This is a genomic window from Moraxella sp. CTOTU48841 (assembly GCF_032061225.1).
GTDB lineage: Bacteria > Pseudomonadota > Gammaproteobacteria > Pseudomonadales > Moraxellaceae > Faucicola > Faucicola cinerea.
This window is the reverse complement of record NZ_DAMBFQ010000011.1, coordinates 14,427-60,821: the sequence shown is the minus strand read 5'-3', so window position 1 is coordinate 60,821 and position 46,395 is coordinate 14,427. Positions and strand designations below refer to the sequence as shown.

The 46,395-nt window shown below is 42.8% G+C and carries 37 protein-coding genes; 28 read left to right on the top strand and 9 right to left on the bottom strand.

From position 1 onward, the window contains the following. Positions 1-230: 230 nt before the first annotated feature. From fusA to RT034_RS09725, 4 genes are all read right to left on the bottom strand, one after another. On the bottom strand, positions 231-2,357 hold the full coding sequence (fusA, locus tag RT034_RS09740; RefSeq protein WP_313016234.1) for an elongation factor G: 2,127 nt from the start codon (positions 2,355-2,357) through the stop codon (positions 231-233). A 293-nt stretch (positions 2,358-2,650) separates the two neighbouring features. Then, a complete protein-coding gene (gene rpsG, locus RT034_RS09735) occupies positions 2,651-3,124 on the bottom strand; it encodes a 30S ribosomal protein S7 (protein WP_007116467.1) in 474 nt (157 codons plus the stop codon). Between the two features lie 133 nt (positions 3,125-3,257). After that, positions 3,258-3,632, bottom strand: a complete 375-nt coding sequence (gene rpsL, locus RT034_RS09730; RefSeq protein ID WP_007116468.1) for a 30S ribosomal protein S12 — start codon at positions 3,630-3,632, stop codon at positions 3,258-3,260. A 763-nt stretch (positions 3,633-4,395) separates the two neighbouring features. Beyond that, on the bottom strand, positions 4,396-5,313 hold the full coding sequence (locus RT034_RS09725; RefSeq protein ID WP_313016230.1) for an EcsC family protein: 918 nt from the start codon (positions 5,311-5,313) through the stop codon (positions 4,396-4,398). A 315-nt stretch (positions 5,314-5,628) separates the two neighbouring features. Here RT034_RS09725 and RT034_RS09720 point away from each other — a divergent pair, with 315 nt between their 5' ends. Next, entirely contained in the window at positions 5,629-6,855 is a 1,227-nt protein-coding gene (locus RT034_RS09720) for a beta-ketoacyl synthase N-terminal-like domain-containing protein (protein ID WP_313016228.1), read from the top strand. Positions 6,856-6,960: 105 nt separating this feature from the next. After that, positions 6,961-8,445 carry an anthranilate synthase component I family protein gene (locus tag RT034_RS09715; RefSeq protein ID WP_313016226.1) on the top strand — a complete coding sequence of 495 codons (1,485 nt, stop codon included), beginning with the start codon at positions 6,961-6,963 and terminating at the stop codon, positions 8,443-8,445. 2 nt (positions 8,446-8,447) lie between these two features. Here the strand turns inward: RT034_RS09715 and RT034_RS09710 are convergent, their stop codons facing one another. Then, a complete protein-coding gene (locus RT034_RS09710) occupies positions 8,448-8,699 on the bottom strand; it encodes a hypothetical protein (protein WP_313016224.1) in 252 nt (83 codons plus the stop codon). A gap of 5 nt (positions 8,700-8,704) precedes the next feature. Continuing rightward, positions 8,705-9,829: a histidinol-phosphate transaminase gene (gene hisC, locus RT034_RS09705; RefSeq protein ID WP_313016222.1), complete on the bottom strand. Its 1,125-nt coding sequence runs from the start codon at positions 9,827-9,829 to the stop codon at positions 8,705-8,707. 377 nt (positions 9,830-10,206) lie between these two features. On the opposite strand from hisC, the gene RT034_RS09700 reads away from it, so the two are divergent. After that, positions 10,207-11,493, top strand: coding sequence for an MFS transporter (locus RT034_RS09700; protein WP_313016220.1), 1,287 nt, complete (start codon positions 10,207-10,209; stop codon positions 11,491-11,493). 292 nt (positions 11,494-11,785) lie between these two features. Next, positions 11,786-12,334, top strand: coding sequence for a ferritin (locus tag RT034_RS09695; RefSeq protein ID WP_313016218.1), 549 nt, complete (start codon positions 11,786-11,788; stop codon positions 12,332-12,334). Positions 12,335-12,435: 101 nt separating this feature from the next. Here RT034_RS09695 and lon read toward each other — a convergent pair whose 3' ends face one another. The 3 genes from lon to RT034_RS09680 all read right to left on the bottom strand — a co-directional run bounded on the left by lon (position 12,436) and on the right by RT034_RS09680 (position 16,076). Next, on the bottom strand, positions 12,436-14,916 hold the full coding sequence (gene lon / locus RT034_RS09690) for an endopeptidase La (RefSeq protein ID WP_313016216.1): 2,481 nt from the start codon (positions 14,914-14,916) through the stop codon (positions 12,436-12,438). Between the two features lie 292 nt (positions 14,917-15,208). Further along, positions 15,209-15,472 carry a hypothetical protein gene (locus RT034_RS09685; RefSeq protein ID WP_313016214.1) on the bottom strand — a complete coding sequence of 88 codons (264 nt, stop codon included), beginning with the start codon at positions 15,470-15,472 and terminating at the stop codon, positions 15,209-15,211. Next, positions 15,459-16,076, bottom strand: a complete 618-nt coding sequence (locus RT034_RS09680; RefSeq protein ID WP_313016212.1) for a 5-formyltetrahydrofolate cyclo-ligase — start codon at positions 16,074-16,076, stop codon at positions 15,459-15,461. Before RT034_RS09680 ends, RT034_RS09685 begins: the two co-directional genes overlap by 14 nt. A gap of 472 nt (positions 16,077-16,548) precedes the next feature. On the opposite strand from RT034_RS09680, the gene RT034_RS09675 reads away from it, so the two are divergent. The 24 genes from RT034_RS09675 to RT034_RS09560 all read left to right on the top strand — a co-directional run. Further along, positions 16,549-17,532, top strand: a complete 984-nt coding sequence (locus tag RT034_RS09675; protein ID WP_313016209.1) for an AraC family transcriptional regulator — start codon at positions 16,549-16,551, stop codon at positions 17,530-17,532. A gap of 223 nt (positions 17,533-17,755) precedes the next feature. Further along, positions 17,756-18,652 (top strand): hypothetical protein, encoded by an 897-nt coding sequence (locus RT034_RS09670; RefSeq protein WP_313016207.1) that lies wholly within the window; start codon positions 17,756-17,758, stop codon positions 18,650-18,652. A gap of 27 nt (positions 18,653-18,679) precedes the next feature. Then, positions 18,680-19,885: a type II secretion system inner membrane protein GspF gene (gene gspF / locus RT034_RS09665; protein ID WP_313016204.1), complete on the top strand. Its 1,206-nt coding sequence runs from the start codon at positions 18,680-18,682 to the stop codon at positions 19,883-19,885. A 140-nt stretch (positions 19,886-20,025) separates the two neighbouring features. Then, positions 20,026-20,475, top strand: coding sequence for a type II secretion system major pseudopilin GspG (gspG, locus tag RT034_RS09660; protein WP_060994583.1), 450 nt, complete (start codon positions 20,026-20,028; stop codon positions 20,473-20,475). Between the two features lie 183 nt (positions 20,476-20,658). Continuing rightward, on the top strand, positions 20,659-22,812 hold the full coding sequence (locus tag RT034_RS09655; protein ID WP_313016202.1) for a cytochrome c biogenesis protein CcdA: 2,154 nt from the start codon (positions 20,659-20,661) through the stop codon (positions 22,810-22,812). Positions 22,813-22,888: 76 nt separating this feature from the next. Continuing rightward, on the top strand, positions 22,889-23,482 hold the full coding sequence (locus RT034_RS09650) for a DUF3465 domain-containing protein (RefSeq protein WP_313016200.1): 594 nt from the start codon (positions 22,889-22,891) through the stop codon (positions 23,480-23,482). Positions 23,483-23,637: 155 nt separating this feature from the next. Continuing rightward, on the top strand, positions 23,638-24,903 hold the full coding sequence (locus RT034_RS09645) for a phospholipase A (protein ID WP_313016198.1): 1,266 nt from the start codon (positions 23,638-23,640) through the stop codon (positions 24,901-24,903). Between the two features lie 8 nt (positions 24,904-24,911). Continuing rightward, positions 24,912-25,655, top strand: a complete 744-nt coding sequence (locus RT034_RS09640; protein ID WP_313016196.1) for a ComF family protein — start codon at positions 24,912-24,914, stop codon at positions 25,653-25,655. 314 nt (positions 25,656-25,969) lie between these two features. Then, positions 25,970-26,512, top strand: a complete 543-nt coding sequence (locus RT034_RS09635; RefSeq protein WP_313016194.1) for a pilus assembly FimT family protein — start codon at positions 25,970-25,972, stop codon at positions 26,510-26,512. Next, complete coding sequence (pilV, locus tag RT034_RS09630; protein WP_313016192.1) at positions 26,509-27,057, top strand: type IV pilus modification protein PilV; 549 nt, start codon at positions 26,509-26,511, stop codon at positions 27,055-27,057. Before RT034_RS09635 ends, pilV begins: the two co-directional genes overlap by 4 nt. Further along, positions 27,057-28,055, top strand: a complete 999-nt coding sequence (locus RT034_RS09625) for a PilW family protein (RefSeq protein ID WP_313016189.1) — start codon at positions 27,057-27,059, stop codon at positions 28,053-28,055. The genes pilV and RT034_RS09625 overlap by 1 nt, the downstream gene beginning before the upstream one ends. Before the next feature lie 10 nt (positions 28,056-28,065). Beyond that, positions 28,066-28,926 (top strand): PilX N-terminal domain-containing pilus assembly protein, encoded by an 861-nt coding sequence (locus RT034_RS09620; RefSeq protein ID WP_313016187.1) that lies wholly within the window; start codon positions 28,066-28,068, stop codon positions 28,924-28,926. Positions 28,927-28,975: 49 nt separating this feature from the next. Continuing rightward, positions 28,976-33,937 (top strand): Ig-like domain-containing protein, encoded by a 4,962-nt coding sequence (locus tag RT034_RS09615; protein ID WP_313016183.1) that lies wholly within the window; start codon positions 28,976-28,978, stop codon positions 33,935-33,937. Positions 33,938-33,955: 18 nt separating this feature from the next. After that, positions 33,956-34,606, top strand: coding sequence for a type IV pilin protein (locus RT034_RS09610; protein ID WP_313016180.1), 651 nt, complete (start codon positions 33,956-33,958; stop codon positions 34,604-34,606). A 19-nt stretch (positions 34,607-34,625) separates the two neighbouring features. Then, positions 34,626-35,132: a type IV pilin protein gene (locus RT034_RS09605; protein WP_313016177.1), complete on the top strand. Its 507-nt coding sequence runs from the start codon at positions 34,626-34,628 to the stop codon at positions 35,130-35,132. Between the two features lie 379 nt (positions 35,133-35,511). After that, complete coding sequence (locus tag RT034_RS09600) at positions 35,512-35,928, top strand: pilin (RefSeq protein ID WP_313016175.1); 417 nt, start codon at positions 35,512-35,514, stop codon at positions 35,926-35,928. A gap of 107 nt (positions 35,929-36,035) precedes the next feature. Next, entirely contained in the window at positions 36,036-37,847 is a 1,812-nt protein-coding gene (locus RT034_RS09595) for an O-antigen ligase family protein (protein WP_313016172.1), read from the top strand. Between the two features lie 162 nt (positions 37,848-38,009). After that, entirely contained in the window at positions 38,010-39,809 is a 1,800-nt protein-coding gene (locus tag RT034_RS09590) for a PglL family O-oligosaccharyltransferase (RefSeq protein ID WP_313016170.1), read from the top strand. Continuing rightward, on the top strand, positions 39,809-41,074 hold the full coding sequence (locus RT034_RS09585; protein ID WP_313016168.1) for an exopolysaccharide biosynthesis polyprenyl glycosylphosphotransferase: 1,266 nt from the start codon (positions 39,809-39,811) through the stop codon (positions 41,072-41,074). The genes RT034_RS09590 and RT034_RS09585 overlap by 1 nt, the downstream gene beginning before the upstream one ends. A gap of 39 nt (positions 41,075-41,113) precedes the next feature. Then, positions 41,114-42,112, top strand: coding sequence for a UDP-N-acetylglucosamine 4,6-dehydratase (inverting) (gene pseB / locus RT034_RS09580; protein ID WP_007115167.1), 999 nt, complete (start codon positions 41,114-41,116; stop codon positions 42,110-42,112). 54 nt (positions 42,113-42,166) lie between these two features. Continuing rightward, on the top strand, positions 42,167-43,348 hold the full coding sequence (gene pseC, locus RT034_RS09575; RefSeq protein ID WP_313016165.1) for a UDP-4-amino-4,6-dideoxy-N-acetyl-beta-L-altrosamine transaminase: 1,182 nt from the start codon (positions 42,167-42,169) through the stop codon (positions 43,346-43,348). Further along, entirely contained in the window at positions 43,348-44,022 is a 675-nt protein-coding gene (gene pseF, locus RT034_RS09570) for a pseudaminic acid cytidylyltransferase (RefSeq protein WP_313016164.1), read from the top strand. Before pseC ends, pseF begins: the two co-directional genes overlap by 1 nt. A 14-nt stretch (positions 44,023-44,036) precedes the next feature. Then, on the top strand, positions 44,037-45,704 hold the full coding sequence (gene pseG, locus RT034_RS09565) for a UDP-2,4-diacetamido-2,4,6-trideoxy-beta-L-altropyranose hydrolase (protein ID WP_313016162.1): 1,668 nt from the start codon (positions 44,037-44,039) through the stop codon (positions 45,702-45,704). A 55-nt stretch (positions 45,705-45,759) separates the two neighbouring features. Continuing rightward, a partial coding sequence (locus RT034_RS09560) for an N-acetylneuraminate synthase family protein (RefSeq protein ID WP_313016237.1) occupies positions 45,760-46,395 on the top strand: 636 nt, incomplete at its 3' end.

Genomic DNA, 46,395 nt, shown 5'->3' with positions numbered 1-46,395 from the left:
GTTAACGTGTGGTTTAGTACGTTCAAACTTGGCCTTTGCCATAATTTAATCCTCTTTTGTTAATATTAACCTAATGCTATTAGGTTATTTACTTTATTATCAACGCTTATAGGTTATGAAAATTTGACCCATTAAATTTAACAGGTCAAATTAGCTAACTTATAATTTTAACAGTGTCGAATAGGATTGAAGAATTTGACTGGTTTTAACAATCAAATTGCTAATCAAATTTATTCGTCATCATCTTTATGAGTGAATTTTTTGATGATTTCATCAGCAACGTTACGTGGTGTCTCAGCGTATTTTGCAAACTCCATTGAGTAGGTTGCACGACCTTGAGACATTGAACGTAATTGGGTTGCATAACCAAACATCTCGGCTAGTGGTACTTCAGCACGGATTTGTTTCACACCGCCAAACATATCATCCATACCTTGCACCATACCACGGCGACGATTTAAGTCACCCATGATATCACCCATATAGTCTTCCGGTGTTTCAACTTCTACTTTCATGACTGGCTCAAGTAGAACAGGGTTTGCATTCATAAAGCCTTTACGGAATGCCATAGAACCTGCCATTTTGAACGACAACTCATCTGAGTCAACGTCATGGTATGAACCATCATACAATGTTGCTTTAATACCAACGACTGGGTAACCTGCAAGAACACCATTTTTCATACGTTCTTGAATACCTTTGTCTACCGCACCAAAGTACTCTTTTGGTACCACACCGCCAACAACTTCTTCAGCAAATTCATATTCTTTGCCATCAGCAGTATCAAGTGGCTCAAGACGTAACCATACATGACCGAATTTACCACGACCACCAGTTTGGCGTACGAATTTACCTTCTTGCTCAACAGTGTTACGAATCGTTTCACGGTAAGCTACTTGTGGTGCACCCACGTTGGCTTCAACGCTAAACTCACGTTTCATACGGTCAACAAGAATTTCTAAGTGCAGCTCACCCATACCGCTGATGATAGTCTGACCAGATTCTTCATCGGTGTGAACACGGAATGAAGGGTCTTCTTTTGCCAAACGGTTAAGCGCGATTGACATTTTTTCTTGGTCAGCTTTGGTTTTTGGTTCCACTGCCAATGAAATAACAGGATCTGGGAATTCCATGCGCTCAAGGGTAATAATATTGTTTTCGTCACATAGGGTATCACCCGTGGTTACATCTTTTAGACCTACAAATGCAACGATATCACCTGCGCGAACTTCTTCTACTTCTTTTTGTGAGTTGGCATGCATCTCAACGATACGACCAATACGCTCACGTTTCATTTTCACTGGGTTATAAACAGAATCACCTTGTTTAGCAACACCTGAATACACACGGACGAAGGTTAAGTTACCCACGTATTTGTCATTCATGATTTTGAATGCAAGACCAGCAAATGGTGCATCATCAGATGATTCACGCGTCGCTTCAGTTTCCGCTTTGTCATCTAACACACCTTTGATCGCGTCAACGTCGTTTGGTGCTGGTAAGAATTCGATAACCGCGTCAAGCATACGTTGTACGCCTTTGTTTTTAAACGCAGTACCACAAAGCATTGGTTGAATTTCGCCCGCTAGGGTACGCGCACGTAAACCTGCTACGATATCTTCACGTGATAAATCACCTTCTTCTAAGTATTTATCCATCAACTCTTCTGAAGATTCAGCCGCTGCTTCAACCATGTTGCTGCGCCATTCATCGACGGTATCAGCTAAGTCAGCAGGAATTTCTGCGTATTCAAATTTCATACCTTGAGAAGCGACATCCCAAATGATGGCTTTCATCTCTAGAAGGTCAACAACCCCTTCGAAGGTATCTTCTGCACCGATTGGTACAACCACAGGTACTGGGTTACCACCAAGACGTTGTTTTACTTGGTCAACAACGCGGAAGAAGTTTGCACCTGTACGGTCCATTTTGTTTACGAACGCAAGACGCGGTACTTTATATTTGTTCGCTTGACGCCATACTGTTTCTGACTGAGGCTGTACACCACCAACTGCACAGTAAACCATACATGCACCGTCAAGTACACGCATTGAACGCTCTACTTCAATGGTGAAGTCAACGTGACCGGGGGTGTCAATGATGTTAATGCGATGCTCTGGGAATTGATGCGCCATGCCAGACCAAAAACAAGTCGTTGCCGCTGAGGTAATAGTGATACCACGCTCTTGCTCTTGTTCCATCCAGTCCATGGTTGCAGCACCTTCATGCACTTCACCTAGCTTGTGGTTTTTACCTGTATAAAACAAAATACGTTCAGTTGTTGTCGTTTTACCCGCATCAATATGTGCAGAGATACCGATATTACGGTAGCGATTTAAGGGTGTTGTACGTGCCATAGTTAATTCCTAAGGACTAAAGATTAAAATTATTCCATTATCAATAAACAGTTATGTCTTAAAATGAATAATAATTAGTTTTAACGTTTGATTGAAAGATCGACAACCAACTAGATAAAAGAAAGCCTTACTCTTGACATAAGTGCTGTATGATAAGAGCTTGCCATGACAAATGCATGACAAGCTTCTTTTTCAATATGCAATATTGGGCTAAATTTGCAAACTTCAAGTCACCCAATATCATCTATCTATTATAAGCTAATTGCTACCTAGGTGATAGCAATCAGTATCAATTAGAAACGATAGTGTGAGAACGCTTTATTTGCGTCAGCCATACGGTGAACTTCGTCACGTTTTTTCAGTGCATTACCTTTGCCATCAGCCGCGTCTAGCAATTCACCTGCTAAACGTAAAGCCATAGATTTTTCAGAACGTTTTGCAGCCGCATCAACTAACCAACGCATTGCTAATGCAGTACGACGGGAGGGACGTACTTCCATAGGAACTTGGTAGGTAGCACCACCCACACGGCGAGCTTTTACTTCCACCATTGGGCGAACTCTTTCTAACGTATCTTCAAAAAACTGGACAGGATCAACGCCCGAGTTTTTTTCTACAACACGGTCTAATGCACCGTATACGATTGATTCTGCAACTGATTTTTTACCGTCAACCATTACATGGTTAATGAATTTAGCAAGTGTTTTGCTACCAAACTTAGGATCTGGTAGGATTTCACGGGCAGCGATGACACGACGTCTAGGCATGATAATTTCCTTGTGTATTCAGGGTAGTCTGGTAGCTAAGCGGTTGCTTTTCACCAGCCTTACTGCATAGTATTGTAAAACTATAATCAACTATGCAAACAATGTTAAAAAATGGAGTAAAAAACGGCTAAAATTATGCTTTAGGACGTTTTGCACCGTATTTTGAGCGGCCTTGTTTACGATCTTTTACGCCTGCACAGTCAAGTGCGCCACGAACTGTATGGTAACGAACACCTGGTAAGTCTTTTACACGACCACCACGGATAAGTACAACACTGTGCTCTTGTAGGTTGTGACCTTCACCACCGATGTAGCTTGATACTTCAAAACCTGACGTCAAACGTACACGGCATACTTTACGCATCGCTGAGTTTGGTTTTTTTGGTGTGGTAGTGTATACACGGGTACACACGCCACGGCGTTGTGGGCAAGCTTTTAAAGCTGGCACTTTTGATTTTTCAGTAATGGTATTGCGACCTTTACGAATTAATTGATTTGTAGTTGCCATAAGGCACTCTCTCCCGTTTGTTGTCAAAAAATCTCTAAAAACCGCTAATAAGCTATTTTTAGGACAGCGTATTATAGAGATTTTTGTTGGTTTTATCAACTAAAAAATTACTTAGATGATGCAGATGGATAATACAAATAGCAATTGCTATCAAAATTTGAAAAAGTAGGGCAAGGCAAATTATCAAACATCGTGCTTATCAAGCACACCCGGTATCAAACACACTGTGAATCACATCACAAAAGACTAAAATAAAAAAGACCAAAACTAAAAGAACCAATGCGCTAACTTAAAAAACCTTAAGAAACTTATCGGTTAAAAGTCAACGCATTGGTTCTAGCTCAGTTATTATTTATTGTTATTATTCAATGATTCCAAAAAATTCAATTTAATGATGGTGATTTTAAATAATTGTAATTTTAAATTTCTTATTTTTTTTATAATTTTTTTTAAATTAACAACGTGATGTACTGACATTTTACTTTTATTTATTGGGGTTGTTAGTGGTTATTAAACTTGTCAACCGTTGTTAAATCTATTGTGTCAAATTTTAGCGAGTCGGTCTTTTTAGATTTGGTGAATAACGTTGATATTGATAACTAAAAATGTGACGTTACTAACGGGTTGTGTAAAAGTTTGTGTTACATGACTTAAATTAACGAGATCTATAGTAACTAGCCTTAAATTAGTAAGCACTAGCTACAACTAATAAAAAAGGCAAAAGCCAGATAGCTAGCTTTTACCTTGTTATATTAGCGCAAGATTATTCTTCAGTCATATGGGTCAACTTTGGCGCGGGGGCAAATACCGACATCGCAATTTCAATAACTTCATTGATAATAATATTATTGTAAGCCGTACCCAAGCCCACCGCAGTGAGTGGAATAACTTTATGTAAAAAACCGAAATTAAATTGCTCAATGTTAATATTAAACTGCGTCGATAGTTCTTCTAGTTTGGTTAATATCCCCATCGCTGATTGGCTGTCTTCTTCGGCAAGTACTGCCGCTCTATATTCTTCAATCGACTGGTCGGTCATCGCTTCAAATATACCCAAGCCTGCGAGCAAAGTTTGCTTTTCTTGCAATTTATTGAGATCCACTTTAGCTAAAATTTCATAAGCAATGGCGATACCTTGTTGTCCCGTCAACGGACGGTCATAAATTGCACTGATTTGAAAAATCGTCCGCAAACACACTGCCAACAACCACATTGTATCCACCAAAATACCGGGTAAACCTGCCAAGTTACTAAGTCCACCCAGCGTGGCTAAAGCACGGTTTTGATCGCCAATACTACGGGCTAGGGCTTGTCGTTCACTAGCAACCAAAGTGTCTTTAAAACGCGCATCACGCGCCAAATCAAAATCCGCCCAATTTTGCGACAGTTTGCCGACTTGGGAAAAAACCGCATCCGTTGCTTTATCAAAACTTGCCTTGGGGATTAGTGAGGTGGCCATTTTGGTATAGCTGCCAAATGGAGTTTTACCGAGTAGTTTTTTTGATAGTTTGGGAATATGCTCATGAAACGCATTTTTATCATTTGATAAGGCTTGTTGAAGGCTGTCAAAATCAATATCTGCTAGGGGTTTGGTTTGTATGGTATCTTTTGCGCTCAGTTGTGCTAATTTGTGACCTAGGGCTTCAAAGACACGGCGGCTAATAGAAGTAGAGGCTGACATGAGAGTTATCCTTAATATTATGCTTTTTTATTGGAAAATACTGTTGTAGTAAAACAGCGTAAAGAAAGTGACCGCACTTTTCAACTTTAATGCGTAAAGAGACGTTACACAATGATATCGTTTGCCGATTTGTTTGAGTGTTTCGCATATATCGAATTTTGGTAAAGACAAGATAACTAACCATAACCGTGATGAATAGCTGTGGCGTAAGAAATATTTTGTAACATTTTTGGGGAAAAACTAGGCAGGTGAAATTCAGAGGGGTACAATAGCGTGATATTTATCATCAATTGATTAAACCAAAAGGAATGGTATATGCAGCGCGTTGTAATCACAGGGGCAGGACTTATCTCGTGTATTGGTAATGACTTAGCCACAGTCAGCGAATGGCTACAGCAAGGCAAATCGGGCTTGGTATTTAATCCGATTTATCAAGAAAAAGGCTTTAAAGCCTGTGTCTCAGGTAGTATTGATGACGATAACCTAGATACTTCGCATATCGATCGCAAACTTAAACGCTTTTTGTCAAAAGCCAGTTTATACGCCTATCTAAGTGCGCTACAAGCAATCGAGCAAGCAGGATTGTCATTAACAGATATTGCTCATAACACTAATATCGGCGTGGTAGCAGGTTCGGGTGGGGCATCGAGTGCCGATGTGGCGGCAGCGGTCGACGCAATGCGCGAAAAAGGCTTGCGCGGTGTCGGCGCCATGGCAGTGCCAAAAACCATGGCAAGTACGGTATCAGCCAGTGTTGCAACGGGGTTAAAGATTGGCGGGGTTAGCTACTCTATTGCATCAGCTTGCGCGACCTCAACGCATTGTGTGGGTCATGCCATGGAGCTGATTCAATTGGGTAAGCAAGACATCGTGATTGCAGGGGGCGGCGAGCAAGAAGATTGGACACAATCTTGTATGTTTGATGGCATGGGCGCGATGAGCACACAGTACAATGACAAGCCGCAACAAGCCAGTCGCCCTTACGATGCAGATCGAGACGGCTTTGTGATTGCAGGCGGTGGTGGTATGGTCGTGGTTGAGAGCCTAGACTCTGCTAAACAACGCGGCGCGACTATTTTGGCAGAAATTGTTGGCTATGGCGCAAGCTCTGATGGGGCGGATATGGTAGCACCCAGTGGCGTAGGTGCGGTCAACTGTATGAAACAAGCGCTTAAACAAGCAGGCTTAAACTCCGTTGACTATATCAATACTCATGGCACTAGCACCCCTATTGGGGATATCACCGAGCTTGAAGCGATTCGCCAGGTGTTTGGAAGTGAATTACCACCGATTAGCTCGACCAAATCAATGACAGGTCATAGCTTGGGTGCGGTAGGGGTGCAAGAATTGATTTATTGTTTGTTGATGCTCAATCAAGGCTTTATTGCGCCCAATATCAATATCGAAAACTTGGATGAAAAAGCCAAAGATTTTGATATTGTGCGTGAGAAACGTGATGCAAATCTTAATACGATTATGACCAATAGCTTTGGTTTTGGTGGTACCAATGCCAGTTTAATTATCAAAAAGTTTGTTGAATAAATACTGATGGACGGTCATAATTGATAAAAATAGGCGATGACAGTTACCCGATTGTCGTCGCTTTTTTGACGCTAAATATAATCATAAAGGTAAAGCATGTACCCAATGCCAAGTTTACAACATCTTGCGCCCTCTCAACTCATCACCCTGTTACAACAGTTTAATACGACAAATGATCATGCAATCTATCCGCTTTGGCTCAATAACGAAGGTCAAAATGTTATCGGTTTATTGCCCAAAACAATTTTTGAAATACATTCTCAAAATCAGCTTACCCAAAAGCAACGTCAAAATTGCTCATTCGATGATTTTGGGTACTGTGATACTGTGATTAACACTGGTGCTGATACTGCCACTACTAATAGGGCAACTAAGGGTGTTGATATTGGCGAATTAACTGCTGTGCTTCAGGCTTATCAACATCAGCAACTATCATCTAAGCAGTCTGTTATCCAACATACCGCTAATGTGGGCTACCAAGATGGTTTAATGGGGTTTATTAGCTACGATTTATCAGCGCATCATTTAGCAAATGCAAACCACGTGCAAGCAAGTGCAACTCACGGGGAAGCCAGTTACTTAACGCCCAATCAGCCGCAGCTATTTTTGGGACATTATGATATTTATTTGACCTATCAGCACCAGAAGTGGCATTTACATACCACCACTGAGGAAGCCATGACGCAAGCCGTCAATATCGAAAACTGGCTGAATGATTTAGTCAGGTACACCAAGATTCCTACACCAAAGCCGCTTAGCTTGTTACCTCTATGGCAAAAATCTGCCTATAACCAAGCTTTTAACGAAGTCCAAGACTACCTAACAGCAGGGGACTGTTACCAAATTAATCTTACTCAGTGCTGGCAAGGTGAGTTGTCCAATCAGCAGTTGGTGGATTATCTGCCAAGCTTGCATCAGTCCACCCAGGCGCCGTTTGCAGGATATCTAGCATTCGGTGATTATGAGTTACTAAGCTGCTCGCCCGAATTGTTTTTTACCTTTGCCAACAATGCCCAAGACGAAAATTGCATTATTACCAAACCGATAAAAGGCACGCGCCCACGCGGACAAAATGTAGCCGCTGACCAAGCCAATAAAAATGAACTTGCCAGCAGCGAAAAAGACATCGCCGAAAATGTCATGATTGTCGATTTGCTGCGTAATGATTTGGGCAAATATGCTAAAACTGGGACGGTAAAAGTCCCAAAACTGTTTGATATCGAAAGTTTTAGCAATGTGCACCATATGGTGAGTACCATCACCGCCACCCTCAAAGATGACATCAGCCCTTGGACGGTATTGTTTGAAAGTCTGCCCGCGGGGTCAATCACGGGTACACCCAAAAAGCGCGCAGTAGAAATCATCAATGAATTGGAAGCCAAACCGCGCGGGGCTTACTGTGGTACGATGGGGTATCTCAATTTTGATGGCACAGGGCAATGGAATGTGCTGATTCGGACGCTACAAGCTTCAGATAATAATGTCACTCTGTGGGCAGGCGGCGGCATCACGATTGCGTCAAACTGTGACGCAGAATACCAAGAATGTTTTGATAAAGTAGGAAATTTACTAAAAATATTGCACCAGTAAAGTTACAACAACCTGCCATCAAGTGCGGTATTGAGTTCAGCTGCACTGATGGGCGCGCTTTCGTCCTCAAAGGGATTAAACACTGGCTTAATATCATAAAAGGCGATATGGGTATCCACAATCGCCAATTTTTTGCGACCCAGTTGCTGGCTAAATGCCAATAACTGTGCTTGATGAGCGAAGCGATAAGTTACCACCTCGCCTGTTTCGATATTTTGGCATTTGATAAAAAACTGCATACTAGGGTCACTCATGACGGTCAAACCAAATTTGTTAAGGTATCTAGTAAGCGCTGATTTTGTTCTGCCGTACCGATGGTAATACGCAAATAATCGCTAATTTTTGGTTTGTTAAAATGACGAACAATCACCCCTTGCGCCCGCAGTTTCTCAAATACCTGTATGGTTTCCCCCATTGAAGCAGGTGGTTTGGCAAACACAAAGTTGGCTTGTGAAGGCAAGACAGTAAAGCCTAATTGGGTCAAAGCTTGAGTGACATCATGGCGTAGTGCGATGACTTTTTGGTTGCAGGCAGCAAAATAATCGTTATCTTGTAAGCTAGCAACTGCGCCTGCTTGGGCAAGGCGGTCTAGGGGATAGCTGTTAAAACTATTTTTATACCGATTTAATGCTTCAATCAGGGAGTGATTGGCAAACGCCATGCCGACACGCAGCCCTGCTAATGAGCGAGACTTTGAAAAGGTTTGGGTCACTACTAAGTTATCATATTTATCAATCAAACTGACCGCAGAGGCATTGGGTGTGTCTGCAAAATCAATATACGCTTCATCAATCACAATGACCGCATTGCGATGTTCTTGTAGGAGTTTTTCGATATCCGCCAGCGGCAAAAGTACCCCAGTTGGCGCATTGGGATTGGCAATAATAATGCCACTGCAAGGGCGGCGATAGTCATCGACATCAATGCTAAAATCGGCTTTGAGCGCAATGGTCACCAAATCCACGTGGAAAGTATCGGCATACACAGGATAAAAACTGTAACCAATATCAGGGGTTAATACCGAACGGTCTTTGACAAAAAAACAAGCAAAAATATGCGCCAAAACTTCATCAGAACCATTACCGACAAAAATTTGATTGGGGGCTACCTCATAAACTTGTGCCATCACCGCACGTAGTTCATCCGATTCTGGGGCAGGGTAACGCTTTAAATGATCGGCTTGATTGAGCAAAACTTGTGCGATGGCTTCAGCGACTTTGGGGGAGGGTGGAAAAGGGTTTTCATTGGTATTAAGCTTACACAGATTGTCATGTTTGGGCTGTTCACCCGGTGTGTAGGGCGTTAGGTTGCGAATCAAGGTGCTCCACAGTCGAGTGTTGATTTCGGGCGTTGCATCTGCGTTTGAAGTAAGCGTATCCACCATGACAAATCCTTACAAGATAATCAATGTGTTAAATCAATGTGGCCAGTCAATTTGCTAAGTCAATTTGCTAAGTCAATTTACCAAATCAAGTTACCAAACCAATGCGCCAAAAACTGGCACAAACAATACATAGTAGCATAAATTGGTTAAAAATTTATCTACCGCAGCCCACTGATATCATAAAATTTGGGCTCAACGGTTGAGCAAGACGGATAGACAGTGAATTTTTAGCCGTTATGTGAATAAACCGTGCGCTGGCTTGGTGAATGTGTTAAAAGATAACCTTTTAAATCAAGCCCGTTAAACTAAGCCCATGAAAATAAGCTTATTAAATCACCCGTGCTAATAGATTACCTAGTTAAAACTTTGGAAAATGTATGAAATTCTCAGCGTCGCAATCGAGCGAGTCAAATATTCACCCTGCTGCTAACGCGTCTCAGATGCCGGTAGCGAATGCCCCGAGCAAGGCATTAATTGTCACGGTAGTCATTGCCATTTTACTACTGGCTATCAATATGCGCGCGCCGATTATTGGGTTTGGCGCGGTGGCAAAGCTGGTTCAGCAGGACTTGGGATTAACGACCAAAACCATTGGTTTGATTGGTACGATTCCTGTCATGGCATTTGCATCGAGTTCGTTTGTTGCGCCTATGCTGTCACGGCGTATTGGCTTGGAAAACACCATGATTTTGGCAACCAGTTTGCTTGCCATCGGTATTTTTGTGCGGGTGGCGCATCCGCAACTAGGGTTTTTGCTAGCGGGCACGGTGCTGCTATCGTTGGCAATTTCACTCGGCAATGTGTTAATCCCGGCCGTCATCAAAAAATACACTCCCAATCACATTGGGCTTGTGATGGGAAGCTATTCGATGTTTTTATCGGTGTTTGCCGGCTTTGCGTCAGGCATTGCGATGTGGCTTGTCGGCTTGTCCAACTGGCAATTTGCACTGGGGGTATGGGGCTGGGTCTCTGTAGCAGCGGTGGCGGCTTGGCTAATGGTCGCCCATTTGCGGTTACGGCAAAAAATTAGCACCCATGATGATAATATCATCAACCAAGCGGTTGCCGAAGCAGGACAACCAAGCCGAAAATCAGTCTGGAAAATCCCGATGGCGTGGTGGATTAGTGCGTTTATGGGTTTGCAATCACTACTTTATTATACGCTCGCCAGTTTTTTACCGTCGTTACTCATTGATAAAGGGCTGAGCAAAGCGCAAGCAGGCAACGTGGGCATGGTCTTTCAATTGGTCGCTTTTCCTTCGATTTTACTGTTGACCAAATGGGTCTCTAGTCAGTGGAATTTACGCACGTTAGCGTTGCTTGCCGCAGTGGGAAACTTGGTAGGCGTATTTGGCTTTGGGTTTTTGCCCCTGCCAGGCTGGGTATGGGTTTGGAGTATTGCATCAGGCTTTGGATGCGGGATAATTTTTACCTTATGTATGATGATTTTTACCTTAAAATCAAAGGATAGTCAACAAGCCGCTGAACTGTCGGGTATGGCACAAACCGTGGGTTATAGCATCGCGATAACCGGTCCGATTGTGACAGGGTGGCTTAAAGACTTGAGTCATACTTGGACACTATCGATGGGGTTTTTAACCATTTTAATGGCGCTTAATTGTGTGTTTAGTTGGTTGGCAACGCAAAACAAAGCGATTGAATAGTAAGGAAAAATTCAGCATAACCTTGCGCGTTTTCCCCCGTATTTTATGTTAAAGGCTTGTGTATCTTTCAGCTAAATTGAGTAAAAAATCCTGTTTATTGCCAGCTTTTTATCTATACTGTGAGCGTCATTACCAATGCAATTAAATAACTGCAATAGTGTTGGTAATGCTCTGTTTTATCCTTAACAACTATATAGCCAATCTTGATAGCCAATCAGGCGATAACGTTGTCTAGTCAAGATTAGCCATCTTATAAAATTAGCCACAAAAAAAATCATCAGAGGAAAATAACATGTCAAACGATAAACGTATTTCAGACACAATGGAACAAGCGCTAAACAAGCAAATGATGGAAGAAGCCACACAAGCGCAGGCGTATATTGCGCTAGGCAGTTGGGCGGAAGTGAACAATTACCCAGGCATTGCAGATTTTTTCTACAAACATTCTGCTGAAGAACGTAATCATATGTTCAAATTTTTAGCTTATATCAATGAGCGTGGTGGTGAAGCTAAAATTGAAGCAATTCCCGCACCGCGTGACAACCCTGTCAGTCTTGAAACCTGTATTGAAGATGTTTGGCAACATGAGTTAGAAAATTCAAAAAAAATCTATGCACTTGTGGACCAAGCCATGGCAGAGCGCGATTGGGCAACGTTTAATTTCTTACAATGGTTTGTCAAAGAACAAATCGAAGAAGAAGCATTAATCAATAACCTACGTGATAAGTTTGCTTTGGCATCAAAAGATAAAGCGGATAACCAAAACTTCTATGAGTTGGATAAAGATATGGCATCAGCCTCCCAAGAAGGTGATTTGCCGCGAGAAAAATCGGTGGAATAATTTTTGCCGGCATAAAAAAAGCTGAGAATTAATCTCAGCTTTTTTTTACTTCATTATTTTTAATTTCAGTTTTTACTTCAGTGTCAGCTTAGGTTTGTAAATTAGCTTTTTAAACTAACGTCACTGGCATCGACGGGCAATTGATTGGGTTTTAACGCCACTGGCTGTGAGACCAACGCCGCTTTAAATACTTCATCAATCGTTTCTACTGGCTGGATGCTTAAGCCCTGTTTGACATTGTCAGGAATATCAATCAAATCACGCTCATTGGATTTTGGAATCAACACGTGTTTGATACCGCCACGATGCGCTGCAAGCAGTTTTTCTTTCAAGCCACCGATACGTAATACTTTGCCACGCAAAGTAACTTCACCCGTCATAGCAATATCGGGGCGAATAGCAATACCTGTCATCGCAGAGGCTAACGCAAGCGTTAACGCAATACCGGCGGATGGACCGTCTTTGGGGGTCGCACCTTCTGGCATATGCACGTGGATATCTGTGCCTTTGAGCTTATCGTAGCTGACGCCTAAGCTATCAGCACGAGCACGAACCACCGTCATCGCAGCACGAATCGACTCTTTCATCACATCGCCCAATGAGCCGGTAAAGCTTAGTTCACCTTTACCTTGCACCGCAACCGCTTCAATGGTCAACAGCTCACCACCGACTTGTGTCCAAGCCAAACCTGTGACACGGCCGACCTCAGGTTCCTGCTCCGCCAAGCCATAATCGAATTGGTATACACCCAAGTAATCAGCGACGTTCGAACTATCGACCGTTAATTTGTGTGCCGCGGGTTTATCTTCCGCTTTGTCTTTGCCCGATGATTCAACGTTTTGTTTCACCACTTTGCGGGCGATTTTGTTGATTTCACGTTCAAGGTTACGCACACCTGCTTCACGGGTATAACGCTGTACAATCGCTTTGAGTGCCTCATCGGTAATATCAATCTCAGTATCACTTAAGCCATTTTGTTGAATCGCTTTTGGTACTAAGTATTTATCGGCGATACTGATTTTCTCATCTTCGGTATAACCTGGAAGACGAATCACTTCCATACGGTCAAGTAGCGCAGGCGGGATATCCATACTATTGGCGGTACAGATAAACATCACTTGTGATAAGTCTAAATCCATATCCAAGTAGTGATCGTTAAAGCTATGATTCTGCGATGGGTCTAACACTTCAAGCAGCGCTGAAGCAGGGTCACCACGAAAATCTTGCGCCATTTTATCGATTTCATCGAGTAAGAATAGCGGATTTTTTACGCCCACTTTTGAAAGTGATTGTACGATTTTACCTGGCATAGCACCAATATAGGTACGTCGGTGTCCACGGATTTCAGCTTCATCTCGTACACCACCCAATGCCATACGGATAAACTCACGACCTGTCGCACGGGCAATGGATTCACCTAAGGATGTTTTACCCACCCCAGGCGGACCTACTAAGCAGAGAATCGGACCTTTTAAGGTATCCACGCGAGATTGCACTGCCAAGAACTCCAAGATACGATCTTTCACATCTTGTAAACCATAATGGTCAGTGTCAAGGACGTCATGGGCTTTATTAAGGTCGATTGAGACATCACTGGTTTTGTTCCAAGGGGTGTCTAAAATCCACTCGACATAGTTGCGCACGACCGATGACTCAGAAGAGGCAGCAGGCATGGTTTTGAGTTTACGAAACTCATTTTCTGCTTTTTTACGCACCGCTTCTGGCAAATCGGCTTCCGCTAAACGTTTTTCTAGCTCAGCAATATCGTCATCTTCATAATTCTCACCGCGTTCTTCATGAAGGTCAGAAAGCTCAGATTTTATCGCTTTCATTTTCTCATTTAAGAAATACTCGCGCTGGTTGTTTTCCATTTGGCGACGGACCGCTTCTTGTAATTCTTGCTCGATATTGTGCTCGGCACTTTGCTGAATCAAATAGTCTGACAACTCTTTGATATGCGCAGTCAAATCATCGACTTCCAAAAAGTTTTGTTTAATCGATAAATTGAGTGAGACACGCGTCGCAATGAAATATACCAACTCTTCAAGTTGCGTGATGCGCTCAGCCACACGAATCAACTCGCGTGAGTTACGTAGGCGATTTTCGGCATATTTGCTAAACAAAGCAACTAACGCTTCTTTGTGCGATTTTTGCGTTTTAGCCGTCATATCCACGGTGATAGGCGCTTTTTCAAAATCAGCAAGCAATACCGCTTCTTCTTCATCGGTGTCTTGAATGTCGACCAATTTGGCACGGTACAGACCTTCAATCAGCACTTTGATGCAATTTTCGTCATTTTCGTGTGGCATGGTATTGACGACACGGCACACCGTACCATATTCAAATAGATTACTGGCATCAATGTCTTCAGATAGTGAATCTTTTTGTGCCACTACCAATACTTTATTGTCAAATTCATTCTGCGCAAGCTCGACTGCTTTGACCGAGGGTGCACGACCCACAAATAAAGCAATTTGCATTTGTGGATACACCACAACATCACGTAAAGCTAACAATGGTAGCGTAGTGAATTCTTGCGACTCAGATGATTCTGGATTTGTCATTAAAACATCATCTTGCATATACTATGTCCCCTTAAATAACACAACAAGCAACTAACCATTTGTGAGCAAATGATGGCTTGCTGATAGACTTAAAAATATAAATGGCGTCAATGCAAAAAATTGCAAGGCTGGTCACACAAAGGGGGAAAAAACGACCAGCCAAAGGCGATAAAATGGTAAACAAGTGCTAAAAATAACCACCGCAATCGTGCACTTAGCCTAATGTCACTTTGATATTGATTTATCCTTAGCTAATTTTTTTAGGCTAGTTTATACATCTCTAATTTATGCGTGTCTAATTTATATATATCTAAAAGTCGTCCAAGTCTTCAGAATTCACTCGGGTAAAGGCATCAGCTTGGGTTAAAAGTTGATTTAACCTATTGGGATTCATGACACTGGCAATTTCTGCATCGCTTAACTCACCGCTTGATGGGTATAAGGGTTGATGGACTTGGCTAGTATCAGTATCGGTATCGCTATCAATATTAATCTCAATATCAGCGTCATTGTCGGTTATGGAAGGTGAGGTCATCACCACATGTTGAAATAGGGAGTTGTCATTTTTTTGCATGGGAGAGTTCCGCCAAATAGCGTCTAAATAACCATAGTTTACTAGGCGTGATAAGGGCATCAAGCGTGATATCCCAAGGATTAACATTTAATTTTTCAACCAATTGAAAATCATAAGCCCAGCCAATTTTAAGCGGTTTGTTTTTAGCCTTGGCTAAGGTGCGGTCATAGTAACCGCCACCCATACCCATACGATTGCCAATTTTATCCGCTGCTACTAACGGCATAAATAATACATCAAGCGCCGCTACGTTAAGCATTTTTCCTTTCTCAGGTTGGCGCATACCCAGTGGGTGTTTGGGTAGGCGAGATTGTCGCCAAGTTTTTTGAGTAAACTCGATAAATACAAGCGGCTGATGTTTGCCAGTGACGACAGGTAAATAAATACGATAACCGCGCTGCCTTGCCCAATCCATCAGCGGTTGGGTAGGCATTTCCCCAAAGGCATCTGCAAAAATCCCGACCTTGACGTTTTTGCCAGTTAAAGCAGGATGCTGTAGTCGGTTTAAACTTCGTCGTGCTTGATAAGCGGCGCGATTACGGTGGCGATTGGATAAGCGTAGCCGTTGTTGACGTAACTGTTTACGCAAGTGATGAGAATTCATAGATTCATAGCGATGATGGATTGGTTATGGATTATAGTTAAGCCATTGATAATACATCATGATAATAAATCAAAATCAAAAGAAAGCCAAATGGCTGATTTGGCTAATTAGGTTTAGCTGCTTAGCTATTTATTTACTTATTTATTTGTTTAGACACCCAAATATTCTACCGCTAGTGTATAACCCATAACAAGTGTCCACTACCTATTAAACAACTCTCTTTGAAATATTTGAAAAATAAAGCATTTTTGTGACTGGCAATACTGGATTTTAGTAGCCCTACGGCCTCAAACTTAACCAGCAGCGCCTGTAAAAGATGATATGATTGCTGATAGTGAAGATGACGGTTTATGTATACGTCTTTAAATTTTTATCTCAAGTCCAATTACTAAAGTTTGGCTTGTAAGTTAGCTGGTTTGTAGTTTATGTTGCATTTTTTTAAATTGCTGTGTTGATAACTTAGGAAAAATTAATGGATGCACTCAGTATGTTGCTTGAAGATATACATTTGTATCAAACTCAGTATCACTATATACACGCCACTGGGGAGTGGTCGTTTGAGTTAGATAAAAAAGATTGTATCGTGTTTTATTTGGTTACCACAGGTGGGATTAGTATTAAGGTCGATGATGTATATCGCAACGCACACGCGCGCGATGTGGTCATGGTGCCAGGCGGCAAAAAACACCTTGTTTGTGGTGTAGGGCAATCCGATATCCCATCAATTGACATTGCCCCGTTATTAAGCAACCAGACTGTTGAAACTATCCACTTGGGTAAACCTGCGATTTCTAGCCAAGGTGATGAGCCAGCGCAAACAACTGAAATGGTCGCGATTGTCTGCCATTACGATCGAGAGATTACGCGCCCGTTACTCAGCGCTTTACCAGAAATTTTGCCAGAAAGCGAATCAAACGATGAGCAAAAAATGATTATGCTTGATTTGGGTGTCAAATTTTTGGCATTAGAGTCTGAGCAGAACCGACTTGGCAAAATGACCATTATCAATCGTATCGCCAGTATTTTGATGATTGAGTGTGTGCGCAACTATATCGAGGACTTGCCCGAAGCGACAGATAATTGGCTAAAAGCTGTGAAAGACCCTTACCTTGCCAAGGCGTTGGCAGTCATGCATGACCGACCTGAGACCAATTGGACCATTCATAAGTTAGCTGAAGTCGCAGGGATGTCACGCAGTAGTTTTGCCGAACATTTTCGTGAAGTGGTGGGGGTGCCGCCGTTAACTTATTTAACCGACTATCGACTTCGTCTTGCCGCGCGTTATTTACGGCTACAAGAAAATAGCATCAGCCGTATCAGTGAGTTAGTGGGTTATGCCTCCGATAGTACCTTTAGCCAAGCATTCAAACGCGTCTATAAAATGTCACCACGAAAATACCGCCAGTCGTTTCGAACCGATGATGTGCATTTTGCTGACAGCTTGAGCGAGGAATGAGTCAGTAGTCGAAAACCCTGATTAACCACAAAAAAGCAGGTTTGCTGCGGTTTTGTGGTTATCGCCACTTTCATTTTATAGCAAGCTTTATGTCTTAGAGCGAGTTTTATCGCAACCAAGAATGACCAGTCTATTTTCATAGCAATATCTGTTAGGTTATGTCGACAGGGGTATGATATAGTGACAAGCACTGTCCCATATTTTATCAGCTGCGATTGCCAACATGGAAACTTCAACTACCAAAGGTCAACCTGTCGAAGCACATGGCTTGCACATCAAGCCCAATCCAGAACACCCTGCGATGGACCATCGTGGTGTTAACCCAATGGATGTGACCAGTCAATACACGGCCGTGTTTCATGCACAAGAAAACGCAGTGACCCAGTATTTTGAGCACTCCCAACCCCACCAACTGTTATTTTATATCTCCAGTAAAAAATCCCAGTTTATTGAAACTAAAAAACTGCAAGTCGCCAAATATTTGAACATGCGCGATAATGTTGGGCTGATGCAACTGCAGCATTTGTTCAATAATTTACATATCGTCGATGATTTGGTGATGTCGATTAGCCATCATTTACCGCCGCAGCGACCGATTGGTTGGCAGATTGTCAGCCAAAGCAAAAATTTAATGAACTTACCAACCGTAGGCTTGGTGCCATCATCCGCTGAATTTCGCGGTCTTGAACATAGTTTGGCGGCGACCGTGATTGAGTTTTTGGGTGTGGCATGCTATCACAATGACCGGGGTTATTTTGTTGGTCATATTTTAGGTTATTTATTTAGTTGTTATTATTTTGCCCATCTCGGTGTCAACTATTCAGTCACCCCATTAAAAGAGGCGGCGATTCCCAATTACCCTTACCAAGTCATCAATGTGGCAGAATTGGTGAGACTATTGCAATCACTCGATGAGTCACTCAAAGCGCAAGTTTATCAATTAGCCATCTATTGTGCGCAAGTCAGTGAATACGCCGTTGACAAACGAATCGAGAAAATGCTGATTACTGAGGTTAATAGCTTTAACAAACAAGATTTGCGCGATGAGCTATCGGTGTTGGTACAATATGATTCCAATGAAAACGAGTCTTTATTTCAGCCTATTAAGCCTTTAAAATAACGCTAATTTTACCCGTTGGGAATTCACATGCCCGCATTTCAGTACAAAGCCATGGATACCCAAGGCAAGTCACACCAAGGTATTCTTGAAGGCGATTCTGCTAGGCTAATCCGCCAACAACTGCGTGATAAAAATTTACTGCCTGTCGAAGTCTCACCTGTACAAAAAACCGATGTCAGTCGCAACCGATTGTGGCAAAAAGGGGTGGGTGCGTATGATTTGGCATTAATCACCCGCCAATTGTCGGTGTTGTTGGCAGCGTCGATACCGATTGAACAAGCGTTGCAAGCGATTGCCAAACAAAGCGAAAAACCGCATGTCAAAGCGTTGATGCATGGCGTGCGTGCCAAAGTATTGGAAGGCTATAGCCTAGCGAGCGCGCTACAAGACTCTGGTAATTTTCCCGCAATTTATATCGCCACCATTGCCGCAGGTGAGCGCTCGGGACATTTGGATTTGATTTTAAACCAGTTAGCCGATTACACCGAAAATCGCTTTGCCATGCAAAAAAAGGTACAAGGCGCGATGGTGTATCCGATAATCTTGCTGATGATGGCAGTGGCAGTGGTGGTGGGCTTGATGAGCTTTGTCGTGCCAAAAATTGTCAAAGTGTTTGAACAATCCGAGCAAGCGCTGCCATGGATCACCCAAGTAGTGTTGGCATTGTCTAATCTTTTAACCCAATGGTGGTGGCTGATATTAGGCGGGCTAATCGGTGCGGTTTTTTTATTTGTGAAGTTTATTAAAACGGCGGCAGGTAAAGCCACTTTTGACCAAGTTGTCTTGCGGTTGCCGGTGTTTGGTAAATTATCGCGAAACCTGAACGCATCACGTTTTGCCAGTACGTTAGCGATTTTGGTACGTTCAGGGGTGCCGTTGGTGGAAGCACTAGCCATCGGCGCGGCAGTCACCACCAATATTCATATCAAACATACCATCGCGCGCGCCACAGAAAAAGTCACCGAGGGCGCGAGCCTATCAAGCCAGCTTGAGCGCAGTAATTATTTTCCGCCGATGATGGTACAAATGATTAAAAGTGGTGAGAACTCAGGCGAGCTTGATGACATGCTGACGCGTGCAGCAGCGATGCAGCAAAATGAAGCTACCAATATGATTAGCACGCTATTGTCACTCCTTGAGCCGCTGATGTTGGTGCTGATGGGGGTGATTGTCATGACCATTGTGATGGCAGTGATGCTACCGATTATCAATATGAATGATTTGGCAGGGTAAACCCTAAAACCGCCAAATAATTAATCGCCAAATAATTAATGGCTAAATAATCCAACAAAATTAACCAAATCGGTATGCAAATTGTCAAAAAAGCCGTGTAAAATCCTAACACGTTATCAAAAGCGCTAAAAATCTAAAAAATGGAAATTCGTATGTGTTGTGCTCATGTATCAAAAAATCGTCAAGCGGGTTTTACTTTAATTGAAGTCATGGTGGTGATTGTCATTTTGGCAATTTTGGCAGGTCTTGTGGTACCCAAAGTGGTGGGTCAAAGTGACAAAGCCCGCGTCAAAACCACCGAAACGGCTTTATCCACCACCTCAAATGCCATTGATATGTTTAAAGTCGACAATGGTCGCTATCCCACCACCCAAGAAGGCTTAGAAGCCTTAAATAAGCCACCACAAGGCGCCAAAAACTGGCCAGAGGGCGGGTATATTAAAGGCGGTTTTCCTAAAGATGGCTGGGATAATGACCTACAATACGTTATCCCAGGTACAGAAGGCAGAACCTATGATTTATTCTCATTGGGCGCTGATGGCAAAGAAGGCGGCGAAGGACAAGACGCAGACATTTTTGCTAAGTTATAAGTTTAGTGCTGTTACTGGGTTAACGAAATCAGAGTCACGCACTCTGATTTTTTTTGCTAGGTTTTTGGACAGGGATTAGCTAAAATTAGTCGTCATAATATAATTACGTGGCTTAAAACGTATAAATCTGAAACGTATGAATTTGAAACGTATGAGAAATTGTCTTTGAAAAATATATCCCCTATGCCTACGCCATTGTTTTGTTTTCGAACCGTGAGTCGTCATGTCTCTTTGCTTGGCATGCTACTGGCTGTCACTAGCCTTACCATGCCAAGCGCCCAAGCGATTAGTTTAAGCGAGGTTTTTGGCGGCAGTGACAATCCCAGCTTGACCGTCAAAGACAAGCCACTACCAGTGCATGAGGCTTTTAAAGTCTATACTGAGCAAAAAGGGCAAGTAGTGACCATTCATGTGGATGTCAAAGCAGGCTATTATGCGTATCGGGATAAATTAACCTTACAATTGCCTGACGGGGTAACAGCGACGCCGCTACAATTTAGTGCAGCACCGACCTATGTGGATGACCCTGATTTTGGTCGGGTGCCTGTATTTGAACAACCCTTTACTGCCACAACCACCTTGAGCGCGGATAAAGCAATCAACTCACAACCTGCTACGGTCAAATGGCAGGGCTGTGCCAAAGTAGGACTTTGCTATCCCCCTGAAAAGACCAAATTTGTCATTACCCAATTGCCAGCCGCCAATAAAACTGCAGCAAAAAAATCGGACGCAATGACATCAAAAATGGCGCAAGGCAAAGTCAACAATACCGTGGCGACGACCAATGACGCCGCCCCGACAACAACTCAGCAATCTGCTAGCTTGACCCCTGCTAAAACCGTCAATGAGGCAACTAGCCCACCTTCTGCCAAAGAAGCGCTGTCCAATGGCAGTACAGACGCAGCGGGGCAGCAAGTCGCATCAACCACAGTGACCGATGTCTTAACTACAGCGCAGTTAACGGCATCCGCCCCTATAGCATCCGTTGCATCGTCTCAACCTGTCCAAACAACTGTCATGACTGAACCCGCGGCTTCATTAGTGGCGGCAACGAGTTTGACGGCTAGCGCTAGCAATCAAGATATTTTTGGATTGACCAAGCATAGTGGTGTTGCATTATTGCTGTTGTTTTTAGCGGGATTAGGGTTAGCTTTTACCCCTTGTGTGCTACCCATGCTGCCGATTGTAGCCAATATCGTTGCCCGTCAACATCGTCCATCCGCCAAAAAAGGGTTGTTACTCACGGGTAGTTATGGTTTGGGTGTTGCGACTAGTTATGGCATTTTGGGGGCAGTGGTTGCGTTATTTGGGCAATCTTTGGGTATATTAAACTGGCTACAAAACCCTGTCATTTTATTAGTTTTTGCAGGGGTATTTATCTTGCTTGGACTGTACATGTTGGACGTCATTCGCTGGCAACTGCCGCATGCGCTGCGTGTTAAGTTCCAAAAAATCAGCCAAATTGGGGAAAATCGACTCGGCAGCTTAAGTGGTAGCTATTTGACGGGCTTGTTTTCTGCATTGGTTGTCTCACCTTGTGTGTCGGCACCCCTTGCAGGCGCGTTGGCAGGTGTGGCAGCACTGGGTGATCCTGTGATGGGTTTTGCCGCATTGTTTTTGTTGGGGCTTGGGCTGTCTACACCGCTCATTTTACTGGGCGCCACTCAAGGTAATTTTATGCCAAAAGCAGGTGAGTGGATGAACTGGGTCAAAACCAGCTTTGGTTTGCTGTTATTTGGCGTCGCTTTATTGATGATAGAGCGTATATGGCTATCAAGTTGGATGCTGATGCTATGGGCGCTTTGGTTTGCTGTGATTGGCTTATGGCTGTGGCGCTGGCACGGCAAAAAAGGTCAACTACTCACTCAAGCACTAGCATTGTTATCATGCATCTGGTCAGCGTGTCTTGTGATAGGCACTGCCTCAGGTAGTCAAGATAGTTGGCAGCCGCTTAACAAGCTTGTGAATACCTCAGCGCAATCGGCATTCGCGGCAACGAAGACCACTCAAACGATTAAAATCACCAAACTGTCACAGCTTGAGGCCTTGCTTTCGCAATATCCAAAGCTAGTCGTCGATGTCACCGCAGAGTGGTGCATTGAATGTCGTATCATGGATAAAACACTTTTTGCCAACCCGCCGCAAAGTTTAGCCAGCTGGCAAGTTGTCAAACTCGATGTGACTGACAATACGCCGGATAGCCAAGCAATCTATAAACAACTAGCCGTGTTCGGTCCGCCTGTATTGTTGTATTACCAAAACGGTCAACTGGTAGCAAGACAAAACGGTGAAGTCAAACGCCCTGATTTTGAGCAAGTCTTGTCCCAATTAAATTAAGTCCAATTAAACTCAGTTAAAGAAAAATCAGTCAAATGATTCATTGACCCATTCAACCATAAAGGTTAAACAAAAATTGAAATATCCGTTAGCAAAGTCTATAGCCATCCCGTTAACTTTGGGGGTGCTAATTTTTGTCACTGGGTGTTCCCATGAAGGCAATGCCGACCAACAGCCTAGCCAAAATCAAAGCCAAAACCAAAGCGGAAATAGCCAGTTAGCAAGCCCAAATTCCCCATTAGCAGACTCAAAGTCCAATCAACAGACGACTAAAAATTCAGCAAGTTATACTGACAAAAAACGTCAAGCAACAAATCTTCAATGCAACAACGCCGTAATTAATCAAGCTTATCAAGCCAAAAATCCCAGCGTTAAACGACAGGTATTAGGGTGTGGTACGGTGATTAAAGTGCTAAAAGACGATAATGAGGGTAGCCGCCATCAAAAATTTTTGGTCAAAATTGATAACTATCCAAACATCACGGTGTTAATTGCCCATAATATTGATTTGGCACCGCGCATCGAGGATATACAAGCCAAAAACCCCATTCGTTTTTATGGTGAATATATTTATAACGACAAAGGTGGCGTTGTACATTGGACACACCGTGACCCCGCTAGCCGTCATCAAGACGGTTGGCTTGAGTATAAAGGCCAGCAGTATCAATAGAATTATCCATACAAGCACCCATAGAAATACCAATAATTGACAAGCCAATAGTTGCTTGTAACTTTACTTTACTGTTAAAAATTATTATGCATTTGTTAACTATTTGTCATCAATTTTTGCTATTATGAACGATATTTTTGTAAGAAGGTCAACCTATGTCACAACTTACGCTTTACCATACCTCTTTATCGCTTGCTATACTAGCCACACTAACAGTTACAGCAACTACGCATGCAAAAACTTCAACAAAATCCTCAACAAGAGCTTCAGCAAAAACTTTAATAAAAACAACCGTTATTCCTGTCGACCAACAAACGCTACTAACCTGTTCAAAAATCACTGACAATGTCGCGCGGTTGGCTTGTTTTGACAAGATAAGCGTTGGTAAAATCGAACCTGAAGCCAAGGCGCCCCTTGATATTGCCAAAACCTTGGAAGTGAGTCTCAAAGAAGGTAAAGCGGTGCCAGTGTTAGCCGTGGATCAAACGACAACCGTCTTGACTCCCACTAAAAACGAGCAAAAAAAACTGGATCATTTAGTGCCCAACAAGCAAGACAAAACAATCTTAAAGCAAGTGGGGGTTACCGCAGCGGATGTGGAAAGATATACGCCACTGAGTGTGTTATATGACTTGGATAAAAATGATCCCAAAGGGATACTGACGATACGTCCCCATTTGCCCATGTATGTCATGCCGCTTTGGTACAACGCGACGCCAAACTATGACATTCATTCACCCACCCAAGATCATGTTCGCGCATCGAAAGATTATTTGCAGCATCTAGATAGCAAGCTGCAAATTTCAATGAAAACCAAGCTTGCCCAAGATGTGTTCGATACCAATGCTGATGTGTGGCTTGGCTATACCCAGCAGTCTTATTGGCAAGTGTATAATGGTAAAAGTTCAAGACCTTTTCGCAGCTCAGATTACCAGCCAGAGATATTTTTGACACAGCCTATCAAGGGTGATCTGCCTGGGAATGGGTCATTAAGAATGTTAGGCGCGGGGCTAGTGCATGAATCAAATGGACAATCAGACCCGTTATCACGTTCTTGGAATCGTATCTATGCGATGGCAGGGACGGAGTGGGGCAAGCTCACCGTGATTCCAAGACTGTGGCTCATCGCAAATGAAAACAGTAAAGACTCGGATAACCCAGATATTGGGGACTACATGGGCTATGGCGATGTGCGTTGGTTGTATCCGCTCAATGACCAAAGCACAGTCGGCGGTGTGATGCGTTATAATCCAAGTACCAATAAAGGCGCTATACAGGTGGATTATGCTTATCCATTGACAGGCGGTATGAAAGCGATTTTACAAGTATTCCATGGCTATGGTGAAAATATCCAAGACTATAATCATAAGAGCACCAATATCGGTATTGGTATCATGTTCAATGATTTTAAAGGGCTTTAACTGCGTTTATGGCAATCGTAGCCCCCTTGCCTTGGTGGCGATTGCCCTTTGCCATGGCGTTGGTGTATCAAGCGAAAGTTCATCACCGTTGCCAACTATGTGGCATCAATAATTGCGCTGCAGCAGGCTTTGATAACTTAGCCCCGCGTCACCATGAGCATTGGTTTAATCGACAGCAATTTCTTTGTCAGCCATGCCATAGCCAGTTTGAATGGTCAACGTCATTTTTTACCTTACAACTAAGCCAAACCTCAATCCGTGGCGTAGCTAGCGGCTACTATCAATATCCCCTCAATCAAATCATGCTTGGGTACAAAAATGGGCAGCAGTTACATCATCTACCCGTTTTGGTACACGCCATCCGCCAGCTTAAGCCGCCTCAAGGATGCCATGCCAAAAATTCGTTAATCGTTAAAGTACCAACAAGTTTACAGCGCATTAGGCAACGCGGATTCGATCCGCTCGCTATATTAACCGCTTATCTAAGCTTTCACTGGCAAATCCCTGTGTTTACCGGTGTGCAGCGAATTGACCGACCTCACCAGCAGGGGCTAAGCCGAGAGGAGCGTTTAGATAATATCAAAGATGCGTTTTCCCTAACAGATATGCCTCCTAGCAAAAGTTTGATTTTATTTGATGATGTGGTCACCACAGGTGCCACCCTGTCTGAATTGGCTAATCTACTCACAAATTATCACCCATCTGCCCATATTCATGCGTATTCAATCTTGCATGGTAAGGTTTTGCATTAGATTCTGCTTGTCCCTGTTTTGAGACCAAAGTTACACCGCCATATCGTTAAAGCTCGCAGATAAAGGCAAGCTACCAGTAGGTTTTTGGAAGGATGCTTTAAAATACTAAGCTAAAAATGATTTGATAATACGTGAGCGCCCTTTCGTCCTAATTCGCTTAGCAACGATAAGTGGCTGAGGTAAACTATCGGTAGTAAGCTTTAGGTACGACAATTAACAAAAATACTGCGATAATAGGTATGTTTTTTGCTTTAATGTTAGAATGGTTTGTGCTAGTAAACATGGTATGATAGGTCGTTTATTGAGGGGTATGGATGGGTATCGTGGTGAAAGTTTTGAACAGACAGTATCATCGAGACCAAGACCAAGGTTTTACGCTGATTGAGCTTGTCATCACCATTGCGATTATAGCTATCATTGCCGCGATGGCAGCGCCTAGTATGCAAAAACAGATACAACAAGCGAAGATAAAAAACGCGGCACACACTATTGAAGCTGCGTTTAAAGAAGCTAAAGTTCGAGCCATTATTACTCAAAAAGACATTAAAGTTGTTTTAACAGATACCAATACCAATAAAGATCTTAAACTATTCAATGTGGGTGATAATGTGTCAACATCCACACCACAAGCAACTTTCAATATTGATAAAAGTGTAACATTAGGAAAATCACCGAGTACATTGACAGCAGTAAGCTTTAGTAGGGATAAAAAAGCGTATCAAGGGGATACCATTACTACTATCATTACAAGTACAGTCGGTTTTTCGGTTTGCTTGGGTACGGGTACAATAAAGTATCAAGTTATGGTAGATGCCAATAGCAATATCACAAGTCCAACAAATGGGAGTTGTCCATGATACAAGCTCAACGTGGTATAGGTCTTATTGAGGTGTTGGTGGCACTTATGGTCTTAGCAATTGCGGTGTTAGGGTTTTCAGCTATGCAATTGACTGCGTTAAAAGCCACGGATGAAAGCGTCATGCGTAGCCGTGCTATTACTATGATGCGTGGAGCAGCCGAGATGATGCGAGCCAATCCTACAGGGATTGCAAAGTTTGGGGATGCGTTAAATTCAAGTGTATTAACGAGTAGCCTAACTGTGGATGGTGCAGCGATCAACAAAGATAGCTGTGTAGTAACATCAGGTACCAGTACGAGTAGTTGCACGATTCAACAACTCGCAACTCGCGATGGTCTTGCTCTCAAGCAATACGCCGCAGATAACGAAATTCAAATAAAACTAGAAGGTTGTCCTGCAACTTCTTCTGGAACACCATTATCCTGTCTTATCGCAGCTTGGGGTAATACCACTGCCACAATAGGTTCAGGAGGTACGGATTGTATTGATAGCACTGGCGTCTACAATAAGGGTGCTACGTGTTTCGTGTTGGAGGCATATTGATGCAAAAAAATCAATATATTGCTTCAATTCAGCCTAAACAGCATGGGTTTACCTTAGTTGAGCTGATGATTTCATTGGTACTTGGGCTGTTGGTCTCAGCTGCGGCGATTCAGATTTATATGGTGAGTGTTCGCACTGGTACAACACAAGCAGGGGCTGCCGATTTGCAAGATGTCAGTATTTTTGGCATACAGGGACTGGAGAAAGAGTTGCGTATAGCCAACTTGGGAAGTACTACTACACTAAATACAACTACGCCAGGTATCAGTAATAACACGCCAGATGCTGGCATTGTATTATCGCAAGCTAATGTGATGGGTGTTAGTGCTACAACGTTTGGCGACAACTTGTTGACACGCACAGGTAATGCTGATAACCCTGCAACCACGGGTAATGGATGGAAAGCGGTTAGCGGAACCAATCAGCAAAGTGACCAACTAACCATTCAATATACCAATATTACGGGTAGTGACCAAGTTGATTGTGAAAGCTTTACGGTGTCTATAGATGCAAAGGTCATTGAGCGTTATTTTTTGAAAGCTGTTACAGATAGCAATAGTAATGTGATTGGTTATTCACTAAGGTGTGATGCAGGTAGGGTTGATCCAGCAAGAACAGGGATTTTAGCGGCGGCACCTGCGTCAGGGGATACCCCTGCTATTCCAGGGTTCGGTGATGCAGGTCAAGAGGTTATGACCAATATTGACCAATTTAAGGTACTACTGGGTGTACAATCACCAGCAGGGCAATTATCTTATTTGTCACCAGCTATTTATAATAGTCTTGCGACCACTAGTCCTATCTATCGTGCTCCGATAGTCGCAGTCAAAGTAGGCATTATTGCCCGAAGTGCCAAGCCAATAGTTGCGTCTAACATACCAACGAACTTTAGCTTGTTCGGTGTGAACAATGTAGTAGCTAGTAATACGTCCTATCTGCGTAGAACTTATGAGTCCACTACCATGCTTCGCAATGCTCAAGTTGTAAAAATACCATAAGGACGATGCGATGACAAAAAAAAGCAGCGTAGAATTGGCAATACAGCCACAACGAATGTTAGTCGCGCATCAAAGTCAACAAGGCGCGGCGCTTATCGTCGTATTGCTAATTCTTATTTTAATCATGTTGGTAGGCACGATGGCAGTGCGACAAAGCACGACTAATTTAAAAGTAGCAACAAGCGATCAGATCAATACGTTGTTGTTACAGAGTGCAGATGGTGCCAATATTCAATTAGAGCAAATGGTCAACGGGGGGCCAAATACCACTGCTTATCAGACCGCACTTATTGAAAAAAACGGTATATTTAGCTATTTTTTGGATAACCCTCAGAACTCGGGCGATGAACTTGTGTATTGCTACAACCCACGAGCACTGCAAACGTTGACCAACAAGACGACTATTTTTAGAGGGACTGGTACTGTATTTGATAATGGTCGATGTGACCCTGCCAAGGCAGATAATTATATAAGTGGACGTCAAACCACCATGACACAAGTGAGCATCCGACGAGTTGCACCTGTTAGTTCTAATAGCAATAATGGCTTTGATAAGGCTATTACAGGTAATGATGTTAATAATACTACCAGTACTAGTAATACCAACCGCCAAGGTATTACATCCTTTGATATTAGATCATTATCTGCTATCCCCGCTTATAGTGATGTAGGTAGTTGTTACAGTACGAGTTATCATGGGATAAATACGAAAATGAACTTGTTAAATACTACAAAATGTCTACGAGACGCGAGTGTCCCAAGTAAAGAATTGTACCAGCGTTTAGAGGTTATTTATCAAAAAAATGATATAGAGTGTGTCAGTTTGAGTAAAGGTTCTGGAATGAGTGCTACGTGTAGCAGTTTCTTCTAAATTATAAGCAGTGGTTAATAGTGGTGAACCAATTTACAAAGGACGCGAAATGAAAAAAATTAATACTGACTCGCAAATGGTTAATACGATGAAAAATACAGTGATGAAAAAGAGAAGATTGGAATCTCATCTGCCCAAAACTTCGGTCAAGCTATTAACATTACTGGTCACAGGTTTCATGGCGAGTTCATTATCGCAAGCCGACACCATGTCAAAAAATATCGGTGATTTAGAGATTTATCAATCAGCCACGGGCGGACAGATTAATCTGATGATGATGCTTGATACCTCAGGATCGATGGGGATCAGCTCGCTAGTATTACCTAAAGACAATCCTTATGGTAGCCCGGGGGATGTCGACACAGGTCTATGTGACCGTGTCAATGTATACGAATATAACAATAATCGTTCAAGTACTTATCCATTTGCTGAGTGGGCTTATAATGCTAGAGATACCCGTGATGGTGAGACTAAAGGTAAAACTTCTTTTAAGAAATCAGTCACTATCAATGGCACTACGATACCCTATTATTTAAGAGGATGCGGGACAGCAAGCATTGATACGGCTGGTAAGCTTGTTGAACCCGTAAATTCTACAGGTCAACAACTCGGGGCATTTGATAGATTGTCTCGGCTAAAAGATGCGTTAATTACTTTGTTGGCAGGTACTGATATCAAAGACAGTATTGTTATGGGCTTAGGGCAATTCTCTTCCAAGACAGAGATTAATATTAGTGGCGCTACTAACAAAATTGTTGATGGTCACTCAGGTAGAATATTGGTAAAGGCAGCACCCTTGAATCAAGATCAACGGATAAAACTTATTCAAGCAATTGCTGGTATTCAATCATTAGATACTACAACCAACCAAGATGGCAGTGCCAATGATGCACTTAAATTCTCTAGTAACAACTATCCAAACGTAACCAAGGCTTCCAGTGGTACGCCTGCCGCTCATGCGTATGCAGAAGCAGGGGCGTATATGATGGGTACCACGACGGGTAAAGACCCAAACCCTTCATCGTCTGTTAGCATCGTGTATGATGGCTCAATGACCATGCAAAACCCAACTACAAAAGAGCAAGTGTACTTCATCTGTGTGGGCTTAGGTGGTGGTGAAACTAATATTTTTAATGGTAAAGCCAAGGTCAAACAGTGCGTCAATAACTGGCCTGGCTACGATACTAATAGTAAAATGCTAGCAACTGGAACCATTAATAGCGGTGTCTATATGCCTAATGGAAGTGGTGGTTGGACAAAAATCACTACCCTTAATGACTTTAAAACCAAAAGCGGCATCACGACTATGAATAGTGGCTGGGAAACCTTTACCAAACTTCCTGTTGGTTGGCGGTATGGTGGCTGGATGAAAGTTGCCAATGAGCCGATGGATATTGAACCAATTGTCGGCACGGTGTGGACAGGTTATGCAGGTGGTACTATTGGTATCGTGTCTTATCGCACCAGTCCTTTTTCCATCAAAAATACTACTACGTCAACAAATGGAATTGGTGAGCCGATAGAAAATATGTATGGCGGTATTGCCTATTCAACAGCCGATACTAACGATGGTACAAACTACTACCGGGGGGCTACCCCAGTGACTAGCACCACGGCACAGTGTGATTCGAATGGTATTTACTTCTTGACAGATGGAGCGCCTAACTCCACCAAAGATGACATGGCGAAGACTATTCTCAACAAGTCACTCAAAGATGATACCAGATACACCATCATCACCAAGCCTACAGGTCTGATCTCACCAACGCTACAGTCAGGGCTATTTTCTGGTGAGACAGGCGGTTGGGAATGGATAGGTGAATATGCCAAACGCCTTAATGATAAAAGCCGAAATCCTGCAGGGGTCTCAATTAAAACCGCCGTTGCGGGATTTGGTTCCTCCTTTGCGGGTTTAGATTATAATAGTGATACCAAGCTATATAATTGTGACACTGCCACGGCTGAAGATGACGCAAAAAACGCTTGTAAATGGGGACAAAAAGGCGAGGGCTATGGAGAAGGGGGATTCTTCTACACGCAAAGTGCTGATGATATCAGAAATAGTTTGGTTGCCTTTATCGCCTCGCTCAACAACACAATCCCTGCTGCGCCTTCAGGCACGATATCGGTACCCACTGACCCATTTCGCACCTCAGGTTCATTGCCTTATGGCTATCTACCCACTGTAGAGGCACAGCTATCTGGCGATAACAACACCAATTTGATTTGGCCAGGTAATCTCAAAAAATACAATATCAAAAATGGCACCCTATATGGTAAAAACGATAAATTGCTGTTTTCTACCACTACCGCGACAGCAACAACAGAGAGCATAGCAGGCAAACTTAATCCATCTACCCAAGACTTGTGGCAAACTACCGCTTATCGAGTCAATGGTGTAGATGCCAATGATGCGGCAATCGCAGGTGGCGTATATGAGAACCTTAAATCGCCTAGTAGCTCAAGTTATGACACACGTACCGTATATGTAGAAGACTTGCCATCTGCAGGCGGAGGCAATGTTCTACGTAAATTATCAGTTAACACTACAACGGGACAACCAAGTGGATTTGATAGCTTGGTTGATACCACTGCCTACAGCCGAGAAAACCAAATCAAAATTCTCAAGTTTTTGGGCTTTTCACGGGGTACTTATACAAGTGGAGGTATATCAACAGTAGCAGACTTAGATTCGATCCCGACTACTGTGGCTGTTAAAAACATTGTGTTGACCAAACCTACTGCACCCATTAAAGTGTTGGGTGCAAGTATCCACTCAAAACCGATAGCCGTGTCTTATGGGGCGGAATTAGATGCTACCACAGGTGGGTTAAAAGAAGATACGCGCAAAGACTATATGCTATATGGTTCGATGGATGGTGTGCTTCACCTCATTAAAGCTGATGATGCACCAACAGGCGGCAAAGAAAATATTGCCATTATACCAAGAGTTATGATGCTCACCCAGTCAGATGCCATCGTACCAAACGCCAAATATAGCGTAACCCCTGCAAGAAAGGAGGGCGTACCAAATTTTGGTATTGATGCGCCTTGGATATTATCTGCCAAATATGATTATAACTATACCAGTAATAAAATCACCCCAAATAGTAATGCAGGTATCTATGCTTATGGTGGTATGCGCTTAGGCGGCAAAGGCTTGTTAGGATTTAATTTGTCGGACGTCGATACGCCCAAAGCTGCCTTTACCGCCAACCCTACCAATAACATCACTATACCCGCTAACATCGCTGAGACGGGGACTGATACCTCAGTCAACACCAGTATGCCAACCATTAAGGGAACAAATTTGCCAACAGGCTATATCATCACTATAACCTTGACCAATAGTTATGGTATTCAGCAAACCATACAGACCACGGTGGATAGTAGTGGTAATTGGTCATTAAAGCCCACATCATCTTTAGAAGATGGCATGTTATATACCTTAAAGATGACCAAGACAGACCCAGCTAGCAAAACAGCCGCCAACCCAAATGGTAGCCCACAGACTGTCACCACATTTAAGATCAACAGAGCAAATCTAAACGGTAATACTGCATTGATTGATAACAATACCGCAGACTTTGGGCGTTTAAGCTATATCTTTAATCAGCCTACTATTGCCAAAATGAAAACCATTGATAGTGATACAACGGGTACGGATGTATTGGTATTTGGCGGTGGTTACGACAAATGCTACGAAAACCAATACTTCCAAGCTGATTCGACAGATGTCGCAAATATCACTGATGCTAGCTGTATCAATCCTAATAACAAAACAAAGACTAAAACCGAAGCCGAGGGTAATGCCATCTACATTATTGATGCCAAAACAGGTGAGCGATTATGGTCAACCACGTATGATGCCAGTGCCAGCGGTGTCACCGAAGGCAAAAAATACATGAAAAACAGTATTGTCGCTGGGGTGACGGTTTTAGATAGAGACAATGATGGCTTTATTGACCACTTGTACGCTGCTGACTTAGGTGGTCAAGTCTTTCGTGTTGATTTCAAAAATGGCAATGTCAAAACAGCTAACGTCAATATCACACGTATCCTAAAGGATAACCAAGAAGGCACAGCCTATGCGCGCAGATTCTATGAGCGCCCAAACTTCAGTGTTTATCGAGATACCAGTGGTGCGCTATTTGGCTTAGTCAATGTCATCTCAGGTGATAGAAGTTCGCCATTATCAACGCTCAGAGCGACAGATGCTGAAGCCGATAGAGTATATGGCATTCTTGATAGAGATATCACTAAAGCCAACAGTGCTCTGTATCCTGCTACAGGTGCGACGGCATTCACACCGACAGTCAAAGACTTGACGGTTGATACCGCTGGTACGGACATCGTTAATTTATGGACTGCCATGGGTACAATGCCATCATCAGGCTATACTGCAACACAAAGAACTACCGTCATCAATCAACTGGCTGGCGGTACCAAAAAAGCTTGGTATTATCCGCTCAATCGTTTTGATGGGCATACTGGGGTGAAATACAGTAAAGGGGTAGGGGTGAGCCAAGTGATTAACAGTATTCTGTACACCAGTGTATACAATCCTGATATGGTTTATAGCCAAGTTGATCCATGTTCTGCTACCATCAAGGGCGGTACCGAGCGTGAAATGTATTGTTTACCCTATGGTATTTGTACACAGCAGTATGAGTATGACGTAAAAACATCTACACATACTGGTACTAAGACAGGTACAGGTGGCTTCTTGCGCGCAGGTCAAGGAATTCAAGAGTTGAGCTTTGGACCAGTTAGCGCATCAAATATGACCACCAGCGTGATGATTAGTACCGTACCTATCAGTTATCTTGCCAACTCTAACAATCGGGTCAACTCTGGATCGGGCGGCTATGCACTTTCCACAGGATCCAATATTGGGCTTAATCAAACAGGTGTTGGTGGCGCATCTGACACACAAGGCGATTCTAGCGGCAAGATTAGCTTAAATACGGAGCGATATGTGGCTAGACCAAAAACTTGGTTCGAAAAATAAAGGAATTGTAAGGTGCAGATGTTAAGACAACAATCAGCTTTGCATAAAGAAATAATGCCTGTGAATTCACTATTCTTTGTTGCAGGCTTTACCTTAATTGAACTTATGGTGACAGTGGCTATGGTAGCTATTCTTGCAGCGATAGCTATGCCTAGCTATCAACGTTACGTCGTCAAAAATGCCGAGAGTAATGCCAAGGCAGACATGAAGACCCTTGCAATTGAGCTTGAAAAATGGCGTGCAACTAACTTGTCTTATAGAGGTTTTTATCCATCAAAATGTAGCACCAATCCATTATCGCCTAGTATTGTTAATACAAGTGGGGCAACCTACGAAAATTGCTATGACAATCCTACTACCAATACCACACTATATGTACCTAAAGGATCAAATGCTTCAAACTTTAGATATCAGATTGTGATAACGGATTATGCAGATACTTCAAAATCGCTGATTCCAGTTGCGAGTACTGATAATCCTAATTTAAGTCAACCGGCCTTGGGTAGAAACTGGGTAATGGTGGCAACGGCTAATAGCAACTTGCGAGGAGCGCCTTTTATTTATTTGGATAGTCGTGGTGTTGCATGTAGCACAGCTAACGCCACGCTTACAGCTGCTACGATAGCAAGTAGTCATAATTGTGGTACAACGGCTGTAAGTAATTGGTAATCGCATTGAGATAATATCTATGAATCATATTAACAGGCAAACAGGCTTTACCCTAATCGAACTTATGATTGTGGTTGCTATTATTGGCGTGCTGGCGGCGATTGCGTATCCAAGCTATCAGCGCTATGTCATCAAGACCAAACGCACCGATATGATGGCAGAGATGCAAAATATCGCCAGTCGCATTGAGTCGCAAAAACTGGCGTTGGGGCGTTATACCGATATTCCCTTAGCGAATGTATTGACGGGTAGTGTCACATCGGGTACGGTGAGTTATCCTGCTACCAATTCGTTATATGATGTCAGTATTTGGGACGCTAGTACTACCAACGCTGAAAAAATGATTGGTAATAATATCAACAATCGCCAGTGGGAGATTAGAGCCGTGCCTAGAACCGCTAAACAAATGATAACTGATGGTACGCTCACGCTAAACGCGCAAGGGCTCAAATGTCGCGATAAAAATAATGATGGCGATACGCAAGATACAGGCGAATGTGGGATGGCGAATGAGTGGAATAACTAGCTTATCACACTAGGCATTGAACAATTTTTGGCAGTATAGACAACATTCATGTTGGGTGATGTAAAATACTGACAAATATTGTCATATCTTTGACAATAACATACGGATAGATGAATAAAATGGGATGTTTAAAAAACTTTGTGCTTAGATAATCTTCGACGCACTAAATAATTTTAAATTAGTAGAAAAATAGAAGGTATATCAGTGTTAATTTGGCTGAAAAATTAAATTGGCACACAAAATGCAGTGATTTTATTATCAAAGAAAAGTTTTGGTTATTAAAACTTTGCAAATTGACTCAATTACTTGGATGACTGGCTATATAATTAACTATATGATTAAGTTATCCATTTTATACACTCAAAAATAGGAGTTCATTATGAACACTCAAAAAGGTTTTACTCTGATTGAATTAATGATTGTTATCGCTATTATTGGTATTTTGGCTGCGATTGCATTGCCTGCGTATCAAGATTATACTAAACGTGCTCGTGCTGCTGAAGGTTTAAGTTTAGCTGGTGGCGCTAAAACTGCTGTATCAGAGTATTATTCATCAAATAATGAATTTCCAGGATCTAATTCAGCTGCTGGGTTAGCTCAGGATACTGATATTCATGGCAACGCTGTTACTAAAGTCACCGTAGGGACAAGTGGTGTTATTACTGTTACTTATAATAATAAAGTAACATCAGGTGCAACCGTTTTCTTAACTCCAGCGGTTACTAGTGGTGGTCTTACTTGGGATTGTAAAGGTGGTACATTGGCTAGCTCGTTACGTCCAAGCGAATGTCGTTAATTTTCTAAATTTTTTAAAAAAGAGAGCAATTGCTCTCTTTTTTTATAGAACGAATTGTATCCCTACATATTAGGTTATTAAAGTTTTACTAACAGTCGATTGAGCCAATGAAGAAAAGTTTTTATCATCTAAATAATTACCCAACTATAATTTTTGGATTTTTTATTCTACTTGGCTATGGTGTCGGGGTGTTTTCGACTTTTCATAACTTACCAAGTATTTTAGACTTTTTTGTCAATCTGCAAGTTGCAGTGGTGGTGTTTTTTGGTTTGTCAGTCATATTAATGACTAAGCAGATTAAAAAAATCGGCTTGGATAGTTGGTTTTGGTTGGCATTTTTTTTATTGTTGGCGATACAGCCTTTATTACGCACAGTAGCTTATCCTGATGCGATAATTTTTCCGTTAGCAATGTTGTTAGCTTGCTTTTTGATTAGCATTATTGCAAATAATATCAAAGAAAAAGAGCTTTTGATTGTTATACTGGCCTTTGGTGTATGGCTAATAGGTTTAGCAACAGTAGCAATTCAGGGTTTACAATATCTAGGTTATGAGTCACTTTTTGTTTTATTTATAACCCCAGATAACCCTAGATTTTATGCCAATCTTGGTCAACCTAATCAAACAGCATTTGTTATTGCACTTGCTATGCTCAGTAATTATTTTTTAGTACTGCGTTATTACGTTTCTCATCGTAGCTTATGGTTACTATCGATTGTATGTTTACCATTACTTTCGATGGGGATTGCATTAACTTCTAGCCGCGCTTCCTTGATTTTTGTAGCTTTTATGGCTTTTTTGCCTTTTTTTACGGCTCAGTCAGCGATTAATGGCAGTATCAAACGGAAAATAAGTTGGTACCTTGGTTTTTTTGGATTGGCAAGTATTGGGTATGGAATAGGCGTTTATTTATTAGATCACTATCAGGCTGGGACTATTACAGCGATTAATCGAGGTACAGGTGATCTGCATTACCGATATTATCTTGCTTATCAGGCATGGCTTTCCTTTCAGTCTAACCCACTGACAGGCATAGGGTGGAATAATTTTGTTACCGATAGCCTAAATCATATTGACCAGCTTGAGTGGTTTCCCTTTGCTATGCATAGCCATAATTTTATCGCTCAGATTGCAGCAGAATACGGTATTATTGGTCTAAGTCTATGTATTATCCCTGTCATCATAATTTTTAAAAAATTACTGAAGAAGAATGATTTGGATCAAACTTATGTATTATTTAATATCGGTATATTTTTACTATACTCGCTTAGTGAATTTCCATTGTGGATTTTCAAGTATCTAATTATTTTTTCATTACTTCTAGCATTAATTAATACAAAAAAATTTACTTCTAAATTAAACTTTCAAGTTTTTTATGCGGTTATATCAACTTTAATATTTATAGCTACGCTTTTTTATTATCAAAGCTATTTAATTTATAATCAAATATCAGCAGAATTACAATCAAGTGAGAGAACTTTTTATGAAATAAGAACTGATCCAAAAAAAGTACAAGATTATAGAAATTATCTAGTCAAAACAGTAGAAGATACACCAAGTGTATTTGGGTTTTCTGATTATAGAGAAATGTTTATTTACCAGCTATTACCCTTAGACAGTGAAAAATTGCAAGAAAAAATTACGCTCGGTAATCGTGTGTTAAGTAATCACATGGCAGATGAATTACTATCTAAACAAGCAACTTACTATGGTCTTAATCAGCAGCCAACACAATCTTTACTAATGTTTAAAAGTGCCTGTTTCTTATATGATTATAAATCTTGCTATGAGGTTAATTCTTACTTATATAAAGTTAAAATGCAAAATAAAAATTTTGAACCTATTTATCATGAATTCAATCAATGGGTTCAACATAATTCACTTGCTAAAGCATCTATTGAAAAAAGTTTACCTAAGTAACCTTTAGATAAATAAAATAAGTTTAGCGATTCATATTAATTTCTTAGCGCTATATAAAGATTTATAAATTTAGTTTCATTATATTAAAATGTGTCAAGATTTATGACAAAATGCTAAACTACCCCGTTTAGCATTTTTGCGTTTAACCCATACGAAAATCCTATGCTGTCATCTACGCCATCCCAAACCCCCAATCAAGATATCCGTCTATTTACCCTATTCATGGGGTTAGCCATTTTGACCTATCTGATGCCTTGGCATTCGCCCTTGGGTCGAGATTTTATCGTTAATGCCACCGCATTTGGGTTTGTGAGTTTGGCAATCGCGGCTTTTTTTTGGCAAAACCCGATTACAAAGTTTAGCAAATCTGTGCTCACTTGGTTGCTGCTAGCGCTATTGATTGTATGTCAGCCATTATTTAATCATATCGCTTACTCTGATGCTTTAATCTTTCCGGTGATAAGCTTGGTGGTGGTTGCTTTGACTGCGTTGATAGGCAGCCAGATTGAAAATAAAGCGAATTTATTAAACCGCCTGTTTATTGCGGTATATCTCATGGCAATCATCACCTTTATGATTCAAATGATGCAAACCCAAGGCTATCAGATTGATTATAAAGGCTGGGTGATTGCGCGCGGTAACGCCAATGGCGGACGCTATGACGGCAACTTTGGGCAAGCCAATCACGCAGGCTATGCGTTTGTGTTGGCACTGTGTGGGGTGATTTATCAACTGCAGCAGTCGTTTCAAGAAAGGTTAAATGCGCCGCAGTGGCTGATTGGTCGATACCGACAATACGCGCGATTTGGCTTGATGGTATTGTTTGTGATATTTACCATCGGGCTTGCCTTGACCCAAAGTCGGGCGGGTCTGGTGATGATGCTGGCGGTGATTCCAATTTTCTTTTTGACCCAGCCGATAGCGTGGAAAAGCAAATTATCGGCTAGCGTTTTTGGTCTTGTCGTATTTGCGCTGTACTATATGGGCGCAAGCTGGCTTAGCAATTATAGCAGCGCCAATCAGCTTGGGGCGGTGAGTCGTATGGCGGGCGGGCAGGGGAACCGCTCGGCGATGAGCGAACGCGCCATGATGATATTTCATGACCATGTGCTCACAGGGGTCGGCTGGAACAACTACATGGGCGCAAGCGTTGATTATGCCCAATATTTTAAATGGCCAGAGATTGCCGACCATTCGCATAATTTTGCTACCATGATTTTGGCGGAGCTAGGTGTGCTGGGTGCACTGTGCTTTGTGCCGATTGTCTGGGTGCTGGTGCGGGCGATTCATCTGCGTCATAGCAGCGAAAGCGCGATTGCACTGGCGTTTGTCATCGCCAGTATTTTGTATGCCAGTGTAGAATACCCATTATGGTATTTTCGCTATCTGGCGGTTTTTGCCTTGTTTTTGGCATTGATTGATCAGACCAAATGGCAACTTGTGTGGCCAAGCAAACTAACAAAAGCCCTGTCAGTGGTGATGCTGGGTTTGGCGATGTTATCAGGCTACTATATTTGGCAATATTTTCAGCTTAATTATTTGGATTATAACCGCTTTATCAAGCATACCAATCATCTAAACCAAGACAAAGGAATTGATTACCAAAATGAGGTGTTTGGCTTTAGCGCTTATCATGACCGCATCCTTGCCATGCAAGTGCCGATTAATCGCAATCAGGCAAGCGTCAAAGAAGCCATCTTTGAAGAGGTGCTCAATACCGATTCTTCCCAGTATAATATATTAGCTTATGCACAGTTTTTGGCGTATAAAGGTGACCGGCAAGCGGCATTAACACATATCAAAGCGGCTTGTGTCATGGTAAAAAATTTGTCGGATTGTGATAATGTGGATACCGACTTGGGTAACTTGGCCAAACAAGATCCTGCGACATTTGCAGCTTTATACCGTGAGTTTCAACAATGGCGTGACGCCAATCCTGAAAAAACAGGACTCAAACCATAATGCAGCGGGTAATTTTTTTAGTATGGCAAAATATCGCGTTCCGCCTCATCGTGGGTTGGGGGGTGGTGGTGGTGTTGCCGGCGTTGCTGATGTGGCGAATGCGCTTCTTGCAGGGGCGCTGGCTACTGACTGAATTTAACAGTATGGTGTTAGCCACGTTGGGTGTCTTGCTCGTCACCCTTGGTTTGCGCAAACTCACCCAGTTTCCAGGTCAACGCTCCATCAGCTTTGTGTTGCCAACCTTATTGTTGGTGATGATGCTGTTAGGCATGGTGATTATCGTTTTTCGGTTGCCGTATTCGCTATATTATTTTGGCTTATCGGGTGCGATAGGGGCAGTGTTTTTCTTTTTATCGTTTTTACTTGAGCAAAAAGCGCACCAACCTTATATGGCGTATATTCCACTGGGACATTGTCAAAACTTTGAAGCGATTTTTCAGATCCATTGGCTGCGCCTCGAAAAACCGCATTTGGATGCCATACAATCCAAAAAAGTGCAAGCGATAGTAGCAGACCTGTCATCGCCTGCACTTGATGAAGACTGGCAGCGATTTTTAACCGAGCAAACGTTACAGGGCAGACCGGTGTATAATAACCGCCAAGTGTATGAGTCTTTGACGGGTCGTCTGCCGATTCATCATCTGTATGAAAACGAATTGGGATCGCTGTTGCCCTCGCAAACCTATTTATGGTTTAAACAACTGATTGATATTATAGCGATTTTATTGGTTTCACCCTTTGTATTGCTGATTGCGGTGATAACTGTCATTGCGATACGGTTAGAGAGTCCGGGTAAGGCCATATTTGTCCAAGAGCGGGTCGGGCAAGGCGGCAAATTGTTTAAAATCTATAAATTTCGCAGTATGCGCTTTGACTCAGAAAAAAACGGGGCAAAACTGGCGCAACAAAATGACCCGCGTGTGACTAAAGTCGGTAAGTTTATTCGTAAAACCCGTATCGATGAGTTGCCGCAATTTTTGAATGTGCTCAAAGGCGATATGAGCCTGATTGGACCGAGACCTGAACAGCTAAGTTTTGTCAAAACTTTTGAAACAACCATCCCTTTTTATAATTATCGACATATCGTCAAACCCGGTATTTCTGGATGGGCGCAGGTCACACAAGGGTATGCCAGTGATACCGATGAGACAGCGCTTAAGGTACAGTACGATTTTTATTATATTAAACATATTTCTTTTGCATTAGATATCTTGATTGTGCTCAAAACCATTCAAACCATGCTGACAGGTTTTGGTGCTAGATAAACTGCGACAAATAACTTTAGCCATAATAGGTAGTGCACTATGTTAACCAATTCAACCATTTTAGTGACAGGCGGAACAGGCTCCTTTGGGCATACCTTTGTGCCGATGACGCTTGAAAAATACAATCCCAAAAAACTGATTATCCTCTCGCGCGATGAGATGAAACAGTGGGAAATGGCAAAACTGTATCAAGGCGACCCGCGGGTGCGTTTTTTTATCGGTGATGTGCGTGATAAAGACCGTCTATATCGCGCGCTTGATGGGGTGGATTATGTGGTACATGCCGCAGCAACCAAAATCGTGCCCACTGCCGAATATAATCCATTTGAATGTGTCAAAACCAATATCAACGGGGCAATGAATTTAATTGATGCCTGTATTGATAAAGGGGTGAAAAAAGTCGTTGCCTTATCGACTGACAAAGCATCTAGTCCCGTGAATCTGTATGGCGCGACCAAATTGGCATCGGACAAACTGTTTGTCGCAGGCAACGCCTATTCAGGGGAGCATGGCACACGCTTTTCGGTGGTACGTTATGGTAATGTCATGGGGAGTCGTGGCTCGGTGATTCCGTATTTTCTATCAATTAAAGACAGTGGCGTACTGACCATCACAGACCCACGTATGACCCGTTTTATGATTTCGCTTGAGCAAGGCGTGGAGCTGGTTTGGCATGCATTTGATGACATGGTGGGCGGCGAAATTTATGTCAAAAAAATTCCATCCATGACCATGCCAGATTTGGCAACTGCCGTTTCTGCCACTGCCGAGCAAAAAATCATTGGTATTCGTCCTGGCGAGAAACTGCATGAGCAAATGATTAGTGCTGAAGATTCTTTTCATACCTACGAATATCCTGAGCATTTTAAAATCTTGCCAGCGATTAATGGCTGGGATGAAACGCCTGAGCGTATCAAAGATGGTGTTAAGGTACCAGAAGGCTTCGTGTACGCCAGTGATAATAACAGTGAATGGATGACAACTGGGCAACTCCAAGAATGGATTGAAACCAACAAAGCAAAAATTGGTAAAATTTAATCGCTAACCCTTGATAACAAACCCCCTTGTTAACAACCCCCTTGGGCAAATATTATGGCAAATCAATTTATCCCTTATGGTCGTCAGCATATCACCCAAACTGATATTGATGCGGTGGTCGCTGTGCTACAGTCTGATTTTTTGACCCAAGGTAGTCAAGTACCGGCGTTTGAAGAACGAGTCGCTACCTATACGGGGGCGAAGTTTGGCGTGGCGGTGAATAGTGCGACGTCAGCACTACATATCGCCTGCTTGGCATTGGGGCTTGGTCAAGGTGAAAAGGGTAAAGACGACTGGCTGTGGACGACGCCGATTACCTTTACCGCATCTGCCAACTGTGGATTGTACTGTGATGCTAACATTGATTTTGTAGATATTGATCCGCTAACGCTCAATATGTCTATCACCGCCTTGGAAGAAAAGTTACAGCTTGCCGATGCTGAAAACCGCTTGCCAAAAATAGTCATTCCCGTACATTTCACCGGTGAGCCCTGTGATATGGCGGCCATTTATGCGCTATCGCAACAATATGGCTTTAAGGTTATTGAGGACGCCTCTCATGCCATTGGTGGCAAATATCACAAGCAACCAATCGGCAATTGTGAGTTTAGCGACATTACTGTGTTTAGCTTTCACCCTGTCAAAATCATTACCACCGCAGAAGGCGGACTGGCAACAACGAATGATCCGGCATTAGCGGAAAAAATGCAGTTACTCCGTAGTCATGGTATCACCCGTGATGCCAATCTAATGACCCACAAACCTGACGGTGGTTGGTATTATCAGCAAATTGATTTGGGCTTTAACTATCGCATGACCGAATTGCAAGGAGCATTGGGGGTGAGTCAAATGAACTATTTGGATGAGTTTGTGGCTCGCCGTCATCAGCTTGCCAAGCGTTATGATGAATTATTAACAGATTTGCCGATTATGTTGCCTTATCGCAATCCTGCTAATTATTCGGGGTTTCATTTATATCCCATTCAACTAACAGCAGACAGTGGCAAAACGCGTAAGCAAGTGTTTGACAGTTTGCGGGCGCAAAATATCGGGGTGAATGTGCATTATATTCCAGTGCATACCCAGCCGTATTATGCCAAGTTGGGCTTTAGACAAGGCGATTTTCCGCATGCCGAGCGCTACTATGCACAAGCGATTAGTTTGCCATTGTACTATGACTTGAGTGAAGCATTGCAAGCGCAAGTGGTCAATGCAATTTATCAGGCATTAGCGTAATGAAGGTCTGTATCATCCCTGCGCGTGGCGGTAGTAAACGCATTCCGCGCAAAAACATCAAAGATTTTTGTGGTAAACCCATGCTGGCTCGTGCCATTGAAACGGCAAAAAACAGCCAACTGTTTGAGCAGATTATCGTGTCAACCGATGATGGCGAAATTGCTGAGATTGCTCAACACCATGGTGCCACTGTCAGCCAAAGACCTGCCGAGCTTGCCGATGATTACGCCACTACCGCTGCAGTGATTCGCCATACGCTGCAGCGCGTGCGAAAAGCTAGCCATATCTGCTGTCTATACCCCTGTACGCCATTATTAAAACCGCAGTATTTAACCGATAGTTTTGAGCGCTGGCAGTCATCCAACAGTTTGTACTGTTTTCCAGTTTTAGAGTTTGAATCCAATGTGTTACGCTCACTGAAGTTAAACGATATCGGTGAAGTGTCGAGCATGTTTAGCCAACATGAACTCACCAGAACCCAAGATTTGCCGCAGGCGTATTTTGACGCAGGTCAGTTTTATTGGGGCAGTCGTGAGGCATGGCTCTGTGAGGATAAAATCCATAATCATGCGCTAGGCTATGTATTGCCAAAATACAGCGTGGTCGACATTGATGATGAAAATGATTGGCGATTTGCTGAGCGCCTGTACCAAGCGCAATTGGAGCGAGTATGAAGATAGGCGCTAGCATGAAGATCGTGGTGCGAGCAGACGCAAGTTTAACGATGGGTAGCGGTCATATCATGCGTTGCCTCACGCTGGCTGACCGGTTAAAACAGCAAGGGCATGACATCACGTTTATCTGTCGTCAGCATGACGGGCATTTGGCGGATTTGATTGGGCAAAAAGATTTTGCTGTGCAGCTGTTAGGTACAAGTGAGACTACAGATTTTGTCAAACAGCATGCCCATAGCGAATGGCTCGGCGCCAGTGAAAGCGATGATTTTGCCGAATGTAAACCTATCTTACAAGCGTTAAAGCCAGATTGGCTCATTATCGACCATTATGCGATTGGCAAAAATTGGGAGCAGCAAGCCAAACGACTTTTGCCAAACCTTAAAATTTTAGCCATTGACGATTTAGCCGACCGAACGCACGACTGTGAGATTTTGCTCGACCAAAATTTTGGGCGAAAAAACGAAGATTATCAACCGCTTATGCTAAGTCATTGCCAGCGACTACTAGGCACGCGTTATACACTATTACGTGATGAGTTTGCCAGCTGGCGAGCGATAAGCCTAAGCAGACGTAAAAGCGTGCAGCCGCCCAACAATATATTGGTCAATCTTGGCGGTGTCGATAACGATAATGTCACGCTTAAAATTTTGCAAAGTCTCAATACCTTTTTCCAACAATCTACGCAAGCGTTTAACGTGACTGTCGTCATGGGCAAAACCGCACCGCATATCGAAAGTGTGCAAAGGTTTGCTAAGCACACAAGTTTTGCGTGTGCGGTTCTTGTCAATGTGACTAATATGGCGCAACTGATGGCAAATGCTGACCTTGCGATTGGGGCTGCAGGCAGCACGACCTGGGAGCGCTGTTGTTTGGGATTACCGATGGTGCTGATCGTGCTTGCCGATAACCAACAGGTGATTGCCGAAGCGTTGGCGGATAAAAACCTGGTCAAAGTGGTGACTGACATGGCGACATTGGATGAGCAACTGCCCCGCTTGTTGAGCGAATTAACCGACAATTATAAAAAATTCAGCCGTCAATCTGCCAAGTTGGTCGATGGGCAAGGGGCGAAACGGGTTGCGCACTGGATTGAATTTGCGCAAAAATTTCAACATTGTCAAGTGCGACAAGCGACCCAAGCCGATACCCAGATGATTTGGCAATGGCGTAATCACATCGACGTGCGCCAGTGGATGTTTGGGCAGGATGAAATTGCCCTTGCTGACCATGAAAAGTGGTATGGCAAACAGCTTGACCATGCCAATGTGCATTTGCTGATTTTTGAAGTCGCTGGTGAGCCAATGGGTCTAGTTAATGTTACCCAAATGACGGTAGATAAATACCAAACGCTGCAGTTGGCAAATACCCATACGCCAAACCCTAATTCATCAAGCCCGAATGAAAAAACCGCCAGTTGGGGGTTTTATTTATCACCCAATAGCCCAAAAGGGCAGGGGCTTGGCTTTGCGTTGGGGGTTTTGGCGATTGCACAGATTTTCAACACCACCGACATTGGTAAAATCACCGCGCAAGTGCTGGCGTATAATACCGCGTCATTGGCATTGCATCGTAAATTGGGATTTAGCGAAACAGGTGTGTTAAAACAGCATTTTGGTGTGGGTAAAAAAGTGTATGATGTGATAGAGTTTGAATTAAAATCGCAAGATTTTTTATTTTAGGGGTGGGTCTTAGTGGGGTATATATGAAAAGAACGGGGTGTCTATGACTCAAAATATGAAGCAAAATTTCAGCATTAACAATCGCCCAATCGGCATTGACCATGCGCCATACATCATCGCTGAAATGTCCGCCAACCACAACGGCGACATCAATAACGCTTACCGTATCATTGACATGGCAAAGGCGTGTGGTGCTGATGCGGTCAAAATGCAAACCTATACTGCAGATACCATCACCCTCAACAGCACCGCCGCAGACTTCCAAATTCATGGGGGACTGTGGGACGGGCGTACCTTGTATGACTTGTACCAAGAAGCTTACACGCCGTGGGAGTGGCATAAACCATTGTTTGACCACGCTCACAAAGTCGGTATCACCATGTTTAGTTCACCGTTTGACTTTACTGCGGTGGATTTGCTCGAAGATTTGAACGCCCCAGCGTATAAAATCGCCTCGTTTGAAGCCATTGATTTACCGCTTATCAAATATGTAGCAAGTACCGGCAAACCGATGATTATCTCCACAGGGATGGCGGACCAAACCGAAATTGCCGAGGCGGTTGCCGCGGCTCGTGATGGCGGCTGCAAACAGCTTGCGTTATTGCACTGCGTGAGTGGTTATCCAGCTCCCGCGCAGGACTATAACCTGCGTACCATTGTCGATATGCAGCGCCGTTTTGGCGTGCCGATT

Coding starts and splice junctions, on each gene's coding strand:
- fusA (WP_313016234.1), bottom strand. CDS start 2,357: ATGGCACGTACAACACCCTTAAATCGCTACCGTAATATCGGTATCTCT.
- rpsG (WP_007116467.1), bottom strand. CDS start 3,124: ATGCCTAGACGTCGTGTCATCGCTGCCCGTGAAATCCTACCAGATCCT.
- rpsL (WP_007116468.1), bottom strand. CDS start 3,632: ATGGCAACTACAAATCAATTAATTCGTAAAGGTCGCAATACCATTACT.
- RT034_RS09725 (WP_313016230.1), bottom strand. CDS start 5,313: ATGTCAGCCTCTACTTCTATTAGCCGCCGTGTCTTTGAAGCCCTAGGT.
- RT034_RS09720 (WP_313016228.1), top strand. CDS start 5,629: ATGCAGCGCGTTGTAATCACAGGGGCAGGACTTATCTCGTGTATTGGT.
- RT034_RS09715 (WP_313016226.1), top strand. CDS start 6,961: ATGCCAAGTTTACAACATCTTGCGCCCTCTCAACTCATCACCCTGTTA.
- RT034_RS09710 (WP_313016224.1), bottom strand. CDS start 8,699: ATGAGTGACCCTAGTATGCAGTTTTTTATCAAATGCCAAAATATCGAA.
- hisC (WP_313016222.1), bottom strand. CDS start 9,829: ATGGTGGATACGCTTACTTCAAACGCAGATGCAACGCCCGAAATCAAC.
- RT034_RS09700 (WP_313016220.1), top strand. CDS start 10,207: ATGAAATTCTCAGCGTCGCAATCGAGCGAGTCAAATATTCACCCTGCT.
- RT034_RS09695 (WP_313016218.1), top strand. CDS start 11,786: ATGTCAAACGATAAACGTATTTCAGACACAATGGAACAAGCGCTAAAC.
- lon (WP_313016216.1), bottom strand. CDS start 14,916: ATGCAAGATGATGTTTTAATGACAAATCCAGAATCATCTGAGTCGCAA.
- RT034_RS09685 (WP_313016214.1), bottom strand. CDS start 15,472: ATGCAAAAAAATGACAACTCCCTATTTCAACATGTGGTGATGACCTCA.
- RT034_RS09680 (WP_313016212.1), bottom strand. CDS start 16,076: ATGAATTCTCATCACTTGCGTAAACAGTTACGTCAACAACGGCTACGC.
- RT034_RS09675 (WP_313016209.1), top strand. CDS start 16,549: ATGGATGCACTCAGTATGTTGCTTGAAGATATACATTTGTATCAAACT.
- RT034_RS09670 (WP_313016207.1), top strand. CDS start 17,756: ATGGAAACTTCAACTACCAAAGGTCAACCTGTCGAAGCACATGGCTTG.
- gspF (WP_313016204.1), top strand. CDS start 18,680: ATGCCCGCATTTCAGTACAAAGCCATGGATACCCAAGGCAAGTCACAC.
- gspG (WP_060994583.1), top strand. CDS start 20,026: ATGGAAATTCGTATGTGTTGTGCTCATGTATCAAAAAATCGTCAAGCG.
- RT034_RS09655 (WP_313016202.1), top strand. CDS start 20,659: ATGCCTACGCCATTGTTTTGTTTTCGAACCGTGAGTCGTCATGTCTCT.
- RT034_RS09645 (WP_313016198.1), top strand. CDS start 23,638: ATGTCACAACTTACGCTTTACCATACCTCTTTATCGCTTGCTATACTA.
- RT034_RS09640 (WP_313016196.1), top strand. CDS start 24,912: ATGGCAATCGTAGCCCCCTTGCCTTGGTGGCGATTGCCCTTTGCCATG.
- RT034_RS09635 (WP_313016194.1), top strand. CDS start 25,970: ATGGGTATCGTGGTGAAAGTTTTGAACAGACAGTATCATCGAGACCAA.
- pilV (WP_313016192.1), top strand. CDS start 26,509: ATGATACAAGCTCAACGTGGTATAGGTCTTATTGAGGTGTTGGTGGCA.
- RT034_RS09625 (WP_313016189.1), top strand. CDS start 27,057: ATGCAAAAAAATCAATATATTGCTTCAATTCAGCCTAAACAGCATGGG.
- RT034_RS09620 (WP_313016187.1), top strand. CDS start 28,066: ATGACAAAAAAAAGCAGCGTAGAATTGGCAATACAGCCACAACGAATG.
- RT034_RS09615 (WP_313016183.1), top strand. CDS start 28,976: ATGAAAAAAATTAATACTGACTCGCAAATGGTTAATACGATGAAAAAT.
- RT034_RS09610 (WP_313016180.1), top strand. CDS start 33,956: ATGTTAAGACAACAATCAGCTTTGCATAAAGAAATAATGCCTGTGAAT.
- RT034_RS09605 (WP_313016177.1), top strand. CDS start 34,626: ATGAATCATATTAACAGGCAAACAGGCTTTACCCTAATCGAACTTATG.
- RT034_RS09600 (WP_313016175.1), top strand. CDS start 35,512: ATGAACACTCAAAAAGGTTTTACTCTGATTGAATTAATGATTGTTATC.
- RT034_RS09595 (WP_313016172.1), top strand. CDS start 36,036: ATGAAGAAAAGTTTTTATCATCTAAATAATTACCCAACTATAATTTTT.
- RT034_RS09590 (WP_313016170.1), top strand. CDS start 38,010: ATGCTGTCATCTACGCCATCCCAAACCCCCAATCAAGATATCCGTCTA.
- RT034_RS09585 (WP_313016168.1), top strand. CDS start 39,809: ATGCAGCGGGTAATTTTTTTAGTATGGCAAAATATCGCGTTCCGCCTC.
- pseB (WP_007115167.1), top strand. CDS start 41,114: ATGTTAACCAATTCAACCATTTTAGTGACAGGCGGAACAGGCTCCTTT.
- pseC (WP_313016165.1), top strand. CDS start 42,167: ATGGCAAATCAATTTATCCCTTATGGTCGTCAGCATATCACCCAAACT.
- pseF (WP_313016164.1), top strand. CDS start 43,348: ATGAAGGTCTGTATCATCCCTGCGCGTGGCGGTAGTAAACGCATTCCG.
- pseG (WP_313016162.1), top strand. CDS start 44,037: ATGAAGATCGTGGTGCGAGCAGACGCAAGTTTAACGATGGGTAGCGGT.